This is a genomic window from Romboutsia maritimum, from assembly GCF_002251085.2.
In the GTDB taxonomy this organism is placed as follows: domain Bacteria; phylum Bacillota; class Clostridia; order Peptostreptococcales; family Peptostreptococcaceae; genus Romboutsia_B; species Romboutsia_B maritimum.
Genome location: NZ_NOJZ02000001.1, coordinates 115,344 through 173,014 on the forward strand (window position 1 = coordinate 115,344; position 57,671 = coordinate 173,014).

The following is a 57,671-nucleotide window of genomic DNA, read 5'->3' on the forward strand; positions in this document are numbered from 1 at the left end:
TCGTAAGAACTACTTTTATTAGACTCTGGAGTTAGTGTATCTAATGGTCCATTCAACCTTTTATATTCAGTTATTCCTCCATTTAATACATATACTTTCTCATGACCTATGTATTTAAGTATAGACCACGCTCTTGCTGCTCCTGCAATTTCTCCATCATCATATACAATTATATTTACATTATTATTAATTCCTATATTTTCTAACTTATTTTTAAATTCTTTTAAATCTGGAAAAGGATGTCTTCCTCCGTGTTCTTTTACTTTAGAAGCTAAATCTTCTTCCATATCAAATCTAAAGCTTCCTTTTATATGACCTTGGTCATAACTTCTTTTTCCATATGCTTTATCAGATAAATCAAATCTACAATCTATTATTATAGTATTATCATTATTTATATTTTTAATTAATTCTTTGCAATCCATCAAATTTCCCATTAAATTCCCCCTCTTTCTGTATTTTATAATAATATATTCTATACTATTATAAAATATCTGTAACATATAGTAAAAATTATTTTTTATTTGTTTTTTTTGTTATATATATGCACAATATATCATATTCTTTTTTGGTGATTTTTAATAATAATTATGCTACTATAATCTTGAATAGAGATCGCTACTTAGTCTCATTATGTTCAAATATAGGAGGTATTTTAAATGAAATATGCACAGAGAGTTAATGCTATGCAAGCTTCTCCAATCAGAAAACTAGTTCCTTATGCACTTGAAGCTAAAGCTAGAGGAATAAAAGTTTATCATTTAAATATAGGTCAACCAGATATTAAAACTCCTAAGGGCTTTTTTGACGCAGTTAAAAATTTTGAAAATGAAGTATTAGAATACGCTGTATCTCCAGGTATTCCAGAATTAATTTCATCACTTCAAGAATACTATACTACATATGATATGCACTTCAATAATGATGAGATACTAATAACTAATGGTGGTAGTGAAGCTTTACTGTTTACAATGATGGCTACTTGTGATCCAGGTGATAATTTAATCGTTCCTGAGCCATTTTATACTAACTATAATGGATTCAGTCAATGCGTAAATGTCAATGTTAAACCAATAACAACAAAGGCTGAGAATGGCTTTCACCTTCCATCTAAAGAAGATATCATCTCAAGAATAGATTCTAAAACAAAAGGTATACTACTTTCAAATCCTGGTAATCCAACTGGCGCTGTTTACACAAAGGAAGAAATTAATATGATTGCTGATATAGCTAGAGAACATAATTTATGGATAATAGCAGATGAAGTCTACAGAGAATTTGTTTATGACGGACTTGATTATACTAGTTTTGGTAATATAAAAGAAGTTGAAGATAGAGTGGTAATAATAGATAGCGTTTCAAAAAGATATAGTGCTTGCGGTGCAAGAATCGGTTCTTTAGCTTGTAAAAACAAAGGTCTTATAGCTCAAATTTTAAAATTATGCCAAGGAAGACTTTGTGTTGCTACTTTAGAACAACTAGGTGCAGTTGAATTATATAAAACTCCAACTTCATACTTTAAAGAAGTTAATGCAGAATATAAAAAAAGAAGAGATGTTCTATATAACGAATTAATGAAGGTTGATGGTGTTGTTTGTGAAAAACCTACTGGTGCTTTTTATATAGTTGCTAAATTACCTGTTGAAAATGCAGAAAATTTTGTAATTTGGATGTTAACAGAATTTAATAAAGATGGAGAAACAGTTATGGCTTGTCCTGCTGAAGGGTTCTATGCAACAAAAGGACTTGGTAGGGACGAAGTTAGACTAGCTTACATATTAAAAGAAGATGACCTTCTTAAAGCTGCTAAACTGTTAAAAGAAGGTTTAGAACAATATGTATCACTTTCTAAAGCTAAAGCTTAAAATATAATATATAAAAAGGGTTACATCAACAATATTTTGATGTAGCCCTTTTTTATCTAATTTAATTCTTCTTTACTTAAAATATATTGAAGGGTATCTATAGCTTCTATATATTTTTTTCTATCTTCTTCATTTAATTTAGAAAGTTTTTCTTCTAATTTTTCACTTAACTTGATAATAAAATCAATTGCTATTTCTTCGCCTTTTTCTGTTATAGTTATTAAATATTTTCTTCTATCACCTAAGTCTCTTTCCCTAAAAACATATCCTTTTTCTGTTAAATCATCAACCATGCTTGTTAAACTTCCTTTTTCAATGTTTAACTTAGAACATAAATCAGTCATACTTATATTCCCATAATTTTTTATAAACATTAGTGCTCTTAGTTGAGTTTTGTTAACATTATATTCTACAGAATATTTTTTTAAGTATTCTAAGTATAAACTTGAATATATTTTTGGAAACGTTTTCGATAGAAAATCTATCGTATTTGATACTATACATTTCATTATATATCACCCCAGATGTTCATTTTATTTATAGTTTACATTAAAATCAATTTTAGTACAATACTTTTTAAAATTTTATTTTTTTAAATATTTTAATTTCAGAATAAATATTAAATTCAGATAAAAACATTAAAACATACAGTTATACTATATATTTTTTCTAATTTTATCTTTTTTACATTATAACATATCTTACATTAATTTTTATTTAATTTTTTTTGTTCGTATCCATAATAAAATATATAATTATACTAACGTTAATTTTTCGCTTTAATTAATATTGTTTTATATTTTGCAATAAATATATTTTTAATACATATATATTTTTTAATTATATAATAAGGCCACTTATATACTGATAAATATTAAAATATCAGTATATAAGTAGCCTTTATTTTTAATTCATATATTTTATACTTGTAAATCTATTTTCAATCCTATATCTGCTTTATAATCCTTAATAGCAGGTTCTATTATGTCATTTACAAATTCTACAACTTGCTCTGGCGCTCTACCAACAAAGTTTTTAGGATCCATTATAGATAATATTTCTTCTTTACTCATTTTAAAGGAATCATCATTCATTATAAGTTCTATTAAATTATTATCTTGACCTTCATGCTTTACTCTGTATGCTGCCTTCATAGAATACTCTCTTATTATTTCATGTAATTCTTGTCTATCTCCACCTCTTTTAACAGCTTCCATCAGTATAGTCTCTGTAGCCATAAAAGGAAGTTCTTCATTCACATGTTTGTTTATCATATTCTCATAAACTACTAATCCATCAGTTACATTCATTCCTATTTCTAAAATTGCATCAGCTGCCATAAATGCTTGAGGTATAGACAGTCTTTTATTAGCTGAATCATCTAAACTTCTTTCTAACCACTGAGTAGATTGTACTAATGCAGGGCTTATTGATTCTGAAATTATATATTTTGATAATGATGATATTCTCTCACTTCTCATAGGATTTCTCTTATAAGCCATAGCTGAAGATCCTATTTGATTTTTTTCAAAAGGCTCTTCTATTTCTTTTAAACTTTGTAAAAGTCTTATATCATTAGTCATTTTATGCATACTTTGAGCTATTCCTGACAATATACTTACAACCTGATAATCTAATTTTCTTGTATAAGTTTGTCCACTTACTGCATAAGATGATTTATATCCCATTTTTTCACAAATTATATTATCTAATTTTTTAACTTTTTCATGATCTCCTTCAAATAAACTTAAAAAACTTGCTTGAGTTCCTGTAGTTCCCTTAGCTCCTCTAAGTTTTATATTTTCTATTCTATAGTTTAAATCTTCTAAATCTAATACTAAATCTTGAGCCCATAAACAAGCTCTTTTTCCTACAGTTGTAAGTTGAGCTGCTTGGAAATGTGTAAAACCTAATGTTGGTATATTTTTATATTTTAAAGCAAATTCTTTTAAGTTATTTATTAAGTTTATAAGTTTAATTCTTATTAATTTTAATGCTTCTGTCATTTGTATAACATCTGTATTATCTCCAACATATGCTGATGTAGCCCCTAAATGTATTATTCCTTTTGCTTTATCACATTGTAATCCATATGCTTTTACATGAGACATAACATCATGTCTTACTTCTTTTTCAATTTTTCTTGCTTCATCAAAATTTATATTTTCTATATTAGATCTTAGTTCTTCTAATTGTTCCTCTGTTATATTTATTCCTAGTTCTTTTTCTCCTTCAGCAAGAGCTACCCATAATTTTCTCCATGTTGAAAATTTAAATTGTGGAGAGAATATATAGCTCATATCCTTGCTACAATATCTATCTGTTAAAGGATTTGTATATGTAGTATACTTATTATCTATCATAGTTTGCACCTTCCTCGAGTCTTATTTTACATCAATAATTATATAAAATCTTACGAACAATAACAAGCTTTTTTTTAATTTTGTTCATTTAGTTTTATTAATTCATTTGTCATTTATATTCATATTATCTTTATTTATCATATAATCTATACTCTCACTATCGACAAAATTTAAGACATACTTATATCTAATTGCATAATACTTATCGCTCCAACCTAACTGTTTTTTTATATCTTCTTCATCTGCTCCTAATCTTAATGCTATCGCTGCAAAAGAATGCCTAAAATCTTTTGCAGAATACTGAGATAATCCAGCTAAGTCTAAAGATTTTTTTACTATCAATCTTACATTTCTATCTGTTATTGAATTACTCTTTTGAGTAGTAAATACAAATTGTTCATTAGGTAATATTATCTCCGATAATCCAGAATAATTTCTATAGTCTTCTATAAGCTTAAAACAATATGGATGAAGCTTAACTATTCTTTCTTTTTTACCTTTTCCTAACCTAACATATGAATGATTATCTGAGTCTACCATAAGGTCTTTCCATTTTAAATTAACTAATTCATTTAATAAGCATCCTGTAGTTACTAGAAATACCATTATAACCCTATCCCTAATATTTAGTTTAGGAATTATATCTATAAGCTTATTTATCTCCTGAATACTCAAAACATCGTCTTTTGTTTTCATTCTTGTCACTGTAGGTTTTTTTACTTGTCTAAAAGGATTTATATCTATATATTGTTGACTTTTTAAAAAATTATAAAAACTATGTAAGTAGCTATATATTTTTTCACAGGTTGATTTTGCATATTTATCTTGAATATTATCCATAAATTTTGAACAATCTTCTTTTGTTGCATAAACTAATTCTTTATCATCTAGAAAATCTTTAAATAAAATAAGTTTTGATAAATAGTCATTTCGTGTATTTGGATTAAGTTTTTTTGAAAATTCGTTAAAGACTTCATACTCATTATCTTCTAAAATTCTTATTTTATACATAATATCTCCCTTCTATTTTTACTTTATATTTATATAGTATCACATAACATTTTAAGCTAGACATGAATATATGTCATAATATTTATATACTCTTAATTGTCGCTTTATTTTGTTTTAATCTTGTATTATAGGAGTTATTTTACTTGGTACGTCTAGATACGTATTTTCCTTCTTATTAGCTATACCTATAGTACTTGAAGCAAGTACTTTAAAACTTGCAAAAGCTGGTTGTGGATTTAGTGGTTTCGAATGGTTAGTTTTAGATACTGGGTCTCTTGTAGCATTTATAGTTTCAATATTTGCTATTAAATTACTTTTAAATTATATTAAGAAACATGACTTTAACATATTCGATTATTATAGAATAATATTAGGTATAATAGTTCTAGCCTATTTCTATAGTTTATAATAGTAAAGAAGCACAAAAGTGCTTCTTTACTATTTTTTTAAATCAAAATAATTTATTGAGATTCTATTAGTAATTTAATTATATCACTAGAATCTTCATTAAATGTAGTTATTATACTTAAATAATCCGTTGCTCTATTTGTAGCTAAATAAACCTTATTTAAATCACCTACAAAATCATTTATTTGATAATCCTGTTCCTCATCATTTATTTTATGATTGTATAGCATCTCTAATTCGCATAATACAATAGCTTTATATTCAAGATTCTTAATTGTGTATATGTTAGATATTGTTACTCCGTTTTTCTTAGTTATATTTGTTAAATCATCTTCTGCTAATACATATGGTATTTCTGATTCTTCTAATGCTCGTCTTAACATATATTGAAAATATATTGTTTTTCCATTTTTCAGTTTTTTCTTATTGTATGGATATACAATAGCTACATCATAATAATTTAATCCTTTTTTATCTATAAGATATTCGATTTCCCATAATACAGAACTAATTTGATCATCAAGATCACTAACTTTTATTATATCTACAGATCTTTCACTATCTATAATAGAAGTAGTTTTGTTAAAAATAGTTTTGTCTATTGATGGTCTCAATGATTTTATATATTTATCAGCATTATCAGAAAAGTTATTTACAAACTCTACGAGATCTTTAGATTGCCTATAATTTTTATTTATTGTCGTTGTGTAATCAAACTCTATATTTGAAAATAACGGTTTAAATATATTCAAATTATTTGATATATTAAGGTTTTCACATATAGATATATTGAATATAAATTTAGATTTATATAAAAATTCTCTTATAAAATCTATTTCATAATCAAAAAAGCTCTCCGCTTCATCTATAAATATCCCTTTAAACATATGCTTATTCTTTATTGTATTTTTAGCTTGTTTTATTAAATTATGAAAAGCTTTTTCATAATCTTTTTTTAACATATTATAGTCTACAACTAAGTTATATTTTTTAGCTAATTTAAATACAAATGAACTAAATGTATGTACTTCTAAGTTATTATTATCTTTATATAATAAAGATATAATTTCTCTCAATTCATTACAAAGTTGCTTAGTATGCGTAAATATCAAAAATTTATGATGCGGATATATTCTAGCTAATTTCACAGCCCTACTAAGCATTATTGTTGTTTTTCCTGTTCCAGAACCACCTTTAATTAAAGAATTTCCATAATTTATAGATATAACACTTTCTAACTGATTATCGTCTAGAGTAGTAGCAGTATACTCATAATCATCATTATAAAATGTTATTTTTTTAAATTTATTGTTTATGTGATGTTTATCATTTAATAAATAATATTCTGGACAAATATCTAACATAAATAAATTTAGCTCTACTTCATTATTTGAATCTTTTAAATAGTCCTCTATTAAATTTCCTTTGATTATAGTATTTAATTTTTTCTTATCTATTATGTTATTATTTACAAAATTTTCAAGTCCATAAGTATCTTCGATTTCTACATAAGGCATAATAAAAATATAATTATAGCTTATGTTTTTATGCATTTGTGCCATTTTTAATTTCATTGAATCATATTCTTCATTCATTACTTCAAGTAATTCCTCTTCAAGTATAAAGAATAAATCTTCTGTTGTATCCATAAATTTTATGAATAATACTTTGTCATCTTTTATATAACAAGCATCTGTATTTATTCCCTTAAAAGGAGTAACCTTTGGTACTACATTAACATTCTCTTCTATTTTGTCATAAAAGATTTTTTCAATCTCTTTTGTCTTTAATGCATCTAATTGAGAGTTAATATTTATGTACTGGCTCAATTCATATCCCCCCTTATTTTATAATAATTATACCATTTTAAATGATATTTTGCTATATTAGGTTATTTTCTAGTATTTAAAAAGGAGAGCATTTATCACTCCCCCTCTATTTACATCTTATAATTTTTTTCCATCCATATATTCATTTTTCTTCTTACTTCATTTTCTTTTACTTCATCAAACATAGCATCTTCAATTTTATATGTTTGAACTAAATTCTCCACATTAGTTGGATATTCTAAAAATACTCCATTTTTATTTTCAAATCCTACACTCATTATATTATATTCATCACTATATTTATCTAATACTACACCATATTCTATTTCTTTTTTTTTATCATCACATTTTATAATTTTAACATATTGATTTTTAGCTAATTGATTTAACATAAACTCATCCCTTCTATTGTTTTATATATATATTATTACCATTTTCTAAATTTTTCATATCTTTTTATAACATAATTTTTTATAATTCTATTCCTTTTTCTAAATCACTCATATTTATAAGTTCACTAGGATATATAGAAAAAAAATTAATTTTCTCCTATATTTTTATCATTTGTTTACATTTTTATTAATCAATTTTTACCTAATTTTATAATTAAATTTTTTAACAAAAAAAGAGAGGAAAATTCCTCTCTTTTTTATTTAGCATATTCAATTGCTCTAGTTTCTCTTATTATACTTACTTTTATTTGTCCAGGATATTCAAGTTCATCTTCTATTTTCTTAGTCATTTCTCTAGCTAATAAATGTATATCTTCATCGCTAACATTTTCAGGTTTAACCATTATTCTTACTTCTCTACCTGCTTGTATTGCATATGATTTTTCTACCCCTTCATATGAGTTAGCTATTTCTTCTAATTTTTCAAGTCTCTTAATATACGCTTCTAAAGTTTCTCTTCTTGCTCCTGGTCTTGCTGCAGATATTGCATCTGCTGCAGTAACTAAAACAGCTTCTACTGTTTGTGGTTCATAATCTCCATGATGTGTACTCATGCCATGTATAACTTCTTTAGACTCTTTATATCTTCTAAGTAAATCCATACCTATTTCTACATGTGTACCTTCCATTTCATGGTCAACAGCTTTTCCTATATCATGTAATAAACCAGCTCTCTTAGCTAATTTAACATCAGCTCCTATTTCTGCTGCCATGATACCTGCTATATGAGCCACTTCTATAGAATGTTTAAGTACATTTTGCCCATAACTAGTTCTATAATTAAGTCTTCCTAATAATTTAACTAACTCTGGATGAATTGCATGTACTCCTGTTTCAAATGCTGCTTGTTCCCCAAATTCTTTAATTATACTATCTACTTCTTTTCTAGCTTTCTCTACCATTTCTTCAATTCTAGCTGGATGTATTCTACCATCTGCTATTAATTTTTCAAGTGCAATTCTTGCAACTTCTCTTCTTATAGGATCAAAACCTGATAAAATTACTGCTTCAGGAGTATCATCTATTATAAGATCTATTCCTGTTAACGTTTCTAAGGTTCTTATATTTCTACCTTCTCTACCAATTATTCTACCCTTCATTTCATCATTTGGTAGATTAACTACAGTAACTGTCGTTTCTGCAACATGATCAGCTGCACACTTTTGAATAGCATACCCTATAATTTCCCTTGATTTTTTATCTGCTTCTTCTTTTGCTTGAGATTCTATTTCTTTTATCATTATAGACATTTCACGTCTTACTTCTCTTTCAGCATTAGTTAAAATTATTTCCTTTGCTTTATCAGAAGTTATACCTGATATGTTTTCTAACTTTTCTAATTGCTTTTGCTTTATAGAATCTACTTCACTTTCTTTCATTTCTACTGTTTTTAACTTCTCACTTAAATTAGTTTCTTTTGTTTCTAACTTTTGTAATTTTCTATCTAAAACTTCTTCTTTCTGAATTACTCTTTTTTCATATTTCTGTAAATCAGTTCTTCTTTCTTTATTTTCTCTTTCTGCTTCGGTTCTCCACTTATGGATTTCTTCTTTAGCCTCTAATAGCTTTTCTTTTTTAACTGTCTCTGAGTCTCTGTTCGCTTTATCTATTATTTCTTTGGCTAAGTTATCTGCTTGGCCAATTTTTGCTTCAGATATATTTTTTCTTACAAAATACCCAGCTATAACACCAATCGCTGAACCAATTACAATTCCTAATAATATACTTTCTATGACATCCACCTCCTTTGTTAATAATCCCAAAATGTCACCATTTCAATTTTTAAAATTCGCTATCATAATTACATGCAAAATTACTACTTAATATATTTATAACATATTTAATTTATAAATTTACCTGTAATTTCAACAAATTAACCTTAATTTTCATTTAACTAAGAATTTTTTGTTATAAAATCAAATTTAAATATTTAATCCTCACTTAATTTTATAATTTTTTCTATCCTGTGTCAAGTTAATAGGAGGTGTGTAATAACTTTATTCTCATATAGTTTCTATATATTTTTAGAATCATCTTTTTCTTCTTGAGAATTTTCATCTTTTTCATCTAATTTGTAATGATTTCTTACTCTTTCATCTATTTCATTTGTTAAGTCCATATTATCTGCTAAGAACTTTTTAACATTTTCTCTACCTTGTCCTAGTTTTGTTTCGTTATAAGCATACCATGCTCCTGATTTTTTAACTATATCAATATCAGCTGCTATATCTAACAAGTCTCCTATCTTAGATATACCTTCCCCATACATTATATCAAATTCGCATTGTTTAAATGGAGGTGCCACTTTATTCTTTACTACCTTAACTCTAGTTCTACTTCCCATTACTTTATCGCCTTGTTTTATTGTATCTATTTTTCTAACATCAAGTCTAACAGAAGAATAGAACTTTAACGCACGTCCACCTGTTGTAGTTTCTGGATTACCAAACATTATTCCAACTTTTTCTCTCAATTGGTTTATAAATATTGCAACACAGTTAGATTTTTTAATTGATCCTGTTAATTTTCTTAATGCTTGAGACATAAGTCTAGCTTGAAGACCAATATGAGAATCTCCCATATCTCCTTCTATTTCTGCCCTTGGAACAAGTGCTGCAACTGAGTCTACTACTATAATATCTATTGCATTACTTCTAATCAATGCTTCTGCTATTTCTAGAGCTTGTTCTCCCGTATCTGGTTGAGATATTATTAAATTATCTATATCTACACCTAATGCTTTTGCATATACCGGATCAAGCGCATGTTCTGCATCTATAAATGCCGCTATCCCACCTTGTTTTTGAGCTTCTGCAACGGAATGTAGTGCTACTGTTGTCTTACCTGATGATTCTGGACCATATATTTCAACTATTCTACCTCTTGGAAGTCCACCTATTCCAATTGCTATATCTAAACCTATAGACCCTGTTGGTATTATATCTATATTCATAGATGTAGCTTCTCCTAATTTCATAACTGACCCTTTACCAAAATCTTTTTCTATTTGTCCTAAAGCTTGATTAAGTGCTTTTAATTTTTCTTGTTCTATACTCATTTTTACATTCTTCCTTTCATCTATATAAATTCAAATCAAACATTTGTTCTCTGATTGTATATATTAATTATATACTATAAATAATTTATCGTCAATCGTAAAACTATCTGTAATTATTCCATTAGACAATTATTTTTATACATATATATCAACCTCAAGTAAAATTTTACCATAATTATATATATCTTAAACAAATATTTTACGTTATATTTTTAAAAGGCTGCAAAAAGTATAATACTTCTTACAGCCTTTTAATTAATTTATTTACTACTCATAAATAATTCTTTATTTTTATATAAATATTCCCATCCTGAATACAATGTAATTAGTGTTGCTATAAGTATAATTATATTACCTGTAGTTAAAAGTAATTCATTTTTAAATTGAGCTCCTAATAACAAAACTACAATTGATAACATTTGTGTTATAGTTTTTATTTTTCCTCCACCACTAGCTGCTATTACTTTTCCATCCGCTGCTGCTATGGCTCTTAATATACTTACTGTTAATTCTCTAGCAACTATTATAATGACCATCCAACTTGCAACAAGATCAACTTCTATCATACAAGTTAAAGCTGAAATTACTAATAATTTATCTGCTAATGGATCCATGAATTTTCCAAAGTCTGTAACTAAATTATGTTTTCTAGCAATATGCCCATCCATAGCATCTGTAATTGAAGCTACTATAAAAATTATACATGCTATTAAAAACTTATTAGGAATATTAAACAACATTACTAATATAAATATTGGTATTAAAAATATCCTAAATAAAGTTAACTTATTAGGCAAGTTCATCTATTACATCTCCCATTAAATCATACTCTAATGCATTATCTATTTTTACATTAACAAATTCTCCTGCATTAAGTTGATTTTTAGATTTTACGTATACTATACTATCTATCTCCTCTGCATCCCCTTGTGTTCTACCTGTATACACATTTTTTTCTATTTGTTCTTCTATTAAAACTTCATATATTTTACCAATTCTATTTCCATTAAGTTCTTGAGATATCCCTTGTTGAACCATCATTAGCTCATCTCTTCTTCTACATTTAACTTCTTCTTCTACATGATTAGGTAATTTATCAGCTGCAGTTCCTTCTTCTCTAGAATATGCAAATGCTCCTAATCTATCAAATTTAACAAGTTTTGCAAATTCTACAATTTCATTAAAATCTTCTTCTGTTTCTCCTGGGAACCCAGTTATTATTGTCGTTCTTAATGTAGCATTTGGAATATTTTTTCTTATCATATTAATTTTATCTAATATATCTTCTTTAGTTGTTTTTCTATTCATCAATTTTAATATTCTATTACTTGCATGTTGTATAGGCATATCAAAGTAATTGCATATATTATCATATTTTTTAATTACATTGACTAATTCTTCAGTTATTGATTCTGGGTATGAATACATTATTCTTATCCATTTAAAACCATCTATATTAGCAAGTTGTTCTAGTAATTCTGGCAACATTTCTTTACCATATAAATCACATCCATATTTAGTTGTATCTTGTGCTATAACCACAAGTTCTTTAACCCCTCTACTAGCTAAATTTTTAGCTTCTACAACTATATCTTCTATCTTTCTACTTCTGTATTTTCCTCTTAATTTAGGTATTATACAATAAGTACAATGATTATCACATCCCTCACCTATTTTTAAATAAGCCATATAACTTGGTGTTGATATATATCTTGGAAGATCTTCATTATAAGCAAATTCTATATCATTAAGACTTACTATTTGTTTTTCTTCTTTTAAGTTTGCTATTATTTCATCTATATTTTGATAACTTCCTGTTCCAACTATAGCATCAATTTCTGGTATTTCTTGCTTTAATTCTTCTGAATATCTTTGAGCTAAACATCCTGTTACTACAAGTATTTTTAGATTACCTGTTTCTTTTAATTGAGCCAATTCTAATATAGTCTCTATAGACTCTTGTTTTGCAGATTCTATGAATCCACAAGTATTTACTAAGATTATATCTGCTTCTTCAAATTCTCCAACTAACTTATATCCTTTTTTATTGAGTATACCCATCATTATTTCTGCGTCTACTAGGTTTTTAGAACATCCTAGTGATTCTAGTGCTATTTTTAACATTTTATTGCTCCTTCCATTGCTGCCTTATGGAATATTATAGCTTCTTCTGTAGCTTTATCCATATTATCAAAATTTATAATTTGATCATAATTATATTTCTCAACTGAATGCATATACAGTGGATCATAATAATCTACTAAATATCTTTCTACAACTTCTTCGTATTTTCCTTCATTTAATAAATCAATACATTCATCTACCATTTTATTTCCTAATCTTTTTCTAAATTTATTTATACAATCTATTAAAATTCCTATATGCTCTTCATCTGTTTTATATATATAGTCTTTACAAAGTCTTTTAACTCTATTTTCTAAACTACATTCTAAAAATATATGATATCCCTCTCTTACTATGCCTTCATATATTTCATTAGGTACAGATACATGACCTACCCTTTTGCTTTCACTTTCAATAAATAAAAACTTAGTTTTTGAATAAAACATTTTTTCAAATATTTTTGTTTCAAATCTTTTTTGAGACGGTGGTTTTTCATCAAAAGTAATAAATCCAAATGCAGACCCACTATTTTTCGCCATTCCTTCTAAATCTATGATATCTATTTCTTTTTCTTCTAATTTTTTTAATAACTCAGTTTTGCCTACTCCTGTTAAACCATGAACAACAATAAACTCTTTGCTATTCATTATGTTTTTTAAGTAATCCAAAACATAATTTCTATAAGCTTTATATCCACCCTCTAGTTGATAAACATTAACTCCTAAAGAAGATAATAAATTTACCACACTTTTACTTCTCATTCCTCCTCTGGCGCAATAAATAACTATATTATCATATTTTTCTACCAAAGTTGCAGATTGTGTATATATATCTTTTAACTTATACGATACATAATCAAATCCTTTTTGTATCGCTTCGTGCTTTCCTTGCATTTTATATATAGTTCCTATTTCATTGTGTTCATTGTTTTTAAAAATAGGCATATTAAAAGCATCTCTTATGTTATCTTCTTCATATTCTGACTCTGTTCTTACATCTACAAAAACTACATTTTCTAGCTTTAAAGCATTTTCTACGTTAATTGTCTTCAATATTATTCACCCTCTAAATCTTGTATGTCTTGCTTACTAACTAGCACTTTTCTAGGCTTGCTACCCTCACTAGGACCTACTATATTTCTTTCTTGCATTGAATCGATTAATCTAGCTGCTCTATTAAATCCTATTTTGAATTTTCTTTGTAGCATAGAAGCTGATGCTTGACCACTTTCTACTACGAATTCTATTGCGTCTTTTAAAAATTCATCTTCATCATTTGATTTCATTTTTATAGGATTAGATACAGTTTCCATTATTTCATTTTCATATTTTACTTCTTCTTTAACTTGACTTTTTACAAACTCAACGACCTTTTCTGATTCATCTTCTGATATAAATGCACCTTGTAGTCTTACTGGCTTTGCAGCTCCTAATGGATAAAATAACATATCGCCTTTTCCTAATAACTTTTCAGCTCCACCCATATCTAATATTGTTCTTGAATCTGTTTGTGAAGAAACTGCAAATGCAATTCTTGATGGTATATTAGCCTTTATAACACCTGTTATAACATCAACTGAAGGTCTTTGCGTTGCTACTATTAAATGCATTCCTGCTGCTCTAGCCATTTGAGCTAATCTGCATATATAATCTTCAACGTCATTTGCACTTACCATCATTAAGTCTGCAAGTTCATCTATTATTATTACTATTTTAGGAAGTTTTTCTTCTGCTTTATCATTATAACTTGTTATATCTTTTACTTGAGTTTCTGCAAATAATTTATATCTTCTATTCATCTCCACAACTGCCCAATTAAGTGCATTTGCTGCTTTCTTAGGATCAGTTACTACTGGTATTAATAAATGAGGTATACCATTATAATTTGCAAGTTCTACTACTTTTGGATCTATAAGTAAAAATTTAACTTCCTCTGGTGTAGCTTTGTATAAAATACTGTTTATTAAAGTATTTACACAAACACTTTTTCCTGAACCAGTAGAACCAGCTATAAGTAAATGTGGCATTTTTCCTATATCTGCTATTATAGGTTTTCCTCCTATATCTTTACCTAGAGCCATAGCAAGTGGTGATTCAAATTCATTAAATTCATCACTTTCTAATACTTCTCTTATACATACCATTTGAGCTTCTTCATTTGGCACTTCTATACCTATTGCACTTTTTCCTGGTATTGGCGCTTCTATTCTTATACTTTTAGCTGCTAGACTAAGTGCAATATCATCAGTTAAATTCACAATTTTACTAACTTTAACTCCAGGACTTGGTTGTATCTCATATCTTGTTATAGTCGGTCCAACTGTAACTTGATTTACCTTAGCTTCTACTCCAAAATCAGATAAAGTCTTCTCTAATAATGTTGCATTTTTTAATACTTTCTTTTTACCATTATCATCAGCTTTTTTATCTACTTTATTTAATAAATCAACACTAGGTTTAACATAATTATCATAATTAGATTCTGATTTTATATTAATAGGTTGTGTTTTATCTATACTTACATTAGGTTCTTTAGCTGACTTTAAATTTTGTGTATGACTATTAGTTTTATTAACACTTTGTAATTCTTTTAAAACGTCCAACTCTGGCATACTTTGAGTTCCTTCTAATATTTCTAGATATTCATCCTCTGCTTTATTAAAACCAACAATTTTAATAGTTTTATCATCTACATCATCATCCATATCCATTACAGATTCTGTATTATCATAATTTGACTTTGATAAAATTCCTTTAAGAAATCCTTGTTTTTTAGTTACTGTAGCATCATCAACTTCATCAGTTATCATTTCTAATGCAGATTGTTTTAAATTCGAAACCTTATCTTTTAAATTAATATCTCCATTTTTTACGCCTTTAGATTTAGCCTTTATGTTATATATTAATTCTTTTAAAGATATATTAAAAGTAAACATTATAAATATAAATAATGCAAATATACTTATTAACCATCCCCCAGTAATTCCAAAGATTTGTTTTATATAATAAGTAATTGTTGCTGTTATTAGTCCACATCCAGTTCCATCTACACCCATTTTCATTACATCTTTAATCATATTTGATTGAATAGGGCTATCAACTGGAACAGTTCTTGAGTTTAATAATCCGTAAAATACAAATATAAATACTATCGCTATGTAATATCCTTTAGTATTTTTCATTCTATATATATATTCATTTCCTTCAAAGAATCCAAGTATACCTTTAGCAATAACTAAAAATGGTATTGCAATAGATAATCCACCAAACAATCCTTTAAAAATACTTTGCATAGTGCTCCCGACTAGTCCCATAGAACTAGAATTCAAACTATATAATAAGAATATTCCAACAAAAACCGTCACTAAGTTATGATACTCTGTATTAAATCCTAAATTTTTATCTTTTTTCTTGCTTTTGCTTTTACTTTTCTTTTTCTTAGCCACCAATCTCACCTCTTATTTTTGATAAGTTAACCTATTCATAGCAAAAAGTGTTAATGCCTTGACACTAACACTTTTGACTATATTATTTAATTATATCATATAATATATTATTTAAACAAATCTTATTTATTTTAATCCATATTATCTTTTTTTTCATTATTTTTCTTGTTATTTTCCTCTTCTCTTATTAATCCTTTTAATTTACTTATTGATTCTTTTAATCCTCCAACCTCATCTATAAGACCACATTCTACAGCTTCTTTTCCTATAAGAACACTCCCTACATCGCTTACTAATTCATCTTTAGAGTGCATTAATTTTACTAATTCATCTTTTCCTATATTGGATGTTCTTGTGATAAATTGAGTTATCCTATCTTGCATTTTTTTAAAATACTCAAAAGTTTCATTTACACCTATTACTAATCCATTTGTTCTGATTGGATGTACTATCATGGTTGCTGTTGGTGCAATAAATGAATAATCTCCTGCTGTAGCAAGAGGTACTCCTATACTATGACTACCGCCTAATACAAGTGTAACTACCTTCTTAGAAACACTATTTATAAGTTCTGCCATTGCAAGCCCTGCTTCTACATCTCCACCTACTGTATTTAATATTATTAATATTCCTTTTATCTCAGGATTTTCTTCTACTGAATATAACATAGGTATTATATGTTCATATTTAGTAGCTTTTTTCTGTGGATTTCCTATAAAATGACCTTCAATCTCACCTATAATAGTTATACACTGAATTTCTTTAGGTGGTTGTGAAGGCATACCGGGAACTCCCATTTGTTTTATATTTTTTATTTCTTCAGTTTGATTTTCATCATCATCTTCTTCTGAGTTTTCGCTTACAAGTGGTTTTTTATTACTTGAACCTTTTCCTGTGTCAAATTCTATATAATTATTATTAAACTTGTCATTATCATAATATATCATTATTTAACTCCTCTCGAATGCACTTTTAATTTAGTTTTTCCAAGTATATTCAAAAAATTCACTCGTGTTAATTTTAATATATTTAAAATATTTTATTGCAAAATAAAAAAGGTCTAAAAATATAAGTTTTACTTAAATTCTTAGACCTTATAATATTACATATAAAATTTTAATTTAAATAAAATTCATTATGGATTGCGTGAACAGAACTTATCATATCAGATTCATTAACTAAACAAGAAATTGTCATATTTGAATCTGAAGTTTGAAGTAAAGATATTCCTGTTTTTGATAAAGACCTTACTATTTTTGCCATTACACCTGGCATTCCAGTTATCTTAGATCCTATCAATGTTACTTTTGCACAGTTTCTATTTATTTCATATTCTACATCATATTTATTTAAAATTTTTTCTAAATCGATTATATCTTTTTCTTCTATCACAAAAGCTTTTTCTGATATAAAAAAGTTTATCATATCAATGCTAATATTTTGTTTTTCTATTTCACTTAAAATCTCAGTAAATATTTTTTCCTCTGATTTGATTTTTATTTGTGCTACCTTATCTTTATTAGCCACAGCTGTCATAAATCCACTTTCTTGTTCATATTCATTGCTAATATACTCACATTTACACATAGCACCTATTTTTGTACCTTTAACCTGCGGATTTAATGTGTTTTTTATCGCTAAAGTTATATCTGCATTTTTAGCAAGTTGTACCGCTCTTGGATGAATGACCTTAGCTCCTTTATCTGCCATTTGAAATATTTCTTCATAATCTACAAAATCTAATACTTTAGCTTTTGGTTCTAATCTAGGATCTGCTGTCATTATTCCATCTACATCTGTATATATTTCTACTATATCACTTCCTAGTGCCTTGCCTATTGCTACAGCTGATGTATCACTTCCGCCTCTTCCAAGTGTTGTTATTTCACCATCGTCAGTTCCACCTTGAAATCCAGCTATAACTACAACTTTGCCACTAGATAATTCTTTTAATATTTTATTTGGATTTATGTCTATTATTTTAGCATTACCAAAATCTGAAGTTGTAAGAATTCCAGCTTGACTTCCAGTTAAAAAAGTAGCTTCTATTCCTTTAGATTCCAGCATGTTTACTAATATAGTTCCTGATATTATTTCCCCACATGCCATCATTATATCAAGTTCTCTTTTCTTGGGTTCTTTATTAATCTCTTTACACAAATTTATAAGAGTATCTGTTGCATACGGAGCACCTTTTCTGCCCATTGCTGAAACTACTACTACTATATCTAAATTTTTTTCTTTTTGTATTTTTATTATATTACAAACTTCATTCATTTTTTCATACGATTCAACTGATGTCCCACCAAACTTCTGCACTAAAACTTCCATAATAACCCCCTAGTACACTCCATCGTATTCTATTATTATCATGTCGTTGCCTATTTTTTTCACACTTCTCCATGGAACCTCTAACATACTTTTATCTTTTTTTAGTCCAAAAAAACCTCTTTCTCTAGGTATCATTAGTGCTAGTATACTTCCTGTAGTTTCATCTATTATTAAATCACATTCCCCTATTACTCCTAGTCTCTCCCCTGTAACTAAATTAACTATTTCTTTACCTGATATTTCAGATAAGTTCATAATTTATCCCCCCATAGTTTTTTATAATTTAATCTTATCTACTCCTTTACCAACAATGCACACTCCTATATTTTCTATATTAAATACTTTATCTATTACATTTTTTATAGTTTTAATATCTACATTATTTATAGATTCAAGTATTTCTTCTGTCGTTCTAACTTTATCGTTAAATAACATAGCTTTTCCTATAGCTGACATTCTACTACTTGTGCTTTCTAAATCTAATATATAACTACCTTTAAGTTGTTCTTTGCTTTGCTGAATTTCCTTTTCAGTTAAATAGTTCTCTTTTATTTCTACAATTTCACTTTTTATTAATTCATATACTTCTTTTAGATTTTTTTTACTCATACTAGCAAAAATACCAAGTTCTCCACATTTTCTATACAAACTTTGAGACGAATAAATAGAATAAACTAATCCCTTTTCTTCTCTTACCTTTTGAAATAATCTTGAACTTATGCTTCCTCCAAATATATTATTAATTATAGATAAAGCATATACTTCATTTACATTTTCTCTAGGTATAGCCTTTAAAGTCATAGCTAAACTTATCTGTTCTGTGTCTTTATTTTTAGTTATGATACACGAATTAAATTCAGATTCTTCTATATTTAAATTTACTTCTTTACTTTTCCAATCTTTGAATTTTACATTTAACTTCTCAACAAGTTCTTCGAATTTAAAGTTTCCAGATATTGATATAACAGCATTGTTAGGAGTATAGTATTTTTCAAAATATTCAAACATATTTTCTCTATTTATATTATCAATTGACTTTGTTGTTCCAATTATATTCATGCCAATTCCTTTGTTATTGTATATGTTTTCTGTTAATAAATCATAAGCCAAGTCTTCTGGTGAGTCTTCATACATTTTTAATTCTTCAAGTATTACTAATCTCTCTTTATCTATATCGTACTTATCAAATTTAGAATTCAAAATCATATCACTAAGTACATCTATTCCAATATCTATATGTTCATCTAATAATTTCACATAATAACACGTATTTTCCTTACTTGTGAATGCATTTATTTGTCCTCCTAAATTGTCAATTTCACTTGCTATTTCTTTTGATGTTCTATTTTTTGTTCCTTTAAACAACATATGCTCTATGAAATGAGATACTCCGCTTATTTGAGAATCTTCTATTCTAGAACCTGCATTAACCAAAATACCAAGTGTTATTGATTTTAAATGTTGTATTTCCTCTCCAATTATTTTTAATCCATTATCTAACGTGTGTGTTTTATACATTTTAGTCCTCCAGTTACTTTTCTCATTATTTTATCTAGTTATATATCTATTAAAATTTATATTTTCTCTACTTATATATATATGTATTAAATTATAAGTTAGTGATATAATTTATTCAACTATAAATACATCGCTTAATTTACCAGGCTTTAGTCCTTTATCTCTCACTATTTTAATAATATCATCTAAACATTTAGTTGTTGCATTTGTTGGATGCATTAATATTATACTGCTATCCTTCATTTCTTTATTTTTAACTCGATTTATTATTACATCAGGTTGTTCTCTGTACTTCCAATCAATTGTATCTATGTCCCATTTTATTGATGTATAACCTAGTTCTTTTGCTGCCTTTATAGTTCCTTCTCCAAATGATCCAGCTGGAGCTTGAAAAAATTTTGTATTTTCTTCAATTACATCTTCTATAATTTTCTTAGATGTTCTTATTTGCTCTAAGTTCTCATCATACGATAATTTTGCATAGTCTAAATGTTTATACCCATGATTTCCTATTTCATGACCTTCTTTTTTCATTTTTAATAAAATATCTTTATTTTTTTCTGCCCACTTACCTGTTACATTAAATGTTATATTTACATCTTCTTTTTTAAGCGTCTCTAGTATTGATTCTACATACTCAGTTTCCCATCCTAGGTCTACGTTGCAAGTTAATGCAACGTAACCACTATTTTCTTTAGTTCCTCTATCATAAGGTAACTCTGCAGCATCAAATAAATTAAACGTAGAAGTTGAACTATTTTTATTTAGTGCAAATACAACTCCTCCTAATATTACTACTGCTGCTATTACTGATAAAATTATTTTCTTTAGTTTATTTTTATTAAGTACCATCATTATCATTAAAGCTTCCTCCTAAATATGTACAAATCATTTCTTAGTTAATACTATTAATTTAAATTTGTATTTATGCAAAAATGAGTGGTCTTAATTATAATAATTAAAAAATGGTGACCTCATATGAGTTCACCATTTTTTATTTTTATCATCTTTATATATTATTTATTTTCTTTTGTTTCTGGTTTTTCTGGTTTAGGTAAAAGTACTTTTCTAGATAAATTAACTCTTCCTTTTTCATCTATTTCAGTTACCTTAACCTCAACTTCATCTCCAATGTTTAATACATCTTCAACTTTAGCAACTCTTTCGTGTGCTATATGAGATATATGAAGTAATCCTTCTTTTCCTGGAAGTACTTCCACAAAAGCACCAAAATTCATTATTCTAGTTACTTTACCTTTGTAAGTATGTCCAACTTCAGCTTCTGCAACTATATTATTTATACGTTCTTGTGCTAATTTTATCATTTCTGGATCTATACCTGCTATGAATACTTCTCCATCTTGTTCTATATCTATCTTAACCCCTGTTTCATCTATTATCTTAGTGATAACTTTTCCACCAGGTCCTATTACATCTCTTATCTTATCTGGATTTATTCTCATTGTTACTATCTTAGGAGCATATCTAGATAATTCTGCTTTTGGCTCATCTATTGTTTTTCTCATTTCATTTAATATGTGTATTCTACCAACTCTAGCTTGAGCTAATGCATTTCTAAGAACTTCTTCATCTATTCCAGCTATTTTTATATCCATTTGTATAGCTGTTATACCTTTTTCTGTACCTGCAACTTTAAAATCCATATCTCCTAGATGATCTTCCATACCTTGTATGTCTGAAAGTACTGCAACCTTATCATCATGCTTTATAAGACCCATTGCTATACCTGCAACCATATCTTTTATAGGTACTCCTGCATCTAATAAAGATAATGTAGATCCGCAAACACTACCTTGAGAAGTTGATCCATTAGAACTTAATACTTCAGAAACTAATCTTATTGCATATGGGAAATCTTCTTTAGAAGGAAGTACTGGTATTAAAGCTCTCTCTGCAAGTGCTCCATGTCCAATTTCTCTTCTTCCTGGTCCTCTTGAAGGTCTAGCTTCTCCAACACTGTATGCTGGGAAGTTATAATGATGCATATATCTTTTATTTTCTTCTTCATCAAGACCATCTAAAATTTGTACATCTCCAAGTGCTCCAAGTGTTGTTATTGTCATAACTTGAGTTTGTCCTCTTGTAAATAATCCTGAACCATGAGCTCTTGGTATAAATCCATTGTCACACCATATAGGTCTTATTTCATCTAATTTTCTGTTGTCAGGTCTTATATTTTCATGTACAATAAGTTTTCTAACTTGTTCTTTTATTATAACTTGAAGAGTTTCCTCTATATCATACTCATAATCTTCAAGTATTTCTTCAAAATGTTCAAAAGTAGCTTGTCTTACAGCTTCCATATTTTCCATTCTTTCAAGCTTTTCTATAGTTTTAACAGCTTCTTTCATACCTTCAGTAGCAAATTCACGAACAGCTTTTTCTACTTCTTCATCTATTTTATGAAGAGCTATTTCTATTTTTTCTTTTCCTACTTCTGATACTATTGTTTCAATGAAAGCTACTATTTTCTTGATTTCTTCGTGAGCAAATAATATAGCCTCAAGCATTAATGCTTCTGGTATTTCTTCTCCACCTGCTTCAACCATCATTATAGCTTCTTTAGTTCCTGAAACTACTAAATGTAATGAACTTTTTTCTCTTTGTTCTGCTGTTGGATTAGCTACTAATGCCCCATCAACTAAACCTACTAAAACAGAACCTGTAGGTCCATTGAAAGGTATTTCAGATATAGAAAGAGCTATTGATGAACCTATCATCGCAACTATATCAGGAGTACAATCTTGATCCACAGATAAAACTGTAGCAACAACTTGTACATCATTTCTAAAACCTTTAGGGAATAACGGTCTTATAGGTCTATCTATTAATCTTGAAGTAAGTATAGCCTTTTCTGAAGGCTTACCTTCTCTCTTTAAAAAACCACCTGGTATTTTACCAACTGAGTATAACTTTTCTTCATAATCTACACTTAAAGGGAAGAAATCTATTCCATCTCTTGGCTTAGCTGATTTAGATACATTTACCATAACCATTGTTTCTCCGTATCTTAATATGGCACTACCACTTGCTAGTTCAGCTATCTTTCCTATCTCAACAGAAAACTCTCTTCCTGCTAAATCCATTTTAAAAATTTTATGTTCAAACATTAATGCTTGTACCTCCTCTTATACTAAAACCACGTTTACCATCTCATGTACTATCTTATCAAAAATACTATAATTTAACAATATAAATGTGGGCTATTAGCTGTTCTTTAAATTTTATTATATTTTATTATTTACTTTTTAATCTTAATTTACTCTCTTCTAATCAGAACAACTTATTGCTAATATTTCTGGACCAGTATGAGAACAGATACAAGATCCTCCTCTAGTAAATAATATTCTTCTAGCTTTTATTCTTTTATTTACTTCTTCTTTTAATTTTTCAAAATCACTATAGTTATCTCCGTATCCTATTGTAATTATCTTATTCTCTAAATTGTTATCATTCATTTCTAGAATAGTATCAACTAATTTACTAGCAATATGTTTAGATCCTCTAACCTTTCCTATTAATTTTGCTTCTGCATCATCAAAGAAAAATATTGGTTTTATACTTAACATATTACCTATTATAGCTGCTGCTACTGGAACTCTCCCACTTTTCTTTAAATAGTCTAATGTTCCTGGTACAAATAATAATCTAACACTATCTTTTATATCTTCTAATCCTTTTATTACTTCTTCTGGATTTAAATTTTGTTCTATAAGCTCGCAAGCTTTTATAACATATTGCCCACTACCTAATGATAAGTTAACAGTATCAAATACATGTATGTTTTCACTTGTATCATTTTTTGCTAAAGTTGCACTTTGGAATGTACCTGAAGACTTAGCCGCTCCAGTTATACAAATTATGTGGTATCCTTGTTCTATGTATTTATCAAAAACTTCTTTAAATTGAATATAAGTTACTTGAGAAGTTTTAGGTAAAGTTTCACTAGTTCTTAACATTTCATAATATTCTTCATTAGTTATGTCTATATTATCTTTATATTCTTTATTGCCAAATATTACAGTTAGTGGGACTACCTCTACATACTCTTTACTTTCTATTTCCTTTGGAATATCACATAAGCTATCACATATTAATTTTATCTTCATTGCGATCCCCCCCGTTACTTTATTTATTATATATATATTATTTAATTCCTTCTATTTAAGTACAAAAAAGCAGGTATTTAGTATACCTGCTTTTATACAAAGAATAAAATTACTTTCTTAAACCTAACTTAACTATTAATGCTCTGTATCCTTCTAAGTCTTTTTCTTTTAAGTAAGCTAATAAGTTTCTTCTTCTACCAACCATTTTTAATAAACCTCTTCTTGAGTGGTGGTCTTTCTTATGAGTTTTTAAATGTCCGTTTAATTCATTTATTCTAGCTGTTAATAAAGCTATTTGAACTTCTGGAGAACCAGTATCTCCTTCAAATCTTCCGAACTCTTTTATTATTTCTGTTTTATTTAACATTGTGTTTACCTCCATAAATTTTATAATCGCCTATCACTAAGCATTGATTGGAGTATTCATATGCCGAGTGATGGTTAACGCATTATTTATTCTATCATATTTTATTTTTTTTTGCAAATATACTTTTCATATACATAATTAGTGTCTTTTTTTAATTGTGATTTTAATTCTTCTAAAGAATTAAATTTTTTTTCTTCTCTTATTCTTTCTAAAAACTCAATTTTTATAATTTTACCATATATATCTTCATCAAAGTTTAAAATATTAGTTTCAATAGATAATTTTTCCCCTTTTACAGTAGGATTATACCCTATATTTGTTGCTCCAAAATATATTTTTTCATCTATATTAACTTTTGTTGCATATATTCCACATCTTGGAATAAGCATATCATCTTTTGCTTCTATATTTGCCGTTGGAAAACCCAACTGTCTTCCTAATTTTTTAGAATGAATTACTTCACCTTCAATTTCATAGTCATGACCTAAGTACTCTTTCACTCTACATACACTTCCTTGAGCTACTAGATTTCTGATATATGTGCTGCTAACTCTTATATTATTTATTTTTATAGGCTTAACTATTTCAACCTCAAAATCATATCTAGCTGCTAATATTTTTAATAGATTTGAATCCCCCTCTTTGTTCCTTGCAAAAGTAAAATCATGTCCAACTATTACTTTTTGTGCCCCCAGTTTTTTTACTAAAATGTCTTTTACAAAATCATCTGCAGATATTTTAGTCATATATTCATCAAAAGGAATACTAATAATAACATCTACACCTAATTTTTGTAATATTCTAATCTTTTCTTTATTTGTTATAATATTTTTTATAGAACTTGAATTAAAATAATTTCCTGGATGATTTTCAAAAGTAAATACTATACTTTTTATGTTTTGTTTTTTTCCATATTCTACAGCTTTATTTATAAGCACTTGATGACCTTTATGTAGTCCATCAAAATTACCTATAGTTACAACACTTTTTTCTATCCCCTCTATTTCACTTATAAATTTAAAAATAGCCATAATGATTTCCCCACCAGAATTATAGTTTATATAAATATTTTATCACTTTTTAGGCTTATAGTGTTATTGTCTTTTAATAACTTACCAACACCTAAAAACATATCCCCAATATAAACTCTTACAAGTTCATTTTCCTGGCCAACAGTATCTATATTAAATCTTTTCTTGTCTATTATTCCTCCATTGCTATAATATTTCAAAGCAGATGGATTTAATTGTACTGAATTGAAATTATTAAGTACATAATCTATATCATATAAGTACTTTTCAAGATTATTATTTTCATGAAATTTTTCTAATTCTTCTAATGTTATTGCATTTTCAAGATTAAATCTACCAGAAGATGTTCTAAGTAAGAAAGACATATGCCCTCCTACTCCTAAAATCTCTCCTATATCATGACAAATACTTCTTACATACGTTCCCTTTGAACATTTTACATAAAACATTATTTTTTCATCTTTTATGCTAAGTATATCAAGCTGCTTTATATTAACTTTTCTAGATTTAATTTCAATTTTATCAGCATTTCCACTTCTAGCTATATCACACATTTTTTTACCATTTACCTTTAATGCTGAGTATACTGGTGGAAATTGATCTATTTCTCCAATTTGTGTTTTAAAAGCTTTTTTAATATCTTCTTTTTCTATTATAAAATTTTCTACTCTTTTTAAAATAGTTCCAGATGCATCATATGTATCAGTACTTATTCCTAAAGTTAACTCACATATATAAGATTTATCTTTATTAAGTATAAGTTCACTTACTTTGGTTGCTTTTCCTATACATATAGGTAATACCCCTGACGCATCTGGGTCAAGGGTACCTGTATGTCCAACCTTCTTTATATTTAAAATTCTTCTAACCCTACTTACAACATCATGAGATGTCATTCCAGTAGGTTTTAATATATTTACAATTTTATCCATGTTTTTTATCACCTTAGATTGTTTTTAAAACTTCTTGTAGTACTAATTTTTTAGCATTTTCAATACTATCATATATAGTACATCCAGCAGCCCTTACATGGCCACCTCCATTAAAAGTTTTAGCAATTTCACTAACATCAACATAATTCTTTGATCTTAGGCTAACTTTAACTTCATTTTCTTTTTTCTCTTTTAATAAAATCCCAACTTCTACGCCTTGTATATCCCTTGTATAAGACGTAATTGCATCAACATCATTAAAGCTTATACTATATTTCTTTAACATTTCTTTTGTTAACATTATACTTGCTATTTTAGATTCTACTATATCTAATGTATTTAAAGCATCTCCTAGTAATTTATAGAAATTAAAAGGATTACTTTGGAACACATTTTGAATTATAGTATCTCTCTTTGCACCTAATATAAGTAACTCTTTAGCCATTTCAAAACTACTTGGATGGGTACTTGAATAAGAGAAGTTTCCAGTGTCTGTTACAAGCCCTGTATAAAGAGCAGTAGCTACTTTCTCATCTATTAAATTCAAATTACTTACTTGATAAAATCTTACTAATAGATTATATACTAATTCACAAGTAGAAGAAGCTTCACTATCTATATAATTTAAATCACCATAATAATTATTACTTGCATGATGATCTATACATATTAATTTATTAGAATTATTTATAATTTCATCACTTACACATATTCGTGATTTATCTCCGCAATCAAGAGATATTAAACTATAATCATTTATTTTCAATTCATTAGATCTTAATATTTCTACACCTTTTACTAAAAATTTAAGGTTTAAAGGTGTATTATCATCAAGAACATAATAAACATTTTTATTTAATTTCTTTAAACAATAATACATTGCTAAAGTTGAGCCTACATTATCTCCATCAGGACTAATATGAGAGGTAACGATAAAATCGTTACTCTCATTTATATGTTTTATAATATTATCAATATTATTTATCATAGCTTTCATCCTCATTATCTTGAGTTTGTTCACTTTTATTTTCATTAACTTTTCTTATAAGGTCAGACATATACATACCATTTTTAATTGAATCATCAACTTTAAAAATTATTTGTGGAGTATGTCTAAGCTTAACATTTTTACTTACTTCTCTTCTTATGAAGTTCACTGCACTTTTAAGACCTTCTAATGTAGATTCTTCATCTCCACCTAAAATACTTATATATACATAAGCATAACTTAAGTCATTTGTAACCTCAACATCAGTTACACTTACCATAGATGTTATCCTAGGATCTTTTATTCCACTTATAAGCATTGTGCTTATTACTTTTCTTATTTCTTCTGCTATTCTTCTTGTTCTGTTATATGATGCCATAATATCGACCTTCTTTTACTATTTTAATTTTCTTTCTACTTCTTTAGTTATATAAGCTTCTATTATGTCGCCTTCTTTTATATCATTGTAATTTACAAAGCTCATACCACATTCGTATCCATTATTAACTTCTTTTACATCATCTTTAAATCTCTTTAATGCTGCAAGTTCACCGTCATGAATTATTATACCATCTCTAACAAGTCTAACTTTAGATCCTCTGAATATTTTACCTGAAGTTACATAGCATCCTGCTATTGTTCCTATACCAGATATTTTAAATATTTCTCTGATTTCAGCTTTACCTGTATCTTCATCTCTATATTCTGGATCTAACATACCTGTCATAGCTGCTTGAACATCTTCTATTGCTTTGTATATTATAGTATATGATCTTATATCAACTTTTTCCTTTTCACCCATTAGTTCTGCACCTGGAACTGGTCTTACATTAAATCCTATTATTATTGCGTTAGATGCAGCAGCAAGCATAACATCTGATTCTGTTATCGCTCCAACACCACCATGTATAACTCTAACTGCAACTTCATCATTAGATAATTTTTCTAATGATTGTTTAACCGCTTGAACTGAACCTTGTACATCTGCTTTTATAACTATGTTAAGATCTTTTACTTCACCTTCACTCATTTGACTGAAGAATTCATCAAGTGACATTCTTTGGTTCGATTTTAACATTTCTTCTCTAGCTATTTGTTGTCTTTTTTCTGCTACACTTCTAGCTATTTTATCAGTTGGAACTGATACGAATTGATCTCCACCTTGTGGAACTTCTGATAAACCTAATATTTCTACAGCTGTAGATGGTCCTGCAGTTTTAATTCTTTTTCCTTTAGAATTTATCATTGCTCTAACTTTACCACAAGCAACACCTGCAACTATTGGATCTCCAACTTTTAATGTACCACCCTGAACAAGTACTGTAGCAACTGGTCCTCTACCTTTATCAAGTTCAGCTTCTATAACTGTACCTACAGCTCTTTTATTAGGGTTAGCTTTTAGCTCTTCCATTTCTGCTACTAAAAGAACCATTTCAAGTAATGTATCTATACCTTCTTTTTTAAGAGCTGATACTGGAACTGATATTACTTCTCCACCCCAGTCTTCAACTAATAAGCCTTGGTCAGCTAATTCTTGTTTTACTTTATCTTGATTAGCTCCTGGCTTATCTATTTTATTTATAGCAACTATAAGTGGAACTTCTGCAGCTTTAGCATGGTTTATAGCTTCTATTGTTTGAGGCATTATTCCATCATCTGCAGCAACAACTAATATTGCCATATCTGTAACTTGTGCACCTCTAGCTCTCATTGATGTGAAAGCCTCATGTCCTGGTGTATCTAAGAATACTATCTTTTGTCCATTTATTGAAACTTCAGAAGCACCTATATGTTGTGTTATTCCACCTGCTTCATTTGAAGTTACATGAGTTTCTCTTATTGCATCTAATAAAGATGTTTTACCATGGTCAACGTGTCCCATAACAGTCACTACTGGTGGTCTTGGTTTTAAATCTTCTTCTGCATCTTCTTCTATTTCTAATAATGCTTCTATAGCTTCTTCTTCTTCATCAGATTCACCCACTACTAGGTTAAATCCATATTCACTAACTACTAAAGATGCTATCTCAAAACTTACTTCTTGGTTTATTGTTGCCATAGTTCCCATTTTCATAAGTTTCATTATTATTTCAGATGCTGATGTATCTAATGCATTAGCTATTTCTTGAACTGTTAATTTTCCCTCTATAGTTATGTTATTCCCATCATCTGATACAGCTGTTTCTTCATTTAACATTTCTTTTATTAATTCTATATTGTCATTATCTAATTCAGAATTTTGATCCTCTACATTTATATCAAGTTCCTTTAACTTATTTATAAGTTCTTCATTTGATATATTTAAATCTTTCGCTATTTGGTATACTCTTGTTTTTGACACAAGATCACCCCCTATTATATTTTGTTAAATTAATTAATTTTATTTGTTCATTGAATTAATTAATTCCATTATCTTATCAGAAAATCCTTGATCTTTAATTCCTAAAACCGCTCTTGGAGCTTTCCCTAAAGAAAGTCCTAATTGCAATTTTGTTGAAAAATTCACATATGGTATATTTCTAAATGATGACTTATCTTTAAAAAGTTTTTTCGTATTATCTGAAGCATCATCTGCTATTATTACTAATTTTATATTTCCTCTTCTTAGTTCAAGCAATGTTGAATCATCTCCAGAAACTATCTTACCTGCGCGCATCGCAAGCCCTAAAAATGAGTATATTTTTTCTTCATTATTTTTCATATGTCTCTAACTCCGCAAGTAATTTTTCATATACCTCATCAGATACTTCTATTTTAAAAGCCTTATTTAAAGCTTTTGTTTTTATAGCTTTTTTTAAACATTCAGAGCTTTTACAAATATAAGCTCCTCTTCCATTTGCTTTACCTGTTAAATCTAAGAATATTTCACCATCTTTGGTTTTAACAATTCTTACAAGCTCTTTTTTAGAGTCTCTATCCTGACAGGCTATACATTTTCTTTGAGGCACTTTCTTTATTTTTTGCAAAGACTATCCCTCCTTATTCCTGACTTGCTTGAGATTCACTCTTTATATCGATTTTCCAGTTAGTAAGTTTTGCTGCAAGTCTTGCATTTTGACCTTCTTTACCTATAGCTAATGATAATTGGTAATCTGGAACAACAACTAATGCAGATTTTTCTTCTTCGTTAACTTCTACTTTTACAACTTTTGATGGACTTAGTGATGCAGATATAAATTCTGCTGGATCATCACTATGTTTTATTATATCAATTTTTTCGTCTCCAAGTTCATCTACTATATTTTTAACTCTTGAACCTTTTGGTCCTACACAAGCTCCTATTGGATCAATTTTTTCATCAATAGATTTTACAGCCATTTTAGTTCTAGAACCAGCTTCTCTAGCTATTGATTTTATTTGAACTATTCCTTCAAATATTTCAGGAACTTCAAATTCAAATAATCTCTTAACTAAGCCTGGATGACTTCTAGATACTACTATTTGAGGTCCTTTATTAGTTTTCTTCACTTCTAATATATACACCTTTATTTTTTGACCAGCTTTATAGTTTTCTCCAGGTATTTGTTCAGCTTGAGTCATTACAGCTTCTATTCTACCAAGGTTTACATATACTATGTTCTTATTTACTCTAGCTACTTCTCCAGTAACTATTTCATTTTCTTTTTCTAAGTATTCTTTGTATACGATTTCTCTTTCAGCTTCTCTTATTCTTTGAACTACTACTTGTTTTGCTGTTTGAGCAGCTATTCTTCCAAAGTCCATTGGTGTAACTTCATTTTCTATTATATCTCCTAATTCATAGTTAGGATTAATTTTTCTAGCATCATCTAATTCTATTTCTAAGAAAGTATCATATAAATCAGATTCATCTACTACTACTCTTTGAGAAAATACTTTTATATTTCCACCTTGTCTATCAAATTCCACTCTTACGTTCTGAGCTGATCCAAAGTTCTTTTTGTATGCAGTTAAAAGAGCTTGTTCTATAGTATCTATAAGTATTTCCTTATCTATACCTCTGTCTTTTTCTAATTCCTCGATTGCTTCTAAAAATTCGTGATTCATCTTTTTTCCTCCCTGTTATTACACATCTAACTAAAACTTTATTGCAAGTCTAATAAGTGCAACATCTTTTTTATTAAACTCAACTTCTTCATTATCTATTATAACTTTTATATTCTTATCTTCTGTTAAACCAACTAATTCACCTTCAAGTTGTTTAGTTCCATTCATTGGTTTATATAATTTTATCTCAACCTCTCTACCTTGATATCTTATAAAGTCTTTTTCCTTTTTTAAAGGTCTATCAAGTCCTGGAGATGATACTTCTAAGAAGTAATTTTCCTTTATAGGATCTTTTTCATCTAATATTTCACTTAAGGCTCTACTAACCACTTCACACTCATTTAGTGATATTCCACCTTCTTTATCTATATATACCCTTAAATAGTATTCACCAGCTTCTTTTACATATTCAACATCTACAAGTTCAAATCCATTGGCATCTGTTATTTTAGATACTAGCTCTTCTATCGTAGTTTCTATACTTTTTTTCATATTCTTCCCTCCTATTCAGTTGTACATTAAATAGCATTATTAAAATAAAAGAGTGAGCACAACAGTCTCACTCTTAGTTTCTGCAAATTATACTATTTTATATACCACTATACCATATATTAGTTTTATTTGCAATGTTTTATATTATGTCTACTTTTCTCATAAAGATATATTACTCATTTTAATATTAATAATAATATTTCTATATTTTTATTAAATATACTATAATTTTATTAAAATAAAGATAACTGATTTTCATCACTCATATTTTCAAGTGATCCATGATTTGTAAGAGTTTCTATTACTGTTTTAGATATTTTTGTTTTCTTTCTTAAATCTTCTTTGGATATAAACTCTCCGTTTTCTCTTTCTTTTTGTATATTTAAAGCTGCATTTTCTCCAACACCTTGAAGTGCTATCATTGGTGGTAACAATGTTTTTTCTTTAATAACTTGGAACTTCTTAGCATCTGATTTATATATATCTACAGGTAGTATTTTTATACCTCTTACATACATCTCATACGCAACTTCTAAAACCGTTAACATGTTTTTTTCTTTAGTTGAAGCATCATTCCCTAGTGCTTCAATTTCATGTATCTTACTTTTTATAGTTTCTTCTCCTTTTACTATTATGTCAGCATCAAAGTCTTCTGCTTTTGTAGTAAAGTATGTCGCATAAAAAGCTTCCGGATAATGAACTTTACAATATGCTAATCTAAACGACATCATAACATACGCCACTGCATGTGCTTTTGGGAACATGTATTTTATCTTTTGACATGAACCTATATACCACTCTGGTACATCATTTTTTTCCATCTCTGATATATGCTCTGGTTTTAATCCTCTACCTTTTCTTACGCTTTCCATTATTGTGAAACTCATCTTTGGTGGTAATCCTTTAAATATTAAGTAGTTCATTATATCATCACGAGTAGATATAACATCTTTAAGTCCTACTATATCCTCTATAACTAAATCTTGTGCATTATTCAGCCAAACATCGGTACCATGAGAAAGTCCTGATATACGCACTAATTCTGCAAAAGTAGTCGGTCTCGTATCTAACAACATTTGTCTTACAAACTTTGTACCAAACTCAGGTATCGCAAGACATCCTATAGGACAATTTATCTCTTCTGGAGTTACTCCTAATGCATCTGTAGATGTAAATAAAGACATAGTTTCTTGGTCATCTAGAGGAATTTTCGTAGCATCTATACCAGTTATATCTTCAAGCATTCTTATAATGGTCGGAACGTCGTGTCCTAGTATATCAAGTTTAAGTATTCTACCACTTATAGAGTGATAATCAAAATGTGTAGTTATGACACCGCAAGAAGTATCATTTGCTGGATACTGTATTGGTGTAAAATCATATACTTCTTTATAATGAGGTATAACCATAACTCCACCTGGATGCTGTCCTGATGTTCTTTTTACACCAGTACAACCATTTGCCAGTCTTAAAGCTTCTGCTGTTGGTACATTTATATTATTTTCTTCTATATATTTTCGTGCATATCCAAAAGCAGTTTTTTCTGCTACCGTACCTATTGTCCCTGCTCTATAAACATATCCTTCTCCGAAAAGTTCTTCTGTATATTTGTGTATAATTGGCTGATATTCACCAGAGAAGTTTAAATCTATATCAGGCTCTTTATCTCCTTCAAATCCTAAGAAAACTTCAAAAGGTATATCATGTCCATCTTTTTTAAGTGGTCGTCCACATTTTGGACAATTCTTATTTGGTAAATCCACTCCAGATCCCCATTCCCCTATTTCATAGAAGTATGAATACTTACAATCTTCATTTTCACATATATAGTGAGCTGGAAGTGGATTAACCTCAGTTATATCACTCATCGTTGCAGCAAGAGATGATCCAACTGATCCTCTTGATCCAACTAAATATCCATCTCTTAGTGACTTTGTAACAAGTTTTTGAGCTATTATATACATTACTGCATATCCATTGCTTATAATTGAATTTAATTCCCTATCTAGTCTTTTTTGAACAACTTCAGGAAGTGGGTCTCCATAAATTCTTTTCGCTTTTGAGTAACACATTTCTCTTAACTCTACATCTGATCCTTCTATTACAGGAGGATATGTATCATCTGGAATTGGCTTTATTTTTTCTACCATATCTGCAATTTTATTAGTATTTTCAACCACAACTTCATGAGCTAATTCTTCACCTAAGTATTTAAACTCCTCTAACATTTCATCTGTTGTTCTAAAATGTAAATATGTTTCTTGATCATCTATCTTAAATCCCTGAGAATATTTAAGTACTTTTCTTAATACAGCTTCATGCTTATCTAAAAAATGAACATCTCCCGTTGCTACTGGTATTTTTCCAAATTTCTTAGCTACTTCTACTAATTTTCTATTTAAATCTCTTAATTCCTCTTCATCTCTAACTTCACCTTTTTCAATCATAAATCTATTATTATCAATAGGCATAATTTCAATATAATCGTACATATCTATTAATTTTTTCATTTGTTCATCTGAAACATTTTTTTTAACTGCTTTAAATATAACTCCTGCTTCACAAGCTGATCCAATTATTATGCCTTCTTTATATTCTTCTAGAATACTTTTTAGTATTCTTGGGGCTCTATAAAAGTGATTAACATGAGAATCTGATACTATTTTATATAAATTTTTAAGTCCAGTGTAATCTTTTGCTATTAAAGTTATATGATTTGTTCCTAATTTTTTATAATCTATTTTTCCTATAACTTCATTTACATCACTCAGAGTTTTTGCACCTTTTTTAAGTAGCATGTCTAAAAATTTATTAAATATATGAGCTGTTGCCTCTGCATCGTTTACTGCTCTATGGTGATTTAAAAGTGGTATTCCCAATGCCTTTGCTACAACATTTAATCTATGTCTTTTCAAATCTGGAAGTAACACTCTAGCTAAGGCTAATGTATCCACACTTTTATTATTATATTCTAAACCTTGTTCTGTGCATTTTTGAGAAATAAACCCTGTATCAAATTCTGCATTATGTGCAACTAATACACTATCTCCTACAAATTCCATGAACTTAGGTAAAATTTCTTCTATTGTAGGCTTATCTCTAACCAAGTCATTAGTTATACCTGTTAGTTCTTGTATTTTATAAGATATATCTTTTTGGGGATTTATAAGTTCACTAAATCTATCTACTATTTTAAAATCTTCTATTTTTACTGCTCCAATTTCAGTTATTTTATCATTTGTATTAGAAAAACCAGTTGTTTCTATATCAAATACTACAAATGTTTGAGATAGTTCTTTATCATTTGCATATTCTATAATTAAAGAATCATCATCTACTAGATAACCTTCTACTCCATACAAAATTTTTATATCATTTCCTTTAGCTGCTGACATAGCATCTGGGAAAGCTTGAACTATACCATGATCTGTAACTGCTATAGCTTTATGACCCCATTTTATAGCCCTTTCTACTAATTTCTTTACAGGACAAATAGCATCCATAGAAGACATTTGTGTATGTGCATGTAGTTCTACTCTTTTACTCTCTGCCTTATCTTTACGTTCAGGCTTACTTTCTTCTCTTATTCCACTAATAGTCATTGTAATTTCTCTTTGATAAACATCATAAATTACATCACCTTTAATTTTTAGATATGATCCCTTCTTAACTTTTGCTAATACACTATCTTTATTCGTATCATTTAAAAATAGCTTACAACTAATAGAACTAGTATAGTCTGTAACCGCAATTATTAATAAAATTTTTCCATTTCTAAGCTCTTTAGTTTCAACATCAAAAACTTCACCAACTATTCCAACCGTTCCAGAAGATGCATTAATCCTAGATACATGTTCTATAATTACATTTACATTATCTCCATAAATTAAATTTTCATCTATTTCAGGTTTAATTACATATCCTTTTTCTTCTTCTTCATGACTAACTTGATTGACTTCTAATTCTCTAACTTTTTCTTCAATTTCTCGATCATTTCTTTTTATCAATCTATCAACATTAACTTTTTCATCTATTGCCCTTTCAAGTGTTATATTAAGATCTAGTCCTAATTCTTCACTTAATATACTTTTTAAAACATGAACTATATTTTTTTTCATTAATCTATCATAGAATAAGCCTTTAGGTAGTTTTATTTTTAAATTATCCTCTAAACATAAAAATTCAACTTGTTTTTTCCATCCTTCTATTGATGGACACAAGCTTTTTAAAATGTATATTATATTAGACCAATATTTTTTTATAATATCTTTATTTGCTTTTCTATCTAATCCTGTATATCGTATTTTTAATTTTATATTTCTAAAATAATCTAATTTATTCATTAATTCTTCTCTGAAGCTATCCAAAAGTTCATAAGATACTATATCCTTTGAAGTTAGGTAAAAGTATACTATTTTATCTTCCTTAAAATAAACTACTCTATTTATATAAACATCTTTCATTTGCTTTAGTAATATGCTATTATTTATCTCTAATTTATCTAGATATTCTTTTACACTTTCCATCAAATCACCTACCTTAGACTAATTATTATATCATAGCTATTTATATCATTACTATTTTAATTTGGATTAGCTACAAATCTTATGCACTTTAATACTATATATAAAGACTAAAATCTACTTTTATATATAAGGCGGTGTTTATATGTCTTCTTTTGAAGAAGTTAACTTTAGAAAAATATTACTTTACTATTCAGAATTAGGAGAAAAAAAGCTTCTTAAAAATTCATTAAAAAAATTAAATATAAATAAAAAAGTATATCTTCATTACTCAAAAAACAAGAATATTCCTATATGCGCACTGCCTAAACTTAGAATTATTTTAACTTCCAAGCAAGGTTTTTTATCTTTTTGCTACAATTTTTTCACATTTGCAAATACTTATAGTAATAATAATATTCATATATCATTGCAAAATATAAAATCAATATCTAAATTTGTAATATCACATGAAGTTGGGCATATATTAGATCCAGATATATCACTTGCTCGAGTTGAGTATTCTAATATCATATCTAACATTGTTGACAAATTAATTGAATATAATATAGATATTAATGATAATAATTTTTATAAATATAATTTACCAACTGATTTAGAAATTTGTGTTTTAGATTTAAAAAAGAACTTAATTGATAGAGAATCAAAGGCTTGGGATATAGCTAAAACTATTTTAGTTTTCGATGATAAAAATGAAGAACATATTTTTAATAAGATAAAAGAATATGCTTTAGCCACATATAATTTTGGTAATTTAAAAAATATAGTTATAGATAATAATTTAGATATATTTTTCAAATATAAAAGGTACTTTGTTTAAATTTAATAAGGACTATATTGAATTTATATTGTTATAATTCACATAGTCCTTGTTTATTCTTATTTATATTGAGGAACTTCAAATAATAAATTTTTACCTGTTCCATATAAACTGATTAAATTATTCATAACTCCAGATATTCCATTAGTCCAATTTACATCTGTTGCATATTGATGCCAAGTATAATCATAATTCCATTTCATTTTATAAATAGTATTTTGATTATATTTAGAATTTTTTACATAATTTTGTGAAATCCATTTAGCAGAACCATCAATAGTTGCTTCCACACTTGTCCAACCATTTGAATATGCTGCTTGTGCACCTGATACATTTGCACTTTTGTCTATTGCTCCTATCCCAAAGAAGTTATAAACTTTAACAGGATTACTTAATGGCTCACCTTTATATGAAGTTAATGTTTGTCCTTGAGCTAATGTAGATTTTCCATATGCAGTTTCCCACATAGCATGAGATACTAAATACACAAGGTCTATATTATATTTTTGAGCTGCATTTATAAAAGCTGCTCCTTGATTATAAAACACATTATTTCCAGATGATAAACTATTTAAATAAGAATTTAAAGTACCTACAGATATTCCACCTTTATAACTATCAATTCTTAAAAATTGCATCATACCTTTAGAGCTACCTGTAAAGTTTTTAGGATTAACATAGTATTCAATATCATCTTTTCCTGCAGGTACAAATCCCCTTGACTGTCCTACCGCTTCTGATTTAAGTTTACTAGAATCTATTACATTACCTCCTACACTAGCTCTTTCATACTGTTTATCAACATGTTGTGCTAATGTATAATTCAAAGATTTGTAATTTACGGTATATCCATTTACAATTTGACTACCACCTGCACTGTTACCTGTATTATTATTAATACTTCCATTCGAACCACTTGCACTTACTAGATATTGACTAGATGCATATGCCTCTTTATTATTGTATACTATTTTACTCCAACCATTACTTTCTGATATTATACCTACTTCATTATTTTGATATACCTTACCTATTGAAGAATATGATGTTCCTGGTCCACTTCTTACATTAAGACTTGTAGTATTTACTTTCTTTGTTTCCTTAACCTCAGGAGTACCCGTTGACGGTTGAGATGGTGTTAATGGCACTGATGGTGTTGATGGTTTTGTATTAGTTGATACATCTTTTAAATATCTACTAGATACATATGCATCTTTACCATTAAATTTAATTTTCGACCAACCATTACTTTCTAATATTACATTGACTTTTTGTCCATTAGAAACTTTTCCTACTATATTATAATTTGTACCTGCTCCACTTCTAACGTTTAAAGATGCTATATTTACCTGTTTAGTTTTAGATGTCGTGTTAGTACTATTATTTGTATCATTATTCGCATTATTATTATTATTTGTGTTACTATTTATGTTACTATTTGTGTTACTGTTTATATTATTAGAAGTATTATTTGATACAGTAGTCAAATATTCACTAGAAACATATCCTAATCTTCCACTATATTTTATTTTTGCCCAACCATTACTTTCTGACATTATCTCAACTGTTGATCCTTTTGTTAATACAGTTATTACTCTATAGCTTGTACTCGCTCCACTTCTCATATTTAATCGACTTATAGAGACTTGTTTTTTATTTTGAGTCATAGTTTGCGTGCTTGAATTTACTTTCTTTATATAATTAGATGAAGCCCATCCTTCTTTCCCTAAATTAGTTTTTATTTTATACCATCCATTAGATGAATCTGTTATCATAACTACATCATCTTTTTTAACAGTAAAAAGAACGCTATAATTTGTTCCAGCTTTGCTTCTTACATTTAAGGAATTAGCTGTAACTATTCCTGTTTCTCCCGCTGCATGCGCATTAGTAAACATCATAGGCAGCATAGCCAATGTCGCTAGGGCAATTCTTTTTTTCACTTATTCTCCCCCATTTCTACGTTCTAATAATCTACATTTATTTTAATTATACGGCAACTTATTATTTTAGTAAATATTTTCCATGCATTAAAATTACCTCTTAAGTACCATTATTTTTTACACTTTTGATTATTTATTCTAATCCAAGATAATATTGATAAATTTTCATACTTATTTTTATAGTTTTTATACTTATTATATAAATAATTATATCACTATAAAATATACTTAAAATTATTTTTTCTACTTATATATCTATTTTATTTTTTCTAAGAACTGTGCAATAATAAAAGTAAAGAATATAGTTTGGAGATGTTTTTATGAGTATTGAAAAGTTATCAAAATTATTAAAAGAAAGTAGCAACATAGTGTTCTTCGGAGGAGCTGGTGTTAGTACTGAGTCAAATATTCCTGATTTTAGAAGTTCTTCGGGACTATTTAGTCAAAAACTACACAAACAATTTTCACCTGAACAATTAGTTTCCCATACATTTTTTATTCAGTATCCTGATGAGTTTTTTAATTTTTATAAAGATAAGCTAATTTATAAGGGTGCTAAACCAAATAATGCACATCTAGCATTAGCTCATCTTGAAGATATAGGTAAATTAAAGGCTGTCATTACTCAAAATATAGATGGCCTTCATCAAATAGCTGGTAGTAAAAATGTATTAGAACTCCACGGTTCTGTCCATAGAAATTATTGTACTAAATGTCATAAGTTTTTTAACTTAGATGATATGTTGAACTTAGATGGTATCGTACCTATTTGTGATGAATGCGGTTCTATAGTAAAACCCGATGTTGTTCTTTACGAAGAAGCTTTAGATGAAAATACTATTACTAAGACTATTTCATATATAAGTAAAGCTGATTTATTGATAATAGGTGGTACTTCTTTAGCTGTATACCCAGCTGCAAGTTTTATAAATTATTTTAAAGGTAATAAAATTGTTTTAATAAATAAAGGCTCTACTCCTTTTGACAATCATGCTTCTTTAGTTATTAATAAATCTATTGGAGAAGTTCTATATGATACTGTATTAAAAGATAAATAAATTCCTCGATTTATATATTACTATGTTTGATATATTATATATTTCACTGTTTTACTCAATTAAAAAATAGAGGCTTATCAAGCCGATAAGCCTCTATTTTTTAATCAATTGAATCCTAATCAATATATTCCAAAGAAAAGTCATCGTCATATTCAGCATTAGAATTATTTATATACTGATTGTACAACTCAAAGTTGCCATCAGCATCATATATATATACGAGGTTATTTTTTTTATTGACTAGAATATTACTATCATCTTGAGTTATAGGTTCACCTTCATATAAAGAAATCATTGAAAAAATATAGTAATTATCTTTAATATCTTGCTCTTGAACATAATTATCGAAAGGATCATATACTACAAGTACATCTTCTTTAGAATAACCCTCTGTTTCATATATAAGTTCTGAAGCTTTATCTATTTCAGATTTATCCTTTTTGTAATCCTCATTTGTTAACAACTCATAAAATGCTCTTCTATAATCATCTCCTCCTCCAACTTTTACAATATACATAATATCTTTATTGAAAAACACTTTTTTTTGATGATTACTTAAACAAAAATCACTTATTATAACTGGAGATTCATTTTTAGCGGCTAATGGTCCAACAGCTAAAGCATCTATCAATTGGTTTTGATTACTCATACCATTTTTAGAAATATATACTTTATTTAATTTTTTAGATTTATAAAACTCATCAATTACATTTGCATTTGTATCATTTCTAGTTTGACCTGAAATCCTTTTGGGATTTGGAAGATTATTTTCAATTGATTTTGATAAAACTGATTCTCCTCCGATTATATAAGTCTTTTTAATATTTTTAGATTTTATAAAATCGTCAGCAATCTTAGTTCCTTGATTTGGATCAGCTAAAATAATAGGTATATTCAATTGAGCTGCTGGAGCTCCAACGCTTACTGCATCAGCTAATCCAGAAACTCCATTTGCTACAGCTATTTGAGTAATTGGATTATTTTTGTCTAAAGCCTTCGCTAATTCTAAAGATGTTGAATATCTATCTTGTCCAAAAATTCTTATACAATTTATCCCCATACTACTTAATTGATTTTCAATATTTTCATTTAAGATAGATGTTCCTCCTATTAAATATGTATTTTTAGTCTTTAATCTTTTCAGCTCTATTTTAACACGCTCGTCTAATTTTTCTTTCTGAGTTAAAAGTATTGGTGAATTTTTTGCTTTTGCAAAAGGTGTTGCACTAAGTGCATCAGGAATAGCTGCTCCATTGACTATAATTACATTGTCAGAAACACTCCATCCATTTCTACTTATATTTATTGCTGTTTCCAATCTATCCTTCCCTGCTAAAATACTTGTAGGTTCCTCTGCTCCTGATAATGAGATATTAAATCCACCAATAGAAAGTACAATTGTAATAGTTAAAATTATTTTTTTAAAAAAACTCACTTTGCATTTCCCCCTTTTATATGTACAATTTAGAATCAACCCCACCTTAAATTGTATATATAAATAAGTATTATTTAAACAAAATTGATTCACTTTTTTTATTCTTTTTATGACATATGTAAAACCTGGGGTAATTAATCCCGAGTTCATCCATCTCACATAACCGTAAGTGTAAGCCTCACATACAACTCTTGATAAATTTTAGTTGCTACTAAATGTAGCAATACAAAATATTGACTTTTACTTTAAACATGTCAAATAGTTTCATTTCCTCAAACCATTTATTAGCAAGTGCCATGTACACTAATGTAAATCATGAATTTTTCCACCTAAACATAGATATTTTCTCGAATTGTCCTTTATAACCTAACTGTCTGAGTTGTTTGTGTAATCTCCTCGGCAATACTTAACAGATACATAAACTGTACTTATTCGAGCGATAGCTCGTCACATCCTAGACTTACGTTCCTTTCAATATTCCAACTGAAATCATCTTCATTTAAGTTTACTATCTATACTTCTTTTTAAATCAACTTTAATTTACCTTCATATGTTCGCAAGTATTCATACTTTTCTTAATTTTTATATATCATATTCTTCAATTTCTACCTTACATTTATCTGTACAAATATCCAGACTTTCTTAAATCTTTAAGTAAACCAATTACATTAAGTCTAATATTTTAGATTTATTATATTCCGTGTTAAAAAGTGTTTATATCTATTTTATAATTCACTTATCATATCTTCCTTCAAATCCAGACTTTTTAACCATATCCTATAAATATTTAATAGCTGTTAAAGTTAATATATTAAAATTGTATAATAGCATCTTATGAACGTAATAAATTTTATCCTATTGCCTCTTCATTATATAAATTATCATCTTTCACATAAATCACAGAACAAATAATACCAACTGCAATTATAGCAGTTGCAACTCTGAAAGATGCATTCATTCCTTTAATATTAGCAACAGCTACTGAAGAACTTTTACTATTACTTGCTATATAAGCCATTATACTAATAAGTACAGATGACCCAATAGCTCCAGATACTTGACGAAGTGTTGTATTTATTGCACTACCATGCGATATTTCTTCTGGCTTTAGTGCATTAATTCCCCAAGTTGTAACAGGCATTAGTAAAGAGGTTATTCCTATCATTCTAAAACAAAACATTGTCGATAGATAAATTAAAGGTGTATTTTGGCTTAACATTGAAAATGCAGATGTACCAATCCCTAAAAATATAAAACCACATGTCACTAATTTTCTAGGACCATATTTATCTAATATATTACCAGCTATTGGGCTTAAAATAGCCATTAATATAGATCCTGGCAGCATAAGCATACCTGATACAACTGCTGAATACCCTCTTACAGACTGTACATAAAGAGAAATAATTACCGTAGCTGACATCATAGCCATATAAATAATAACTGATAAAATAGTACTAATTGTAAAGTTAGTATTTCTAAATACTCTAAGCTCTAATAATGGTGTTTCAACTTTTAATTGCCTTTTTACAAATACTATAAGAGATAAAATCCCAATTATCATAGGAATATTAGTTATAGGATTAGCTATACCGTAAATTCCCACATTAGAAAAACCAGCTAGCAATCCACCAAATCCTAATGTTGATAATATTACAGATATTACTTCTAAAGTAGATTTTTTTGTCTTTCCAACATTTTTTAATAATAAAAATGCTACAATAATATCAGTTATTGCTATAAACCCTAATACGTAAAATATAGATCTCCATCCTAAAATATCTATCATATATCCTGCTACGACAGGCCCTACTACTGGTGCAAATCCAATCGCAAACCCATATATACCCATTGCTTTTCCCCTTTGTTCTACCGGATATAAACTTATCATAGTAACTTGAACTAGCTGCATAATAATTCCCGCACCAATAGCTTGAAGAATTCTTGATAATATCATAGTCATAAAATTTTGAGCAATTATCGATAATATACATCCAATAAAAAATAATCCCATCGATGATATAAATAATCTTCTTGTTGAAAACTTACCTATTAAATATGCTGTTGTTGGAATCATAATCCCTAAAACAAGTAGATAAACTGTTGTTATCCACTGACCAATACTAGCATCAACACCAAAATCACTCATTATACTTGGCAGCGCTGATGTTAGTACTGTTTGGTTAAGAGATGTTAAAAAGGTTCCTATCATTATTATAAATACTATTAAATTTTTTTGTGCCTTATTCATTTGTGTCATTTAAATTTTCCTCTTCTAATTTGATTTTTAAATTATTCAATAAACATATATCTTCTTTTATTACGTTTTCTTTTTCTAAATAAGCTAACATAGCATCCATAATTAAAGAATTGTATAATTTACTTATCGCTTGTTCTTCTACTTTTAAAATAGCTTCTTTTAATTTTTTGTTTTCTATCTTATCAATAATAATTTTTATTTTTCCTACAACTTCTAAAAACCTCACTTCTAATAATTTATATGAACTCTTTTCATCAACTTCTTTATAACTATAGAAAATAGATTTATCTATTATTGGTTTAATTTTCTTAAGATTTTCGATATATATATCTATAGTTCTTAAAATAAAAGTTTCTACAAGTTCTTCTTTAGAATCCTCATCATTTAGTCGATTTATTAAGCTGAACTCATGTACTAAACTGTCTAATATAAATATTACTTCCCAAACACTATTTTCTATTTTTTTTCCATACACATCAATTAGACTAACATAATATGCTTGTAATACATTTGCCCTTATGCTATTTTTTATTTTTTTTCTTGATTTACCATTTATCTCAGGAAACTCATTTAAAATTTGAGTATTAAAGAAAAAATTTGTTTTTATATAATTTAGTATGAAAATTATTTTTTTCTTTAATTTATCTCTATTATTAAGTTTTTTGTCTATATCTATATCTGTGGTATATTTCAAGAATTTTTCATTTGAATAAGATATAATTTCCGAAACTAAATTTTCTTTTGTTGAGAAATATTTATAAAACGTTGATTTAGATATTTTACATTCTTTTACTATTTCATCTATAGACGTATATTTTATCCCTTGAGTATTAAAACAAGTTTGAGCTACTTCCATAATTAATTTTGATTTTTCATCCATTTTAAATATCACCTTTCTTCCGAAACCAATCAGTACTGTAAAATACTATTCAGTACTGATTTATTGTACTTAGTATACTATTTATTCTAAATTATAGCAAGTTTTAAAACTAAGATATTAATACTAGTACGTTTTAGTACATGAAAAGCATCATTTAATATTTTTCGTTAATTGAGGTTACCATAAAGGACATTGGTTTGTGCTGCTAAGTAGTTGAGGCTTTATGAGAGTTTGTTTTTTAATTATATTTTTTGAAGTAATAAAGGAAGTAAATATTACAAATGAGAAGGCCTTTTAAGCAGTATACTTAAAATATTTGGTTCGTTTTCTAGCTCTGGTAGAAAATATAATAGCCATCATTCTAACAAAAGTCATTATAAAAGAAAAAAATATAAAAGTTCATGGTCATGATACCTATTTTCAGAAGAAAGATATATCCACCAGGATTTTTGATTGATAGATATAAGGTAATTAGATTAATAGGTGAAGGACTGTTTGGAATATAAAATCGGAAAGCCAATAGAAGAAATGATTTTTGGAGATAATCATATATTTACTCCTGCTGAAATTTATAAAGCAGGAATTAAGATTATAGGTATAATAAGATATCTTCATGAAAGGAATATAGTTCACAGAGATATAAGAGTACCAAACGTAATTATTGATGATGATGATGTTTATCTTATTGATTTTAGTCTTGCAAGATTAGTTAATAACGAAAGATATGTACCTTCTGTAGATTTTTCGTATTTAGGTCACTTACTCATTCATTTACATTATCCTTCTTTTTAAAAAAATAGCCTAAAATCAAAACCATGGTATGATGAGTTAGATTTGGCAGAAAAAGAAATAATTTTTTTGAAAAAACTTATAGGGATCCAAGAGAGGTATAAAAATATTATTGATGTTGAACACGACTTTTCCCATCTATTTGATCCTAATCGTAAAAGTAGATTATAATGTAAATTAGGAAAAAACTATATTATAGGCATTGATCCAATTGAATACATATATAAAAAGGTGTGTCTCAAAATAATTTTTCTAAATTATTTTAAAGAGGCACCCTTTTTTTGATAAAACATTAAATATATGTATATTTTTGCATGACAATAAGATGTTTTTAAGTTACATTTTTTATAAAATCATTTAAATTTATCAACTATTTTAAAAAGTTCTATTTTATATCCTTTTTTAATAGTTACATCCAAATGTAAAAATATTTTATATATACACTGTGTTGATATAATTATATGCAGTTAAGTACATTTGAACAAAACATTTTATTTTACTTTCTATTATCTTTGCAATATCCATTTAAGAATGTTATTCCAAACTTAACAATTTTACATACTAAAAAGAATTTAGATAAGTTTATTTTTACACAAATTTATCTATGCTCTCATTCTTTTCAAGTCTATATAAATCAATTAATCATGGAAAGGACCATATACATACGCATTAATAAAGAGTATGCTAATGCACACTCTTTATTTTTATTTTATAATTTGCTTATCATATATTCCTTCAAGCCCAGACTTTTTAACCCTATCTTGTATAATGCCTTTATCAATAGTACAAAATCCTAATTCTTTCATCCTATTAAAATAAATACTTCCTGCAAATGTAAATCTTAATTTATCTCCATCTTCTTTATGCATTTCATTATTAGAATAAGATATAAAATCTCCTATTGCTAAGCTTGTTGGTAGTTGTAATAAATACATTCCTATACAATTTCTAGCCGCATTATGTCCAGCTAAACTTCCAGTACATATAGCTTCTGTATGACCAACATAAAATCCTGACTTTTCTCCTCCAACAAATAAATTATTAACACCTTTCACTCTCATATAATTATCCCTAGGCGCTACAGATAAATATCTAATAGAATTTCCTTTTCCTCCTGAATAAGGGTCCACTATTATAGCATCCTCAAAACCTGGTATCATCCTTAATTTCTCTAAATTATAAAAAGGAGACATCAACTTTGCATGACCTGTATCTATTAAAACAATATTGTTTGCAAATGCAGGCAATGCATATTGTTGACATACCTTTATATCTAATTTTTCTTCATTTCTAAATTCTTCAGGAAGTGGTATTACTGCACAACCTTTTTCTTTTAACTCATCTTGTATATCCTGACGTAAAGACTCTTTTAATATCTTCATAGAACCACTAAAAGCTCCATAATCTCCATTTTTTCTTCTTCCAACCATATCTTCAACACCACATCTAGATGTTATACTTACCCTTCCTCCAAAAGATGGACATCTTAAAACACACATAGCACATCCATTTCCATACTTTGTACAATTTCCCATAGGACCTGATGAGCCTGTTGTCTCTACGAATGATTCACCATATATTTTTTCTCCATCTTCTAGAGTTACAGCTTTTATGTTTTTATCTTCTATTTCAACATCTACAACTCTACTAAAAAATCTTACTTCAATACCCATTCCTCTTATCATTTTCCTTATTGGATTTTCAATTTTAGTTACATTATATATCGTCGCATGATTATGCCCTGGAAAGTCTATATTTTGATGTGTACTATATTTATCAGTTAATTCAAACAATTCCTTCGCACCCATAGCTATTGCTTCTTCAGTAGCTGTATATCTTCCATTATTTCTCATTATCCCCCCAACATTACCTAATCCTAACAACAAATCCGTTCTTTCTAAAATAATAACTTCTGCTCCTGCTTTTTTAGCACTTATAGCAGCTGCACATCCGGCCCAGCCACCACCAATTACAACAACTTTAGCCATGATATCCCCCTTTATTAATCAAATTTTATTTTAATGTTTTTAAAAATTCTCTACTATCTATTTGTGATTTACATGATTTCATTTTTTCTCCGTTTATTCTTACTGTACAAGCTCCACAGATACCTTCCCCACAACAAATTAAATTATTATTAGAAATAGACAGTTTAATGTCTTCACTTACTTCATCTACTATATTCATAATTATTTTATTAAAATTATTGCATCCTCCACTGTACACAAATTTCACATTATTTCTACTTAAATAATCTGATATGAAATTTTTATCTTCAAAAACATTTACTATACTTATATTTATTCCCATTTGTTGTATTTTATTTTTCACTTCTTCTAAAATTATGGATTGACTATTAAAAATCACTTCTACTTTATTCTTATTTTCTAAAAGTTTTTTTATAATATTTATAGCACTCACCTGTGATAATCCATTTAGTATAACTAAACAATTTTCTTGATTTGTATTATTTAAGCCTCTGGTTCCAAATACACCATTATAATATGGTCCCTTTACCCATACTTCATCAAAATTAATTATTGATTTCGTCTTTATTCCCATAGATTTAATAACAACTTCTATATAACTTTCTTGTGTATTAACATCCATTACAGATATTGGTGCATTAAATATATCACTGTTTTTATCTTTACTCTTTAATAAAACATATGCCCCCGGACTCTTTAATTCACCTACAATATTTTTAGGTACTTGTATTTTTATAAAAAATAAATCTTCCTCTATTTTCTTTACTTGAGCTATTTTACATAAATGTTCTTGTCTTTCGCATATAGATAAATTTTTATTATGTTGTACTTCACTGTAAATGCATACTCCTTGCCATACACAGTCACAAGTTTTTTTCCCTCTTAATAAACTACATTTTATACAATCTCCAGAATAAGCTAGATGACATGGACAATATTTACTGCCTGCATCAGCACATGATTGAATATTAACATTCCCCACACTATACACTTCCTTAAAATGATATTTTCAAATGTCTTAAACTATATACTATTAATTTATTAAATTTACTTTATTTTGTTACATCGGATAAGTTTTTTTAATACTTCTATTTTTAATTTTTTCAAAATATAATATAGTATAATTAAATTACTATATATCAAATTTAACTTCTTTGAATATAATTAAATAAACATGTATTAAATTTATTATAGGAGAGAATTTTATGGATGGTATCTTTCTTTTTTCTAAAGAACACTTAATAATTCTTTTATTCTTTGCATTATTTTTAAGCATTTGTCCTAAGTTAACTAAAAATTTATTGCCTTATAGTTATTTTGTTGAAAAAATAATATGTTGTCTAATTTTTTTAGAAATTTTATTTGAACAAGCTTCAATTTTCTCAATGGGTGATTATAATATTCTTAATTCATTACCTATTGATATCAGCAGATTTACTGCTTATGTATGTATATTAATATTATTATTTAAGCAGTATGAGCTTTTCAACGTGTTTTTTTCATGGAGTTTAGTTTGCTCTATTGGAGAAGTGATTTTTTTCAAAAATATTGAATACAAATTTCCTAATTTCCTTTATTTTTCTTATCTATTTTCTAAATGCTTACTAATATATGCAAATGTATATTTAGTAGAAGTCAGAAAATTTAAGATTAATAAAAACGCTTTAAAAGATAATTTGTTAATGTGTATTATTTATTTTTCGTTTATATTCTTATTAAATAAAATCACCGATTCTACTTACTGTTATAGTTTTTCAAGTCATAATATAATAAGTATTTTACTATTTATGTTTCTAACAACATTACTATATATTCCAACATTGCTATCGGATAATAATAATTTTAATTTCAAATTAAAAAGAAAGAGTAAATGAAAGGAGCTGTTTCAAAATAATATCTCGCATTTTGAAACAGCTTTTTAAAATTATATATTTTGAGCTAAATAAAATAAAGTTCTTACTCCTTCTCCTGTAGCTCCCTTTTCTTTATATCCATCAGATTTAGATGATACACTTGTTCCTGCTATATCCATGTGTATCCAAGGAATATCATTTACAAATTCTCCAACAAATAAACCTGCTGTTATACAACCACCTTCTCTTGATCCACTATTTCTAAGGTCTGCTTCACTACCCTTTATTATTTTTTTATACTCATCAAATACAGGCATTTTCCATATTTTTTCTCCTGATAATTTAGATGCGTTTTCTAAAATATCAAAAAACTCATTATCATTTGTAACTATTGGAGTTGCAATACTTCCCAATGCTACTACTGCTGCTCCAGTTAATGTTGCTATATCTACAACTTTAGTTACTTTTTCATTATTTATAACATAATATATAGCATCTGCTAAAGTTAATCTTCCTTCTGCATCTGTATTTAATATCTCAATAGTTTTTTTGCTCATAGACGTTATTATATCTCCTGGCTTATAAGCATTTCCAGATATAGAATTTTCACAAGCTGCAATAACAGCAACTACATTTTTATTTAATTTTGAACATGATATAGCACACATAGCTCCTATTACACTTGCAGCACCACCCATATCAGTTTTCATATCTAACATAGAGCTATTCGGCTTTATAGAATATCCACCTGAATCATACGTTAATCCTTTACCAACAAGACCTAAAATTTCTTTATTTTCTTTATCTCCTAAATACCTCATAACTATAAATCTAGGCTTATTAGTTGATCCTGATGCTACAGCTAAAAATGCATTCATCTGCAAATCTTTAATTTTATCTTCTTCATATATCTCTACATCAAATCCATATTCCTCTCCTAAGCTAACAACTTCATTAGCTAAAGTTTCAGGATATATAATATTAGAAGGTTCATTTACTAAATTTCTTGCTATTATAGTACTTTTAGCAAGTAATTCTGCTTTTTCTATTTCTTTAGTAAAATCTATTTCTGTATTTATATTTACGTTATGTATTTCCTTTTCTTTTTCAGTTTTATATTTATCAAATTTGTAATTTCCAAGTATTATACCCTCTATTAATGCTTGTGTTTCTTCTTTTTCTAACTTAAGGTTAAAAATATCTAAATCTTTTATTTCAGCTTTTGATTTTTTTATAATTAATCTTGCTTTTTTAGCTAGATTTCCACCTACTACCCTTAATTTTTCACTATCTAGTTTTTCTTTTACTCCAAGACCTACCAAACATACATTTATAAATTTTCCATCTATAAATGCCTTAATATTTTCTATTTCATTATATTTACCTTCAAATTCATCACTTAATTCTTTTAAATTATTAGAAACCGTTTCTCCTTCAAATAAAGTTACTGCTATTATAGAATCTTTTAAATCTTCTATCTTATTATTTAATAAATTTATATTCATAAATCCTCCCTATATTAAAATTATTATTAATTTTTAAAAAAACTACTCTTTATTTAAAGGTAGCCTTGACTAGTTTCACTTAAAATAGTTTTGCCATTATAGGTTCAATATTTTTTAATGAATCATACATTATTTGTTTATCTTCTTCATTTAAAACTTCTATTCTACTACTTAAAATCTCTACTAATTTATTTATTTCTATTTTTAATACCTCTTCACCATACTCTGTTATTCCGTAAAAAGTATTTCTTCTATCTCTACTATCTTCTTCTCTATAGACATAATTTTGATCTACTAGTTTATTCAATAATATACATAAGCTTGAAGTTGACACATACAACTTTTTACTTAAATTTTTAAGTTCAATTTTTTTAAATTCCCTCATACTTATTAATGCAAAGAATTGTCTTTCTGTTAAAATTCTTTCTTTTGAATACCTATCTTGATTAATTACTTTTAAAAAATCATGAAAATAATTCATATTTTTCATCATCAACACCGAAATGTCTCTGTTTTCCATAAATCCACCTCAAATACAGACTAATAAATCTTATCCTGAAACTATAAGTCTCTCTTTTTTTTAAAAAATTTTTAATTCTTTTTAATTATTATACTATATGTATATATTATTATCTATTGAAATTATTTTTAATTAAAATTATTTTTAATTAAAATTATTTTTAACTAAAACAAAACATTACCTAATAATAACTATTATAGGTAATGTTTTGTAATTAATTTTTTTTCTTATTTGATTTCTTCTCATTCTTAGATAATTTTTGAATTTTTTCTATTATTTTAGGTGTTACTGTAAGAATATTATCTATTAAGTTTATATTATCGTCTAAACTCATTAATCTAGTTTCTCCATTTTCTACAACTACAAATGCAACTGGTTGAACTGTTATTGCCCCTGCACTACCTCCTGCAAAATTCGTATCGTTTTTTTCTTCTTTTTTAGGTTCTATTTTTTTCTCTTCTTTGTCATATCCTTTGGAGTATTCGCCTCCTCCTATACCAAATCCAATAGTAACCTTCGAAATAGGTACCACTACTGTTGTTTCTGTTCTTATAGGATCACCTATAATAGTATTTGCATCTATAGATCCTTTAATAGTTTCAAGAGTTGTTTCCATAAGACTTTGAATTGACCCTGTCGCTCTCATTATTATCACCTTTCTTATAATTCTTTATATAAATTTTGTACATAACTATTCCCAAATAAATTAAATCTTTTATAGTTGGCTTCATATGTATTTTAATATGAGTTATTATATAACTATTTGTGAAATCAGGCTTAAACCCTAAATAAATCTTTTTAGCAGTTATTATATTTGCCAAGTTTCCATAAATAATATTTATAACTAAACATATAAAAGAAGTAAATTTCATACATGTACTTCCAATTTCGATATTTGAATAAAATTCATATACTCTCAAGTTTTCTGTTAGTTTATAAATTATTGCTAAATCCGTTTTAAGCAAACGAATTTTACGTTTAGATTTATTTTCTCCTTTCTTTTTTGTTTTTTGTTTTTCACTCTTTTTAGGATAAATTTGTTTTTTTATATTTATTAATCCCATAATATACTTTATATTAAGTTTAATACTTATATCTTCATTGTTTACATCTATAGTAATTATTATGTTAAGTGCTATTTTACAAAACAATACTATTAATATTATTGATAAAAACATAAATAATAATACACCTATAGGAATTTTAAATATTTCATTATATCTCATATTACTATTATTTTCTAAATAATAATTATGTATACTTTAATTTTAAAGTTATTTAGATTTTTAAATTTTTCATTAAAAAAAAGAACCAAATTCTTATAAATGATTTTGGTTCTTTTCTTCTATTTAACTTCAATATCTTGATATTTTTCAATAGGCGGTAAATATTCTAGCTTTTCTATATTCAATAATTTTAAAAATTCATCTGTTGTTCTATATATAATAGGCTTTCCTATTTTATTAAGTCTTCCAGCTTCTATTATAAGATCATTTTCTAAAAGAGTTTGAAGTACCTTATCGCATTTAACTCCTCTTATATTTTCTATTTCAACCTTTGTTATAGGTTGTTTATATGCTATTATAGTCAATGTCTCTAAAGTTGCTTGACTTAAAGTTTTCTTTTTCTTAGGTTCAAGTACCTTTTTTATATAATCAGCATAATCCTTATTCGTACACATCTGATATTTATTTTCAAGCTTTATTATCTGTATCCCTCTATTGTTATCTTTATATTCATCTATAAGGGAATTTAGCATAAACTCTATCTCTTTTGACGAAAGTTCTTCATTAACTATATAATTTAATTCTTTTATGCTTATCGGTTCTCCATATGCAAACATAACTGATTCTATAATATATTTTATTTCTTCTCTCTTCATTTTATCACTCCGAGCTCTTTTTTATTAGTATATCATCAAAGAATAAATCTTGTACAACTATTATCTCTTTTGATTTTATTAATTCTAGTATAGATAAAAAAGTAGCTATTATTTCATCTTTATCACAATTTTCTATGATATTTGTAAACTTTACTTCTTCTTTATTTTTTATAACATCTCTTATATATGTTATTTTTTCTTCAACAGATATTATTCTTCCTCTAACAATTTTAGTAAGTCTCTCATCCTTTTCAGATTCTTCTTCTGATGATTTTACTTTTAAAATATAAGGAAGTATATTTTTTATAGCTTCTATAGATATTTCCTCTAGGTCTATTTTATCATCTATTATTATTTCTTCTTTATTCCTATAAAATACTTCATTTATATAGCTTATATTTTCTCTAATATCTTGTGAAGCTAGCTTATATTTCTTATATTCTTCTAGTTTTTCCATAAGTTCTAATCTTGGATCTTCTTCTTCATCTCTTTGCATATATAATAAATACTTTGACTTTATTTCAAGAAGCTTAGATGCCATGGTTATAAACTCACTTGTAATTTCCAAGTCCATTTTATCTAACATTTCCAAATAATGAAGATATTGTTTTGTTATTTCAATTATAGATATATCCTTTATATCAATCTTATGCTTAGATATTAAGTCATATAATAAATCTAGTGGACCCTCATAAATTTGTAATTGTATATTATATTTCATATATCTCCCTCTTATTTTCTATAATATATTATATAAAATAGAAAAATCTTACTATTTTCCATAACACAGCATGTATAGGACTTATTATTATTCTATATGCCCCTGTAAATATTACTATTAAAAGTATAATATTACTCATACTTTCATATTTATATACATATTCACTCCATTTGTATGGTATAAAAGTAGATATTACTCCCCATCCATCAAGAGGTGGAATTGGAAGTAAGTTAAATGCTGCAAAACCTAAATTATAAAGAATAGTTGTATAAGCTATAAGATTGATAGCATACATATTTACATATTTATTAATTAAAACACAAACAATTGCTGTAATCACATTTGCTACAACACCTGCAAGAGATACTATTAAATTTCCTACTTTATAATTTTTAAAATTACTTGAATTAACCGGAACTGGCTTTGCCCAACCTATATGAACTATTATCATCGCAATTAAACCAATTGGGTCTACATGTCTTGATGGGTTTAATGTCATTCTTCCCTGCATTTTAGCTGTATCATCACCTAATAAATGAGCCGCATAAGCATGGCCGAATTCATGTACTGATATTGCTACTGCTATTGCTACTAAACTTGCTAATATATCATTTAATGAACTCATAATTTTCCTCTCCTAAATAACAATTTTAATACTATTATACCAATTTATAAAATTATAATCAAAACTTTTATGTATGTTGCTTTTTTGCGACTAAAATAGTCATTAAAACAATCTAAAAAAGAAGTCAAATGACTCCTTTTTAGATTGTTTTAAATTTAAATTGTTTATATCATATTATCTATAACTTTTTGAAGCATCTGTAAATAGCTTGCTTTTTTAATATCTTTATTATTAACTAAATCAACTTGCCCTATGAGTTTTTTATCTTTATATACCTGTACTTTGCCAAGTACTGTTCCTTTTTTTATAGGTATATTAGGATCTTCTGATACTTTTATTTTCTTTGTAAATTCTTTAGCTCCACCTTTTTCAATAAGTACTGTTAAATTTTCTTTTGCAACTAAATTAACTTTATTATCTTCTGCTTTATCTAAAGTAAGGGTTGCTATGTTATCATCTTTAGAACATAGTTTTATACTTTCATAATTTGCAAATCCATAATTTAAAAGGTTCGATGCATCCTTAAATCTATCTGGAGATGTTTCTGCACCTAATGTAGCTGCTACTAAATGTGTATCTCCTCTTTTTGCTGATGCTGATAAACAATATTTCGCTTGTTGAGTAAATCCAGTTTTAACTCCTGTTGCTCCTTGATAATGTTTAATCAATTTATTTGTATTTGCAAGACCTATTGTTGCTTGTTTTTTTCCAACTACCAAGTGATCCATCCATGTTGTTAGATATTTACTTATTGTATCATGTTTTAATAATTCCTTGGACATTACTGCAATATCATGAGCAGATGTATAATGATTATCTACTGGAAGCCCATTCGTATTAACAAAATGTGTATCATTCATTCCTAGCTCTTTTGCTTTTTTATTCATTAGCTCTACAAAACCTTCAATACTTCCTGATACATGTTCAGCCATTGCTACGCATGCATCATTTGCAGAAGCAACTGCAATACCTTTTAAGAGATTGTCTACACTCTGAGTCTCTCCTGGTTCTAAAAATATTTGACTTCCTCCCATACTAGATGCTACTTCACTAATTTGTACAGAGTCATCTAGTTTAATTTTACCTTCATCCAATGCCTCGCATATAAGTAACATAGTCATTACTTTAGTTACACTTGCTGGTGGCAATTTTTCATGAGAATTTTTTTCATAAAGAATTTGTCCACTTCCTATATCCATTAAAATTGCTGATTTTGAAGATACATTTATAGCGTTGTTATTATCTTTGGCAAAGGATATATTTATTGGTGTTGCCACTAGAGCAACAGCTATTATTATACTAGCCAATTTTTTCATTAATGTCACCTCATTAACTTTTATTTAAGATTATTCTTTCACTTTTAACATATTTTATTCGATACGCTTTGATATGCTTGATCCTAATGTTTTTTTATTCTCTAGTTTTTTAAAATAATTTGTTAGTACTCCATTACTTTGAGCATTTTCTATAATCTCAAATGCATCTTCATAATTCATACCATAATCTGCTGCTATTTCCATTCTTATTTGTTGCAATGCTTTTCTAGCGTTTTTATCAGCTATATCTTTATCCATATTAATCCTCCTATTTTTATTATTTGTATAGTATTATTTTCTTCTAAAATAAGGAAGTTATAGATGGTATTTTTTACAAAAAATAAGACACCTTATTTTAGGTGTCTTATTTTCATTAAAAAAACTTAATACATATCAATATTTTGTTCTATTTCTACAATATGAGCATCTGTATTGTTTTCTATAAAATTTATTATATTTTCTATAATTGAATCACATTGACTTAAGCTTAGTCCTATTCCAGAGATTCCAATAGTAATTTTTTGATGAATATCTTGATTTTCTACTTCGCAAACTGATATGTTAAACTTATTTTGTAATTTATTTATTATACTTTTTACTACCATCCTTTTTTCTTTAAGAGAGTGTACCCAATTTGCAATAAGATCAACTTTAATAACTATTACTCTCATATTAGCTCCCTTCTTTTGTTAATTTCATTTAATCATAATCTTGCTCTACTGCATCTGCTAAAATTTTATTTATGTTATTCATCATCTGAGTAAATTTTTGCTCACTGTTTAAATAATTATACAGTTTTTTATTATTTACTACCTTCTTTTGAAGTTCTTCTGCTTTTTTTATTGATTTTTTATCCAGTTTTTTATTTTTCATAGTACTATTTTGTAATTCAATTTGATAAAGTTTATAATCTCTTAATAAAACTTCACTTTCTTTATCTGATTTTAATACTTTCATATTTTTTTTAAATGATTTATATTCATTACTATTTTTTATTTCACTTGCTAGCTTAGTAGCAGTATCATAAACTCCCATAAAAACCTCCCCACAAAAAAAGATTGAATATAATAAATTATATTCAATCTTTAATAATTATACCTCCATTATTATAGGAAGTATCATAGGATTTCTCTTTGTTTTTACATATAGATATTCTTTTAAATTCTCTTTTATATTATTCTTT

Annotated in this window: 54 protein-coding genes (2 of these 54 cut by a window edge); 6 read left to right on the forward strand and 48 right to left on the reverse strand. The window is 27.4% G+C overall.

Features of this window, described 5'->3' with window-relative positions:
- A protein-coding gene (locus tag CHF27_RS00560; RefSeq protein ID WP_158534711.1) for a sulfurtransferase crosses the window boundary here: on the reverse strand, nt 1-437 show its 5' portion. Its footprint begins 406 nt before the window's first position; the window shows 437 of its 843 coding nt (coding positions 1-437); it begins with the start codon at nt 435-437; the stop codon falls past the left edge of the window.
- Between the two features lie 222 nt (nt 438-659).
- On the opposite strand from CHF27_RS00560, the gene CHF27_RS00565 reads away from it, so the two are divergent.
- The gene (locus CHF27_RS00565) at nt 660-1,865 is read left to right on the forward strand and encodes a pyridoxal phosphate-dependent aminotransferase (RefSeq protein WP_095404916.1); all 1,206 of its coding nucleotides are present in this window, start codon (nt 660-662) and stop codon (nt 1,863-1,865) included.
- Nucleotides 1,866-1,921: 56 nt separating this feature from the next.
- Here CHF27_RS00565 and CHF27_RS00570 read toward each other — a convergent pair whose 3' ends face one another.
- The 3 genes from CHF27_RS00570 to CHF27_RS00580 all read right to left on the reverse strand — a co-directional run bounded on the left by CHF27_RS00570 (nt 1,922) and on the right by CHF27_RS00580 (nt 5,239).
- On the reverse strand, nt 1,922-2,374 hold the full coding sequence (locus tag CHF27_RS00570; RefSeq protein ID WP_095404915.1) for a MarR family winged helix-turn-helix transcriptional regulator: 453 nt from the start codon (nt 2,372-2,374) through the stop codon (nt 1,922-1,924).
- Nucleotides 2,375-2,785: 411 nt separating this feature from the next.
- Nucleotides 2,786-4,228 (reverse strand): adenylosuccinate lyase, encoded by a 1,443-nt coding sequence (gene purB / locus CHF27_RS00575; protein WP_095404914.1) that lies wholly within the window; start codon nt 4,226-4,228, stop codon nt 2,786-2,788.
- 102 nt (nt 4,229-4,330) lie between these two features.
- Entirely contained in the window at nt 4,331-5,239 is a 909-nt protein-coding gene (locus CHF27_RS00580) for a tyrosine-type recombinase/integrase (RefSeq protein WP_095404913.1), read from the reverse strand.
- 127 nt (nt 5,240-5,366) lie between these two features.
- Here CHF27_RS00580 and CHF27_RS14660 point away from each other — a divergent pair, with 127 nt between their 5' ends.
- Nucleotides 5,367-5,648: an undecaprenyl-diphosphate phosphatase gene (locus CHF27_RS14660; protein ID WP_408638579.1), complete on the forward strand. Its 282-nt coding sequence runs from the start codon at nt 5,367-5,369 to the stop codon at nt 5,646-5,648.
- A gap of 52 nt (nt 5,649-5,700) precedes the next feature.
- Here CHF27_RS14660 and CHF27_RS00590 read toward each other — a convergent pair whose 3' ends face one another.
- The 26 genes from CHF27_RS00590 to CHF27_RS00720 all read right to left on the reverse strand — a co-directional run bounded on the left by CHF27_RS00590 (nt 5,701) and on the right by CHF27_RS00720 (nt 36,896).
- Complete coding sequence (locus CHF27_RS00590) at nt 5,701-7,476, reverse strand: UvrD-helicase domain-containing protein (protein WP_095404912.1); 1,776 nt, start codon at nt 7,474-7,476, stop codon at nt 5,701-5,703.
- 110 nt (nt 7,477-7,586) lie between these two features.
- Entirely contained in the window at nt 7,587-7,868 is a 282-nt protein-coding gene (locus tag CHF27_RS00595) for a hypothetical protein (protein WP_095404911.1), read from the reverse strand.
- Between the two features lie 257 nt (nt 7,869-8,125).
- On the reverse strand, nt 8,126-9,670 hold the full coding sequence (gene rny / locus CHF27_RS00600) for a ribonuclease Y (RefSeq protein WP_095405110.1): 1,545 nt from the start codon (nt 9,668-9,670) through the stop codon (nt 8,126-8,128).
- Nucleotides 9,671-9,942: 272 nt separating this feature from the next.
- Nucleotides 9,943-10,986, reverse strand: a complete 1,044-nt coding sequence (recA, locus tag CHF27_RS00605) for a recombinase RecA (RefSeq protein WP_095404910.1) — start codon at nt 10,984-10,986, stop codon at nt 9,943-9,945.
- 260 nt (nt 10,987-11,246) lie between these two features.
- A complete protein-coding gene (pgsA, locus tag CHF27_RS00610) occupies nt 11,247-11,789 on the reverse strand; it encodes a CDP-diacylglycerol--glycerol-3-phosphate 3-phosphatidyltransferase (protein WP_095404909.1) in 543 nt (180 codons plus the stop codon).
- Complete coding sequence (rimO, locus tag CHF27_RS00615) at nt 11,776-13,110, reverse strand: 30S ribosomal protein S12 methylthiotransferase RimO (RefSeq protein ID WP_095404908.1); 1,335 nt, start codon at nt 13,108-13,110, stop codon at nt 11,776-11,778. The genes pgsA and rimO overlap by 14 nt, the downstream gene beginning before the upstream one ends.
- Nucleotides 13,104-14,162 carry a tRNA 2-selenouridine(34) synthase MnmH gene (gene mnmH, locus CHF27_RS00620; protein ID WP_095404907.1) on the reverse strand — a complete coding sequence of 353 codons (1,059 nt, stop codon included), beginning with the start codon at nt 14,160-14,162 and terminating at the stop codon, nt 13,104-13,106. The genes rimO and mnmH overlap by 7 nt, the downstream gene beginning before the upstream one ends.
- Before the next feature lie 2 nt (nt 14,163-14,164).
- Nucleotides 14,165-16,555: an FtsK/SpoIIIE family DNA translocase gene (locus tag CHF27_RS00625; protein ID WP_095404906.1), complete on the reverse strand. Its 2,391-nt coding sequence runs from the start codon at nt 16,553-16,555 to the stop codon at nt 14,165-14,167.
- Between the two features lie 131 nt (nt 16,556-16,686).
- The gene (locus tag CHF27_RS00630; protein WP_095404905.1) at nt 16,687-17,502 is read right to left on the reverse strand and encodes a ClpP family protease; all 816 of its coding nucleotides are present in this window, start codon (nt 17,500-17,502) and stop codon (nt 16,687-16,689) included.
- A 169-nt stretch (nt 17,503-17,671) separates the two neighbouring features.
- The gene (dapG, locus tag CHF27_RS00635; protein WP_095404904.1) at nt 17,672-18,886 is read right to left on the reverse strand and encodes an aspartate kinase; all 1,215 of its coding nucleotides are present in this window, start codon (nt 18,884-18,886) and stop codon (nt 17,672-17,674) included.
- A gap of 9 nt (nt 18,887-18,895) precedes the next feature.
- Nucleotides 18,896-19,141 carry a YlmC/YmxH family sporulation protein gene (locus CHF27_RS00640; RefSeq protein WP_095404903.1) on the reverse strand — a complete coding sequence of 82 codons (246 nt, stop codon included), beginning with the start codon at nt 19,139-19,141 and terminating at the stop codon, nt 18,896-18,898.
- Nucleotides 19,142-19,162: 21 nt separating this feature from the next.
- The gene (locus CHF27_RS00645) at nt 19,163-20,404 is read right to left on the reverse strand and encodes a M16 family metallopeptidase (protein ID WP_095404902.1); all 1,242 of its coding nucleotides are present in this window, start codon (nt 20,402-20,404) and stop codon (nt 19,163-19,165) included.
- 111 nt (nt 20,405-20,515) lie between these two features.
- On the reverse strand, nt 20,516-21,265 hold the full coding sequence (locus CHF27_RS00650; RefSeq protein WP_095404901.1) for a polysaccharide deacetylase family protein: 750 nt from the start codon (nt 21,263-21,265) through the stop codon (nt 20,516-20,518).
- Nucleotides 21,266-21,420: 155 nt separating this feature from the next.
- A complete protein-coding gene (locus tag CHF27_RS00655) occupies nt 21,421-23,535 on the reverse strand; it encodes a polyribonucleotide nucleotidyltransferase (protein WP_095404900.1) in 2,115 nt (704 codons plus the stop codon).
- Between the two features lie 159 nt (nt 23,536-23,694).
- Entirely contained in the window at nt 23,695-24,534 is an 840-nt protein-coding gene (locus tag CHF27_RS00660; protein ID WP_095404899.1) for a DegV family protein, read from the reverse strand.
- Between the two features lie 109 nt (nt 24,535-24,643).
- The gene (gene rpsO, locus CHF27_RS00665; protein ID WP_095404898.1) at nt 24,644-24,901 is read right to left on the reverse strand and encodes a 30S ribosomal protein S15; all 258 of its coding nucleotides are present in this window, start codon (nt 24,899-24,901) and stop codon (nt 24,644-24,646) included.
- A 101-nt stretch (nt 24,902-25,002) separates the two neighbouring features.
- Nucleotides 25,003-25,932 carry a bifunctional riboflavin kinase/FAD synthetase gene (locus CHF27_RS00675; RefSeq protein WP_095404897.1) on the reverse strand — a complete coding sequence of 310 codons (930 nt, stop codon included), beginning with the start codon at nt 25,930-25,932 and terminating at the stop codon, nt 25,003-25,005.
- Between the two features lie 26 nt (nt 25,933-25,958).
- Nucleotides 25,959-26,864, reverse strand: coding sequence for a tRNA pseudouridine(55) synthase TruB (truB, locus tag CHF27_RS00680; RefSeq protein WP_095404896.1), 906 nt, complete (start codon nt 26,862-26,864; stop codon nt 25,959-25,961).
- A gap of 13 nt (nt 26,865-26,877) precedes the next feature.
- Nucleotides 26,878-27,861, reverse strand: a complete 984-nt coding sequence (locus CHF27_RS00685; protein WP_095404895.1) for a DHH family phosphoesterase — start codon at nt 27,859-27,861, stop codon at nt 26,878-26,880.
- Nucleotides 27,842-28,231, reverse strand: coding sequence for a 30S ribosome-binding factor RbfA (gene rbfA, locus CHF27_RS00690; protein WP_095404894.1), 390 nt, complete (start codon nt 28,229-28,231; stop codon nt 27,842-27,844). Before rbfA ends, CHF27_RS00685 begins: the two co-directional genes overlap by 20 nt.
- Before the next feature lie 18 nt (nt 28,232-28,249).
- Nucleotides 28,250-30,193 (reverse strand): translation initiation factor IF-2, encoded by a 1,944-nt coding sequence (gene infB, locus CHF27_RS00695; RefSeq protein ID WP_095404893.1) that lies wholly within the window; start codon nt 30,191-30,193, stop codon nt 28,250-28,252.
- Nucleotides 30,194-30,232: 39 nt separating this feature from the next.
- Nucleotides 30,233-30,553 (reverse strand): L7Ae/L30e/S12e/Gadd45 family ribosomal protein, encoded by a 321-nt coding sequence (locus tag CHF27_RS00700; protein WP_095404892.1) that lies wholly within the window; start codon nt 30,551-30,553, stop codon nt 30,233-30,235.
- Entirely contained in the window at nt 30,543-30,818 is a 276-nt protein-coding gene (rnpM, locus tag CHF27_RS00705) for an RNase P modulator RnpM (protein ID WP_095404891.1), read from the reverse strand. The genes CHF27_RS00700 and rnpM overlap by 11 nt, the downstream gene beginning before the upstream one ends.
- 13 nt (nt 30,819-30,831) lie before the next feature.
- Complete coding sequence (gene nusA / locus CHF27_RS00710; RefSeq protein ID WP_095404890.1) at nt 30,832-31,878, reverse strand: transcription termination factor NusA; 1,047 nt, start codon at nt 31,876-31,878, stop codon at nt 30,832-30,834.
- 30 nt (nt 31,879-31,908) lie between these two features.
- Entirely contained in the window at nt 31,909-32,370 is a 462-nt protein-coding gene (rimP, locus tag CHF27_RS00715; protein ID WP_095404889.1) for a ribosome maturation factor RimP, read from the reverse strand.
- Between the two features lie 233 nt (nt 32,371-32,603).
- Nucleotides 32,604-36,896: a PolC-type DNA polymerase III gene (locus CHF27_RS00720; RefSeq protein WP_095404888.1), complete on the reverse strand. Its 4,293-nt coding sequence runs from the start codon at nt 36,894-36,896 to the stop codon at nt 32,604-32,606.
- Between the two features lie 142 nt (nt 36,897-37,038).
- On the opposite strand from CHF27_RS00720, the gene CHF27_RS00725 reads away from it, so the two are divergent.
- Nucleotides 37,039-37,713, forward strand: a complete 675-nt coding sequence (locus tag CHF27_RS00725; protein ID WP_095404887.1) for a hypothetical protein — start codon at nt 37,039-37,041, stop codon at nt 37,711-37,713.
- Nucleotides 37,714-37,772: 59 nt separating this feature from the next.
- Here CHF27_RS00725 and CHF27_RS00730 read toward each other — a convergent pair whose 3' ends face one another.
- The gene (locus tag CHF27_RS00730) at nt 37,773-39,656 is read right to left on the reverse strand and encodes an SH3 domain-containing protein (protein WP_095404886.1); all 1,884 of its coding nucleotides are present in this window, start codon (nt 39,654-39,656) and stop codon (nt 37,773-37,775) included.
- A gap of 320 nt (nt 39,657-39,976) precedes the next feature.
- Between CHF27_RS00730 and CHF27_RS00735 the strand changes: the two genes are divergently transcribed.
- Nucleotides 39,977-40,714 carry an NAD-dependent protein deacylase gene (locus CHF27_RS00735; protein ID WP_095404885.1) on the forward strand — a complete coding sequence of 246 codons (738 nt, stop codon included), beginning with the start codon at nt 39,977-39,979 and terminating at the stop codon, nt 40,712-40,714.
- A gap of 115 nt (nt 40,715-40,829) precedes the next feature.
- Here CHF27_RS00735 and CHF27_RS00740 read toward each other — a convergent pair whose 3' ends face one another.
- From CHF27_RS00740 to CHF27_RS00750, 3 genes are all read right to left on the reverse strand, one after another.
- On the reverse strand, nt 40,830-42,149 hold the full coding sequence (locus CHF27_RS00740) for a cell wall-binding repeat-containing protein (RefSeq protein ID WP_158534712.1): 1,320 nt from the start codon (nt 42,147-42,149) through the stop codon (nt 40,830-40,832).
- Nucleotides 42,150-42,999: 850 nt separating this feature from the next.
- A complete protein-coding gene (locus tag CHF27_RS00745; RefSeq protein ID WP_095404883.1) occupies nt 43,000-44,409 on the reverse strand; it encodes an MDR family MFS transporter in 1,410 nt (469 codons plus the stop codon).
- Nucleotides 44,393-45,289 carry a TetR/AcrR family transcriptional regulator gene (locus tag CHF27_RS00750; RefSeq protein WP_095404882.1) on the reverse strand — a complete coding sequence of 299 codons (897 nt, stop codon included), beginning with the start codon at nt 45,287-45,289 and terminating at the stop codon, nt 44,393-44,395. Before CHF27_RS00750 ends, CHF27_RS00745 begins: the two co-directional genes overlap by 17 nt.
- A gap of 495 nt (nt 45,290-45,784) precedes the next feature.
- Here CHF27_RS00750 and CHF27_RS14625 point away from each other — a divergent pair, with 495 nt between their 5' ends.
- The gene (locus CHF27_RS14625; protein WP_330409719.1) at nt 45,785-46,081 is read left to right on the forward strand and encodes a protein kinase domain-containing protein; all 297 of its coding nucleotides are present in this window, start codon (nt 45,785-45,787) and stop codon (nt 46,079-46,081) included.
- Between the two features lie 701 nt (nt 46,082-46,782).
- Here CHF27_RS14625 and CHF27_RS00760 read toward each other — a convergent pair.
- Both CHF27_RS00760 and CHF27_RS00765 read right to left on the reverse strand, forming a co-directional pair.
- A complete protein-coding gene (locus CHF27_RS00760; protein ID WP_095404881.1) occupies nt 46,783-48,066 on the reverse strand; it encodes an FAD-dependent oxidoreductase in 1,284 nt (427 codons plus the stop codon).
- A 25-nt stretch (nt 48,067-48,091) separates the two neighbouring features.
- Nucleotides 48,092-49,048, reverse strand: a complete 957-nt coding sequence (locus CHF27_RS00765; RefSeq protein ID WP_095404880.1) for a sulfide/dihydroorotate dehydrogenase-like FAD/NAD-binding protein — start codon at nt 49,046-49,048, stop codon at nt 48,092-48,094.
- 223 nt (nt 49,049-49,271) lie between these two features.
- On the opposite strand from CHF27_RS00765, the gene CHF27_RS14790 reads away from it, so the two are divergent.
- Nucleotides 49,272-49,940: a TMEM164 family acyltransferase gene (locus tag CHF27_RS14790; protein WP_095404879.1), complete on the forward strand. Its 669-nt coding sequence runs from the start codon at nt 49,272-49,274 to the stop codon at nt 49,938-49,940.
- A 50-nt stretch (nt 49,941-49,990) separates the two neighbouring features.
- Here CHF27_RS14790 and CHF27_RS00775 read toward each other — a convergent pair whose 3' ends face one another.
- From CHF27_RS00775 to CHF27_RS00830, 12 genes are all read right to left on the reverse strand, one after another.
- Entirely contained in the window at nt 49,991-51,424 is a 1,434-nt protein-coding gene (locus CHF27_RS00775; protein ID WP_095404878.1) for a leucyl aminopeptidase, read from the reverse strand.
- A gap of 79 nt (nt 51,425-51,503) precedes the next feature.
- Nucleotides 51,504-51,944: a MarR family winged helix-turn-helix transcriptional regulator gene (locus CHF27_RS00780; protein WP_095404877.1), complete on the reverse strand. Its 441-nt coding sequence runs from the start codon at nt 51,942-51,944 to the stop codon at nt 51,504-51,506.
- Between the two features lie 214 nt (nt 51,945-52,158).
- Entirely contained in the window at nt 52,159-52,590 is a 432-nt protein-coding gene (ytfJ, locus tag CHF27_RS00785) for a GerW family sporulation protein (protein WP_199533586.1), read from the reverse strand.
- Nucleotides 52,544-53,122 carry a DUF2953 domain-containing protein gene (locus CHF27_RS00790; protein WP_147294067.1) on the reverse strand — a complete coding sequence of 193 codons (579 nt, stop codon included), beginning with the start codon at nt 53,120-53,122 and terminating at the stop codon, nt 52,544-52,546. Before CHF27_RS00790 ends, ytfJ begins: the two co-directional genes overlap by 47 nt.
- 167 nt (nt 53,123-53,289) lie before the next feature.
- The gene (scpB, locus tag CHF27_RS00795; RefSeq protein ID WP_095404874.1) at nt 53,290-53,826 is read right to left on the reverse strand and encodes an SMC-Scp complex subunit ScpB; all 537 of its coding nucleotides are present in this window, start codon (nt 53,824-53,826) and stop codon (nt 53,290-53,292) included.
- Nucleotides 53,827-53,830: 4 nt separating this feature from the next.
- Nucleotides 53,831-54,547: a segregation and condensation protein A gene (locus CHF27_RS00800; RefSeq protein ID WP_095404873.1), complete on the reverse strand. Its 717-nt coding sequence runs from the start codon at nt 54,545-54,547 to the stop codon at nt 53,831-53,833.
- 28 nt (nt 54,548-54,575) lie between these two features.
- Nucleotides 54,576-55,172 carry a site-2 protease family protein gene (locus CHF27_RS00805; RefSeq protein ID WP_095404872.1) on the reverse strand — a complete coding sequence of 199 codons (597 nt, stop codon included), beginning with the start codon at nt 55,170-55,172 and terminating at the stop codon, nt 54,576-54,578.
- Nucleotides 55,173-55,336: 164 nt separating this feature from the next.
- Nucleotides 55,337-56,488 (reverse strand): D-alanyl-D-alanine carboxypeptidase family protein, encoded by a 1,152-nt coding sequence (locus CHF27_RS00810; protein ID WP_095404871.1) that lies wholly within the window; start codon nt 56,486-56,488, stop codon nt 55,337-55,339.
- Between the two features lie 54 nt (nt 56,489-56,542).
- Complete coding sequence (locus tag CHF27_RS00815) at nt 56,543-56,746, reverse strand: CD1290 family small acid-soluble spore protein (RefSeq protein ID WP_095404870.1); 204 nt, start codon at nt 56,744-56,746, stop codon at nt 56,543-56,545.
- Nucleotides 56,747-56,871: 125 nt separating this feature from the next.
- The gene (locus CHF27_RS00820) at nt 56,872-57,159 is read right to left on the reverse strand and encodes a DUF503 domain-containing protein (protein ID WP_095404869.1); all 288 of its coding nucleotides are present in this window, start codon (nt 57,157-57,159) and stop codon (nt 56,872-56,874) included.
- A gap of 28 nt (nt 57,160-57,187) precedes the next feature.
- A complete protein-coding gene (locus tag CHF27_RS00825) occupies nt 57,188-57,523 on the reverse strand; it encodes a YlbF family regulator (protein ID WP_095404868.1) in 336 nt (111 codons plus the stop codon).
- A gap of 57 nt (nt 57,524-57,580) precedes the next feature.
- Nucleotides 57,581-57,671, reverse strand: the 3' end of a protein-coding gene (locus tag CHF27_RS00830; protein WP_095404867.1) for a ribonuclease J. Its footprint extends 1,586 nt past the window's final position; only the last 91 of its 1,677 coding nucleotides appear in the window; its start codon lies off the right edge, out of view; the stop codon is at nt 57,581-57,583.

Excerpts from the sequence above, each read along its gene's own strand:
- CHF27_RS00565 (WP_095404916.1), top strand. The coding sequence starts at position 660 with ATGAAATATGCACAGAGAGTTAATGCTATGCAAGCTTCTCCAATCAGA.
- CHF27_RS00570 (WP_095404915.1), bottom strand. The coding sequence starts at position 2,374 with ATGAAATGTATAGTATCAAATACGATAGATTTTCTATCGAAAACGTTT.
- purB (WP_095404914.1), bottom strand. The coding sequence starts at position 4,228 with ATGATAGATAATAAGTATACTACATATACAAATCCTTTAACAGATAGA.
- CHF27_RS00580 (WP_095404913.1), bottom strand. The coding sequence starts at position 5,239 with ATGTATAAAATAAGAATTTTAGAAGATAATGAGTATGAAGTCTTTAAC.
- CHF27_RS00595 (WP_095404911.1), bottom strand. The coding sequence starts at position 7,868 with ATGTTAAATCAATTAGCTAAAAATCAATATGTTAAAATTATAAAATGT.
- recA (WP_095404910.1), bottom strand. The coding sequence starts at position 10,986 with ATGAGTATAGAACAAGAAAAATTAAAAGCACTTAATCAAGCTTTAGGA.
- pgsA (WP_095404909.1), bottom strand. The coding sequence starts at position 11,789 with ATGAACTTGCCTAATAAGTTAACTTTATTTAGGATATTTTTAATACCA.
- rimO (WP_095404908.1), bottom strand. The coding sequence starts at position 13,110 with ATGTTAAAAATAGCACTAGAATCACTAGGATGTTCTAAAAACCTAGTA.
- CHF27_RS00630 (WP_095404905.1), bottom strand. The coding sequence starts at position 17,502 with ATGATATATTATGATAATGACAAGTTTAATAATAATTATATAGAATTT.
- dapG (WP_095404904.1), bottom strand. The coding sequence starts at position 18,886 with ATGGAAGTTTTAGTGCAGAAGTTTGGTGGGACATCAGTTGAATCGTAT.
- CHF27_RS00640 (WP_095404903.1), bottom strand. The coding sequence starts at position 19,141 with ATGAACTTATCTGAAATATCAGGTAAAGAAATAGTTAATTTAGTTACA.
- CHF27_RS00645 (WP_095404902.1), bottom strand. The coding sequence starts at position 20,404 with ATGTATAAAACACACACGTTAGATAATGGATTAAAAATAATTGGAGAG.
- CHF27_RS00650 (WP_095404901.1), bottom strand. The coding sequence starts at position 21,265 with ATGATAATGATGGTACTTAATAAAAATAAACTAAAGAAAATAATTTTA.
- CHF27_RS00655 (WP_095404900.1), bottom strand. The coding sequence starts at position 23,535 with ATGTTTGAACATAAAATTTTTAAAATGGATTTAGCAGGAAGAGAGTTT.
- CHF27_RS00660 (WP_095404899.1), bottom strand. The coding sequence starts at position 24,534 with ATGAAGATAAAATTAATATGTGATAGCTTATGTGATATTCCAAAGGAA.
- rpsO (WP_095404898.1), bottom strand. The coding sequence starts at position 24,901 with ATGTTAAATAAAACAGAAATAATAAAAGAGTTCGGAAGATTTGAAGGA.
- CHF27_RS00675 (WP_095404897.1), bottom strand. The coding sequence starts at position 25,932 with ATGGCTATTTTTAAATTTATAAGTGAAATAGAGGGGATAGAAAAAAGT.
- truB (WP_095404896.1), bottom strand. The coding sequence starts at position 26,864 with ATGGATAAAATTGTAAATATATTAAAACCTACTGGAATGACATCTCAT.
- CHF27_RS00685 (WP_095404895.1), bottom strand. The coding sequence starts at position 27,861 with ATGAAAGCTATGATAAATAATATTGATAATATTATAAAACATATAAAT.
- rbfA (WP_095404894.1), bottom strand. The coding sequence starts at position 28,231 with ATGGCATCATATAACAGAACAAGAAGAATAGCAGAAGAAATAAGAAAA.
- CHF27_RS00700 (WP_095404892.1), bottom strand. The coding sequence starts at position 30,553 with ATGAAAAATAATGAAGAAAAAATATACTCATTTTTAGGGCTTGCGATG.
- nusA (WP_095404890.1), bottom strand. The coding sequence starts at position 31,878 with ATGAATCACGAATTTTTAGAAGCAATCGAGGAATTAGAAAAAGACAGA.
- rimP (WP_095404889.1), bottom strand. The coding sequence starts at position 32,370 with ATGAAAAAAAGTATAGAAACTACGATAGAAGAGCTAGTATCTAAAATA.
- CHF27_RS00720 (WP_095404888.1), bottom strand. The coding sequence starts at position 36,896 with ATGGAAAGTGTAAAAGAATATCTAGATAAATTAGAGATAAATAATAGC.
- CHF27_RS00725 (WP_095404887.1), top strand. The coding sequence starts at position 37,039 with ATGTCTTCTTTTGAAGAAGTTAACTTTAGAAAAATATTACTTTACTAT.
- CHF27_RS00735 (WP_095404885.1), top strand. The coding sequence starts at position 39,977 with ATGAGTATTGAAAAGTTATCAAAATTATTAAAAGAAAGTAGCAACATA.
- CHF27_RS00745 (WP_095404883.1), bottom strand. The coding sequence starts at position 44,409 with ATGACACAAATGAATAAGGCACAAAAAAATTTAATAGTATTTATAATA.
- CHF27_RS00750 (WP_095404882.1), bottom strand. The coding sequence starts at position 45,289 with ATGGATGAAAAATCAAAATTAATTATGGAAGTAGCTCAAACTTGTTTT.
- CHF27_RS00760 (WP_095404881.1), bottom strand. The coding sequence starts at position 48,066 with ATGGCTAAAGTTGTTGTAATTGGTGGTGGCTGGGCCGGATGTGCAGCT.
- CHF27_RS14790 (WP_095404879.1), top strand. The coding sequence starts at position 49,272 with ATGGATGGTATCTTTCTTTTTTCTAAAGAACACTTAATAATTCTTTTA.
- CHF27_RS00775 (WP_095404878.1), bottom strand. The coding sequence starts at position 51,424 with ATGAATATAAATTTATTAAATAATAAGATAGAAGATTTAAAAGATTCT.
- CHF27_RS00780 (WP_095404877.1), bottom strand. The coding sequence starts at position 51,944 with ATGGAAAACAGAGACATTTCGGTGTTGATGATGAAAAATATGAATTAT.
- ytfJ (WP_199533586.1), bottom strand. The coding sequence starts at position 52,590 with ATGAGAGCGACAGGGTCAATTCAAAGTCTTATGGAAACAACTCTTGAA.
- CHF27_RS00790 (WP_147294067.1), bottom strand. The coding sequence starts at position 53,122 with ATGTTTTTATCAATAATATTAATAGTATTGTTTTGTAAAATAGCACTT.
- scpB (WP_095404874.1), bottom strand. The coding sequence starts at position 53,826 with ATGAAGAGAGAAGAAATAAAATATATTATAGAATCAGTTATGTTTGCA.
- CHF27_RS00800 (WP_095404873.1), bottom strand. The coding sequence starts at position 54,547 with ATGAAATATAATATACAATTACAAATTTATGAGGGTCCACTAGATTTA.
- CHF27_RS00805 (WP_095404872.1), bottom strand. The coding sequence starts at position 55,172 with ATGAGTTCATTAAATGATATATTAGCAAGTTTAGTAGCAATAGCAGTA.
- CHF27_RS00810 (WP_095404871.1), bottom strand. The coding sequence starts at position 56,488 with ATGAAAAAATTGGCTAGTATAATAATAGCTGTTGCTCTAGTGGCAACA.
- CHF27_RS00815 (WP_095404870.1), bottom strand. The coding sequence starts at position 56,746 with ATGGATAAAGATATAGCTGATAAAAACGCTAGAAAAGCATTGCAACAA.
- CHF27_RS00820 (WP_095404869.1), bottom strand. The coding sequence starts at position 57,159 with ATGAGAGTAATAGTTATTAAAGTTGATCTTATTGCAAATTGGGTACAC.
- CHF27_RS00825 (WP_095404868.1), bottom strand. The coding sequence starts at position 57,523 with ATGGGAGTTTATGATACTGCTACTAAGCTAGCAAGTGAAATAAAAAAT.